Raw genomic sequence first — 55,975 nt, forward strand, 5'->3', positions numbered from 1 at the left:
TGGCCGAGTTTCTCGAAACGCGCGACATCGACGATGACCAACTGGCCCGCATCAAACGTCAAATCTACGCGTCGCAAATTTATGGCCAGGACAATGTGCAGCAAGTTGCCAATCGTTTTGGCCGCGCGCTTACGGCGGGTCTGACGGTCGAAGACATTCAGGCATGGCCAGACATTCTGCAATCCATCACGGAGGAGGAGATTTTTGCGGCCGCAGATGCGCTGTTTGATCTTGATCGCTCCGTGACCTCCTATCTCACCCGCCCTGCTGACGCGTCTGAGGAGATTACCCAATGAGAGTGTTTCTCGCAGCCTGCTTGTCGCTTGTCTGGCTCACCTCTGCCGCACGCGCCGAAATCGATATCAAGGAAGTCACATCTCCCGGCGGCCTGACGGCCTGGTTGGTGGAGGACCATTCCATCCCGTTCGTGGCGCTCGAAATACAATTCAAGGGCGGAGCCTCCCTCGATCCGGCGGACAAACGGGGCGTGACCTATCTCATGTCAGGCCTGTTGGAAGAAGGAACGGGCGATCTGGACGCGCGCGGCTTTGCCCGGAAAGTTGAAATGCTGGCGGCCAGTTTCGACTACGACACGTCCGACGACGGCATTTCGATTTCCGCGCGCTTCCTGACCGATACAACCGATGAGGCGATTGATCTTCTGCGCCGCTCGATTACTGAGCCCTCTTTCCCTCAGGATGCGATTGAGCGTGTGCGTGCTCAGGTGCTCTCCAGCATTGCCTCTGACCAGACAGACCCGTCGACCATAGCACGTCAATCCTTTGACGCTCTGGCCTTTGGGGACCATCCCTATGGTCAGCCGGTGTCCGGAACCGCAGAGGTCGTTGAGGCGCTGACGCGCGATGATCTGGTCGCGGCGCATCGCGCTGCGCTGGCGCGTGATCGCGTCTACATCTCTGCCGTGGGCGACATTACTGCGGAGCAATTGGGTGCGGTCATGGATACGCTTCTTGGCGCGCTTCCAGCCGAGGGCGGCGCGTTTCCGAACGAGGTCCCCTTCGGTCTGGAACCCGGCGTTACTGTTGTGGAGTATGACACACCGCAATCCGTAGCGCTTTTTGGCCATCCCGGTCTTGAGCGGGATCATCCCGATTTTATTGCAGCTTTCGTGATCAATACGATCTTCGGCGGCGGTGGGTTTGAGGCCCGTCTGATGCAAGAGGTGCGCGAGAAACGCGGGCTGACATATGGGATTTATTCCTATCTGATGCCCAAGGAATTCTCCCATGCCTTCGTGGGTCAATTCTCCTCGGCCAACGACCGGATCGCAGAGGCGATTGATGTTGTTCAGGCGGAATGGGCGCGCATTGCCTCTGAAGGCGTCAGCCAGACCGAATTGGAGGAGGCCAAGACATATCTGACCGGCGCCTATCCTCTGCGGTTTGACGGCAACCGACGCATCGCCAACATCCTTGTGGGCATGCAAGTGGATGATATCCCGATGAGCTATGTCCAAGAGCGCAATGATCTGGTCAATGCTCTGACGTTGGAAGAGATCAATCGGGTCGCATCAGAGCTGTTCAGACCTGATGAGCTTGGCTTTGTCGTCGTTGGCAAGCCCGAGGGATTGCCCACTGAGGCCACGCAGTAAAAACTGGCTTCGCTTCTCGAAAAAGAAAACGGCCGGAGGCGGGGACCTCCGGCCTGACCGGTTAAAGGGGGACAAAACCGGTTTGATAGGCAGGGTTGACAACGACACCCTGATCACCCGCCGACTATGCCCCCATCTTGGTTAAGAAGGCCTTAATTGGCGCCCTTCGCCAAAAACGAAACTACCCCAGAAGGCCCGCAGACGTCAGAGCCGCATCGATCTGGGCACGCGTCTGCTCGGAGACAGGCAACAAGGGCAGCCGCACCTCTTCTGAACACAGACCCAACCGCGACATGGCGTATTTCGCGCCGCACAGACCCGGCTCCGCGAAAATGGCCTGGTGCAGCGGCATCAACTTGTCCTGCAATTCGAGAGCACGCGCATAGTCTCCCGCGAGGCATGCGTCCTGCAATTTGCTGCACAAACCAGGCGCCACATTGGCCGTCACGGAGATACACCCCACACCGCCCTGCGCGTTGAAGCCATGGGCTGTCGCATCTTCGCCCGAGATCTGCAGAAAGTCCGCACCGCAGGTCATGCGCTGCTGGCACACCCGCGCAAGGTCTCCCGTCGCATCCTTGACCCCGACGATCCGCGGCAGCTTGGCAAGCTCGCCCATTGTCTCGGGCGTCATGTCGACAACGGACCGCCCGGGGATGTTGTAGATGACAATAGGAAGATCAACCGCGTCGTGCAGCGTTTTGAAATGCGCGATAAGCCCAGCTTGCGTGGGCTTGTTGTAATATGGCGTCACGACGAGCGCGCCTGCGGCGCCGACCGATTTCGCATGCTGCATGAAGCGCAGACTTTCGGACGTATTGTTGCTCCCCGCCCCCGCGATGACGGGCACACGGCCCGCAGCGGCCTTGACCACCTCTTCAACGACCAATTCATGCTCGTCATGGGTCAGCGTTGGGCTTTCGCCCGTCGTGCCGACAGGAACGAGACCGTGGCTGCCTTCAGAAATATGCCACGCCACAAGTTTTCGCAGCGTCTCCAGATCGACGGCGCCGTCTTTAAACGGCGTTACCAGGGCTGGCATGGACCCTTTGAACATGAGACGCTCCTTTGTTGTGTGCAGCAAACCTTTGCCGCGTGAGGCCTGATCGCGGGATCGTCGGTTGATGCTCCCGCGCGACAGGTTAATTTATCAGATGTCTATTCCCCGGCGATGGAGAAATTGCAAGCCATGACCCGCGCTATCCTTTGTGCTTTCGCGATTTGTTTGGCTGTCCCCGCCTTTGGGCAAACGGTGGTCGAGTCCAGTTTGCGCCCTGTCGCCCGTCCCGTCACAGATGTCGCCGAAGCGCCCCCGGTCGAGCCAAGCGCCGAGCCCAGCAAGGCAGAGGCAGAGGCCCTGGCCCAATTGCGGCCCAAAAAGCGCGATGCACAGGCCATTCGCCCTCTCGCGCGAGCCATGGATGCCGTGCGCGCGGAAGACTGGGCGCTTGCCTTACAACACGCCGCCGCAGACGGGCCTGTCGCGCAGGACATCGTGTTGTGGAACAAACTGCGGGCTGGCGAAGGCAGCGCTGCAGAGGTCACTGACTTCTTGTCCCGCAATAGCGACTGGCCGGGCCTGCCATTGCTCAAAGAGAAATCCGAGCCCGCGATGGTCGATGCGGGTCGTGCAGACGTCTTGCAGTTCTTTGCCGAACATACGCCGCGCACAGGCATTGGCGCCCTGACATATGCCCTGGCCCTCCGGTCGGCGGATCAGGACGCACAAGCGCGCGCGGTCATCGTTGAGGCCTGGAAAACGCTTGATCTGGAACCCTCCGAGAAGGCGGTCTTCCTCAATGACTTCTCAGCCCTCCTGCGCCCTCATCATTGGGATCGGCTGGATTTGATGCTCTGGAAAGGCTGGACGAACAATCCGCGCCGCATGGAGGGCCTCGTATCTGAGGCGCAATGGCAACTGGCGCAGGCCCGAATGGCGCTGCGCCGGGGCGGATCCGCGGGTGACATTCCCGCAGAGCTGCGAAACGACCCTGGGCTGGCCTTCGAGCGGTTTCGTATCGCGCGCGGCAAGGCCAAGCAAGACATCCTGATGGCGCGCTCGACATCGGCAGAGATGCTGGGCCGACCCGAATTCTGGGCCCCCGACCGACGCCCGATGGCCCGCGCCCTGATGCGCCGGGGTGAGCTGTCAGATGCCTACCGTGTGGCATCCAGCCATTTCCTGACATCGGGCCGCGATTTTGCGGATTTGGAATGGCTATCGGGCTATCTCTCGCTGCGCTTGGGGAACCCGAGCCGCGCCCTCGCACATTTCGAGCGGTTTCGCGACGACGTGTTCACGCCGATTTCTCTGGGTCGGGCGGGATACTGGGTCGGCCGCGCGCATGCGGCGCTGGGAAACCCCGAAGCCGCTGAAGCAGCTTACCGTCAGGCCGCGCGCTATCAGACGTCATTTTATGGGTTGCTCGCCGCCGAGCGTGTTGGCGTCCCGATCCCTGATGCGTTTCAAGGCCGCCAACCCGAGGGCGATTGGCGCACCGCGGCGTTCACCACGTCTCGCGTGCACAAAGCCGCAACGCTGCTGTTGGCCGCCGGCGAAGACTGGCCCGCCGAGCGCTTCTGGACGCATCTGTCCGAAACACTGCCCGAAGATCAGATCCGCCTGATGGGCAAGATGCTGGAAGAGCTGGGCCAGCCGCATATCGAGGTCATGCTTGGCAAACGCGCCGCACAGGCGGGCCTTGAGATCCACGCGCCTTATTACGCGCGACACCCCATCGCGGATTTGCGCTGGCCCGTTCCGGCCGAACTGGTTCTTGCGATTGCCCGGCGCGAGAGCGAGTTTGATCCCGGTGTGGTGTCTCACGCGGGTGCCCGTGGGCTCATGCAGTTGATGCCGGCCACTGCCCGCGACGTCTCTGCCGATCTGGGCCTCAGTTATTCCTTCGACGGTCTGCTGACGAACCCCGGCTACAACGCGCGGCTTGGCGCAGAGTATCTCCGCCAGATGGCCTTGCGATATGATGGCAATCCCGTGCTTATGGCCATCGCTTACAATGCCGGGCCGGGGCGCGCAGACCGGTGGCAGGAGCTTTATGGCAGCCCGCGCGGACGGGGCGTGGATATCGTTGACTGGATCGAAGGCATCCCGTTTCGGGAAACCCGCAACTACGTCATGCGGGTCACGGAGAGCCTGCCGATTTACCGGGCCCGCCTCGGGCTGGACCCCCTGCCCCAGCCCTTCTCGGACCTATTGGTCAGCTCTGCCCTGCGCCCGCGCGCGGTAGAGGGTGAATAGCCCGGCCCCGACAATCAGAAACGCCCCGACAAGGACCGGCCATTCGAGCACCTCACCGAAGAGCATAATTCCGATGCCCGCGGCAAAGAGGGATTGCAAAAAAGCCAGTGGCTGGATCGAAGACGCCTCCGCCGCCTCATAGGCCTTGATCATAAGCCAGTGCCCGAAGGCACCGGTCACGCAAAGCGCCGCCATCCACATCCAATCGGTCTTGCTCATGGGCTCCCAGAACCACATACCCAGACAGGTCATGAACACGGCGCCAACAGTACCGGTCCAGAAAAAAGACGTGGCGGCGCTGTCGCGTCGCGCGACGAAGCGCGTCAACAAGGCGTAGAGCGCGAACATGGTCGCCGAAGCCAGCGGAACCAGCGCATAAGGCGAGAAGACGCCCACCCCCGGGCGCAGGATGAACAAGACACCCATGAAACCGACGCCGATAGCAGCCCAGCGGCGCCAGCCCACATATTCGCCCAGCACAGGTCCGGACAAGGCGGCGACAAGCAGCGGATAGGCCACAAAAACTGCGTGGCTCTCCACCAGACCCAGTAGGGTAAAGGCCCCCACCATCACACATATCTCCAACGCGAGCAGGACACCGCGCAGCGCTTGCACCTTCGGAAAGGCCGATTGCGCGACACGAGCCAGCCCGCCACGCTCGCGCATCGAAATCCCTACGACAAAAGCCGCGAAAAACCAGTAGCGGATCATCACGATCATGATGACATTGTAGGTCGAGGCCAGATGCTGGGAGATCCCGTCCTGCGCCGCAAAGACCACTGCCGTTGCCGTCATATAAAGCTGGCCGCGCCGGTCGGGTGTCATCTTCGACGCCCAACACTCATATGCCGCTTGCGCCCGAACCCCGGCACACGCGAGATCTCGAAACCAGCAGCATCCAGCGCGCGCCGGACATGCCCGGCCGCAGTATACGTCGCGCAGGTGCCCCCCGGTGCCGTATGCTCGCCTACTGCGCGCAGCAGATCAGCGTCCCAGAGTTCCGGGTTCTTGGCGGGCGAGAACCCATCGAGAAACCAGGCATCTGCAACAAGGTCGGTGTTCGGCAGGCGGTCGCGCGCATCCCCAACGATCAGCCGAAACTCCAGATCCTGAAGCGTGATCTCGGACGCACCCCATTGGGGCGCCAGCTCTTGAGCAAGCGCTGCAAGTTCCTTGAACGGGCGCTGCGCCTGCTGCATGGCCTCGAGCGGCAGGGGAAACGCTTCAAAAGATGTATAGCGCAGCTTGCCGGGGATGCCTGCGGCGCGAAACGCCTGCAACGCAACCAACAGGTTGAGACCGGTGCCAAAGCCCAATTCGGCAATATGAAAACCGTCACAGAACCGGTCCGGCAAGTCATTCCCTGCGAGAAAAACATGCCACGTTTCCGCGACACCATCATCAAGCGAATAGTAAGGATCGTCGAACTGACGCGAGACGGGAACATCGCCCCGCCATTCCAGATCCTGATCGCGGGATCTCTTGCTCTGGTCTGTCATGTCTCCCTGCCGTATTTGAGGCAAACACGGCGACATAATCTGGGGAAGACGAGCTTGGCAATGGTGGATGTAACGGTGCGTGGGGCGGGTATCTTTGGCCTGAGCGTCGCCTGGGCCTGTGCCTTGCGCGGCGCGCGAGTGCGCGTTGTCGACCCCTTTGGCGTCGCGGCCGGTGCATCCGGTGGGCTGGTCGGGGCCTTGGCCCCCCATGTTCCAGAGAATTGGAACGACAAGAAAGATTTTCAGTTTCGCGCCTTGGTCCGTGCGGAAGCCTTCTGGGAGGAGGTCTCCGCGATTTCCAGCGTGGACCCGGGCTATGCCCGCACCGGGCGGTTGCAACCTTTGGCGGACGACCACGCGGTCGAGCTGGCGCAGCAACGCGCAAAGACAGCCCAAGAGCTTTGGGGCCCCCGGTTCTCGTGGTCGGTTACCTCGGATGTCGGGCGGTTCGCGCCGCATAGCCCAACTGGCCTTTGGATTCACGATAACCTGAGCGCGCGCCTGCATCCGCGCAAGGCCACCCAAGCATTGGCCATGGCCCTACAGGCCAAGGGGACCGAAATCGTGCAGGACGCCCCCACGCAGGGCGCAGAGGTCTGGGCCACCGGCGTGCATGACCTCGACGCCATGAGCGCCGCGGCGGGCCGGACCCTGGGCAACGGCGTCAAAGGGCAAGCTGCGCTTTTGAAATTCGACGCACCCCACGCCCCTCAACTCTTTGGCGATGCCCTGCATCTGGTCCCGCACGCCGACGGTACACTCGCCATAGGCTCGACATCAGAGCGGAGCTATGACAATCCGACGCAAACAGATGATCAATTGGATGACGTCCTGACCCGGGCCGTCGCCGTGTGCCCCGCGCTGGCAACTGCGCCCGTTCTGGCCCGGTGGGCCGGCGTGCGCCCGCGCGCACGATCCCGCGCACCGGTTTTAGGCCATCACCCGATGCGGGACGGCGCCTACATCGCCAATGGCGGCTTCAAAATAGGCTTTGGAATTGCGCCTGAGGTCGGCGAAGTCATGGCTGAGCTGATCCTGAACCAGTGCAACACAATTCCTCAGAGCTTCGCTCCCGAAGCGCTCTGATCGTTTCTTCTGGCAAAAAATACGCAATCCCGAAGCTTAGCCAAGTGCGCGCACGTCAGCCCTTGAAGGGCGCCATCCCGGCGCGCGCCAATTCATCGGCCCGTTCGTTTTCCGGGTGGCCCGCGTGGCCTTTGACCCATTCCCATGTCACATCATGGCGCGCTTGCGCATCATCCAGACGCTGCCACAACTCGACATTTTTGACGGGTTTCTTGTTGGAGGTTTTCCAGCCGTTGCGTTTCCAGCCGTGAATCCAACTCGTGACACCGTTTTTGACATAGGCGGAATCCGTCACAATCGTGATCCGTGACGCCCGCTCCAGAGCCTCCAGCGCCGAGATCGCTGCCATCAGCTCCATGCGGTTGTTGGTTGTCTCCGGCTCACCGCCCTGCAACGCACGCTCCTTGATGACTTCTCCCGCGCGCTTGGCTTGCATCAAAGCACCCCACCCGCCCGGGCCGGGATTTCCGGAACACGCGCCGTCGGTATAGGCAAATAACTCGGTCATGAACGCCCCTTACACCACACAGGTCAGACTGATCCAGTCCGCATCTTCGCCACTGAGGCCCGTGTCACGGCCCTGATCAAAACGCACGGGAGTGAACCCCGCCTCGTGCAGCCGGGCGCGCAGCTCCTCTTCGGTGAAATACGTGTAGTGCCGCCCGATTTTATCACGCTCTTCGCCCTCGCCGGATTTGACGGCCATAAGGAAGACACCGCCCGGCATGAGCGTATGGGCGATCTGGCGCAGATAACCCGGAAGCGCAGCGCGCGAGGCATGCAGCAACGAGAAATTGGCCCAAACGCCAGCAAGACTGTCGCCCTCCAACTCCGCCAGATCATCGAAAACGCGGTGCTGCGCGGTGACGCCTGCGCCGCGCGCCGCAAGTTCGACCATGCCTTGGGAGGCGTCCCAGGCGAGAACATCGCGGCCCGATTGTGCCATCACCGCCGCCGCCGCCCCAGGCCCGCAACCCAGATCCAGCACGCGCCCGCCGTCTGGCAGGCGTTCGATAAAGTCGATCAGACGCGGATCCTGCGCGATGCCTGATGTCAGATCGGCATATTCCTCAGCCCGAGCGTCATAGACGCCGATTGTCTGCGCATCACTCACCATAACGCTCCTACCGTTAAACAGATCACGACGAGGCCGGTCAGCAGAAGGCGCAACCCCATCCACCATGGCGGGGCGAGGCCCCATCTCCAGAAGGCAAAATCAAGCACCAGCAAACCCGCAAAGCCCGTGATCAGGTTGAGGCTCGCCGATGTTGGGCCGCCGCCTGTCATGAAGAAGGCCCAAAGGGCGGGAATGACTGAGAGCGCATAGCCCGTGGCCGCCTGTGCGCCATCGGCCTTTGTCGCAAACCCCCACAGGACGCCGGACATGAACGACAAAATCACCGTTCCATAAAAGAGCTGGACATAAGGACCGACAAATCGCGGGCCGATCATACTCAAGCCCCATTGACCCAGCGCGGGCGACAGCAAGGTCGCGGCCCCCCAGGCAAATGGCAGTACACCGGCGAGACCGAGGATAAGCGCGGAACGCGGGATTTGGTGAAACACGTCTGGCTCCTTGGATAACCTTGGCACCGGGGCGCTGCCCAGGCCCCCGGGACATTTTCGGCAAGAGGACGGCAGCGGCACCCCCCGGGCGCCCCAAATGCTCAGGCCGGTTGACGCAACACGCGCGGCACTTTGAACTCGACATTTTCCTGCGCGGTCTCAACCACTTCAACCTGCGCGTCAAACCGCGCGCGGAAGGCATCTATCACCTCCGTGATCAGAACATCCGGCGCAGAGGCGCCCGCTGTGATACCGACGGATCGAATACCTTCCAGAGCGCGCCAGTCGATGTCGGACGCACGCTGCACCAGTTGGGCATAGTTGCACCCGGCCCGTGAGGCGACCTCAACAAGACGCTTGGAATTCGATGAATTCGGTGCGCCAACAACCAGCATGGCATCAGATTTCGGGGCGACGGCCTTGACGGCCTCCTGCCGGTTCGTCGTGGCGTAGCAGATGTCTTCCTTATGGGGCCCAACGATGCCCGGGAAGCGCGCTTGCAGAGCCGCGACGATGTCCTTGGTATCGTCCACAGACAGCGTTGTTTGCGTAACAAACGCAAGCTTCGCCGGATCGCGCACATCGACATGCGCGACGTCTTCGACCGTTTCGACGAGCAGCACCTCGCCATCGGGCAATTGCCCCATCGTCCCGACTGTCTCGGGATGGCCTTCGTGGCCGATCATGATCATTTGCAGGCCATTGTCGGAGTGTCGCTGCGCCTCGATATGCACCTTGCTCACGAGCGGGCAGGTGGCATCGACATAGATCATCTCACGGGCTTGTGCGGCGGCGGGCACAGATTTGGGCACGCCATGGGCGGAAAAGATCACCGGGCGATCATCCGGACAATCCTCGAGTTCTTCGACAAAGACCGCTCCTTTCGCGCGCAGATCATCCACCACAAATTTGTTGTGCACGATTTCATGGCGCACGTAGACCGGCGCGCCCCATTTCTCGAGCGCCATCTCCACGATCTTGATCGCACGATCCACGCCTGCGCAGAATCCTCTGGGGGCTGCGAGGTACAGGGTCAGGGGCGGTTTGGTCATGTTCTCAAGTCCTGTCTATCTGCGTTTACAGCTAGCGCGTGCGCCGGGGTACGTAAAGCCTGAGATAGGCGGATCTTTCCTTGCTTGAAGAGGCTATTGCGTGCAAGGCGAGGCACATGCGCATGCTCCCCTTCCTTCGCGACAATATCCGGTTCCTGACCGCCGGTGCGCTCCTGACGTTGCTCTCCGGATTTGGTCAAACCTATTTCATCTCGCTCTTTGCAGGCGACATCCGCCGTGACTTCGGCTTGAGCCATGGCGAATGGGGCGCGCTTTACATGATGGGAACGATGGCCTCGGCCGTGGTCATGATCTGGGCTGGCGTGTTGACCGACATCTTTCGGGTGCGCGTTCTGGGTCCCGTCGTTCTTGTGGCGCTGGCGCTGGCAAGTCTGAGCATGGCCTGGAACCCCGCGGTCTGGGCCCTTCCGCTCATTGTGTTCGCCCTGCGATTTCTGGGGCAAGGCATGATGACCCATATCGCAGTTGTGGCCATGGCGCGCTGGTATGTGGCGACACGCGGGCGCGCACTTTTCGTGGCGTCTCTTGGGTTCTCTGCCGGTGAAGCCTTCGTGCCCCTGATCGTCGTATCGCTTCTGGGCCTTGTCGCATGGCAATCGATCTGGATGGCGGGCTCTGTGATCTGCCTCCTGGCCGTGCCTTTGATGTTGTTTCTGTTGCGCCAGGAGCGCCAGCCCCGTGATCTCGCAAAATCCAATGCATCTCTCGGCATGGGCGGGCGCCACTGGACCCGACGAGACAGCCTGCAACACCCGCTGTTTTGGGCGATGATACCGGCCATACTGGGGCCTGCGGCATTCAACACCGCCTTCGTGTTCCATCAGGTTCATATCGCCGACGTGAAAGGCATTTCGCATCTGGCTTTTGTCGCCTTTTTCCCGGTTTTCACGGTTGTGTCGGTCACGATGATGGGCGTCATGGGCTGGGCGATTGACCGCTTTGGCACGGCGCGCCTGATGCCCTTTTATCAATTGCCCATGGTCGCAGGCTTTGTCGCCTTTGGCTTCGCAGACACGCTTTGGATGCTGGGCGTGGGCTTTGCCTGTCTGGGCCTGACCTCCGGCGCCAATGCGACGCTGCCCAACGCTTTTTGGGCCGAGTTCTATGGCACGGCGCATATCGGGAGCATTAAGGCCTTGGCCGCTGCCGTCATGGTTTTGGGCTCTGCCCTCGGGCCCGGCCTCACAGGCGCCTTGATCGATCTGGACATAGGGATTGAGACGCAGTTCTTCTGGATCGCCGCTTATTTCGTTTTGGCCACTGGCACGATGGTTTGGGGCATTGGCCGCGCAGCGCATGACCTGCCAGGGTGCAGCTAATGAAAAAGCCCGCACGAGGCGGACTTGATCAGGTTTATTCTACGGCTTGCTCTTCGGGCTCGCGCGAGATCATGGGTTCGCGTGGCGGCCGTCCGATCACATCTCTCAGACCGTCCAGTTCGATGAAGTTGTCGGCCTGACGGCGCAGTTCATCGGCAATCATCGGTGGTTGTGAGCGGATCGTCGAGACAACCGACACACGGACGCCTTGACGCTGCAGACTTTCAACGAGCGGCCGGAAATCCCCATCTCCGGAAAACAGCACGATGTGGTCGACGCGAGGCGCGAGTTCCATGGCATCGACCGTGAGCTCGATATCCATGTTGCCTTTGACTTTTCTGCGGCCCTGGCTGTCCGTGTATTCCTTCGCAGGCTTCGTCACCATGGTGAAGCCGTTGTAGTGCAGCCAATCCACGAGAGGGCGGATTGGCGAATACTCTTCATTTTCCAGCAGCGCTGTGTAGTAGAACGCGCGAACAAGTTTGCCGCGTCTGACAAATTCCTGACGCAACAACTTATAGTCGATGTCAAACCCCAGCGCCTTTGCAGCCGCGTAGAGATTTGATCCATCGATGAACAGCGCGAGCCGTTCGTCCTTGTAAAACATTCAATGTCCTTCCAAATGGAATTAGCCCGCGCGGGTCTCCGTGAGTGAAATCGGATCGCGGACAGTTTAACTTTTAAGGTTTTGTGACAATGCCACAAGTCACGAATTTAACTCCCGGCCGGGTAATCCAGCGTCAATATGGGAAATTAGCCCTCATTGCCGTCGGGGCAAATATGGAATCTCCGGTAGGCGCTCCCGCAGTGACATTGCGTCAAGCCATTGCCATGCTTGCACAAAATGGCGCCTTGATTCGAAGCGTCAGCCGGTTTTTCCAGACGCCCTGCTTTCCAAGGGACGCAGGGCCCGATTACGTGAACGCCGCGCTGACTTTGCAGTGGAACGCATCCGCCGATGCGATTTTGGGCCTGTTGCACGACGTAGAGGCGTCATTTGCACGCCAACGCATCATGCGCTGGGGCCAGAGAACGCTGGATCTGGACCTGATTGCACTGGGAGATGAGATCCTGCCCTCCCGCGATATCCACGACCATTGGCGCAGCCTGAGCCCGGAATTGCAGGCGAAAGAAGCGCCCGACCGGCTCATTCTGCCCCATCCCCGCGTGCAAGACCGTGCGTTTGTCCTGGGCCCTCTGCGCGATATTGCGCCGGCTTGGCAGCACCCCATCTTTGGGTTGAGCATCGCCGAGATGTACGAAACGCTCTCTGAGCAAGACAAAAACAGTCTCACCCCCTTGTGAACCAGCGCCTTTTGACTTGTCATCGCGCGTGTCAAGCCTTAAGTGCAGGGTTCTATTTATCTACCCGACGGAGATTAAGATGGCCCGCGTGACGGTTGAAGATTGCGTTGACAAGGTTCCAAACCGGTTCGAGCTGGTGATGCTTGCTGCTCATCGCGCACGCGAAGTCTCTGCGGGCGCAGCGATTACGCTGGATCGTGATAATGACAAGAATCCTGTCGTTGCGCTCCGCGAGATCGCAGAAGAAACGCAAAGCGCCGATGAACTCCGCGAGCGTCTGATCGAATCGAACCAGACGCAGATTGAAGTGGATGAGCCTGTCGATGACAGCATGGCGCTTCTCATGGGTGCTGAGACAGCAGACAAGCCGCAAGAAGATGATCTCTCCGAGGAGAAGCTTTTGCGCGCATTGATGGAAGCACAAGGGCAAGGGTAAACCGCGCCCTGCGGATGAGCTGAGCGATGATTTCTGACGACGACCTCATCGCGCTTGTCCGCAACTACAACCCAAAAACCAATGAAGCGCTCATCCGTGAGGCCTATGCCTATGGGCGGGACATGCATGAAGGGCAACTCCGCCATTCCGGTGAGCCCTATTTCACGCATCCTGTTGCCGTTGCGGCGATCCTGACAGAGCAGCGGCTCGATGATGCAACGATCATCACCGCGCTGTTGCATGATACGATCGAAGACACGCGCGCAAGTTATGCCGATGTGACCGAGCGGTTCGGGGAGGAAGTGGCCAGCCTCGTGGATGGCGTCACCAAGCTGACCAACCTGCAGCTCTCCTCTACCGAGACCAAACAAGCCGAGAACTTCCGCAAGCTCTTCATGGCGATGTCCCGGGATTTGCGGGTCATCCTCGTCAAGCTCGCGGACCGTTTGCACAACATGCGCACGATCCGGGCCATGAAAACGGAAAAGCAGGCGCAAAAAGCGCGTGAGACCATGGACATCTACGCCCCCCTTGCAGGGCGCATGGGCATGCAGTGGATGAGAGAAGAGCTGGAGGACATGGCATTTCGCGTCCTCAACCCCGAAGGTCGTTCCTCGATCATCCGCCGCTTCATCACCCTGCAAAAAGAGACCGGCGACGTGATCCATCGCATCACCGGCGACATGCGCAAGGAGCTGGAAAAAGCAGGGATCGAGGCAGAAGTCTTTGGGCGCGCCAAGAAGCCCTATTCGATCTGGCGGAAGATGCAGGAAAAGGAGGTCGGCTTCTCGCGCCTCTCCGATATCTATGGTTTCCGCATCATTACGCAGAGCGACATGGATTGCTACCGCACGCTGGGCGCCATTCACCAGCGATGGAGCGCCGTGCCGGGCCGGTTCAAGGATTATGTGAGCCAACCCAAAACCAATGGCTATCGCTCCATTCACACAACCGTTTCGGGCCGTGACGGCAAGCGTGTCGAGGTGCAAATCCGGACACGGCAGATGCATGACGTGGCAGAAACCGGGGTCGCGGCGCATTGGTCTTATCGCGACGGGGTGCGCACGCAAAACCCCTTTGCCGTCGATCCTGCCAAGTGGATCGCCAGCCTCACCGAGCAATTTGAGACAGAAGAAGACCACGAGGATTTCCTCGAGACCGTCAAGCTCGAGATGTATTCCGACCAGGTCTTCTGTTTCACGCCCAAGGGCGAGGTGATCAAGCTGCCCAAAGGCGCCACACCTCTGGATTTTGCCTATGCCATCCACACGCGGATTGGGCATGCCTGCGTGGGGGCCAAGGTAGACGGGTTGCGTGTGCCGCTCTGGACACGCGTGAAAAACGGTCAATCCGTTGAGATCATCACGGCCGAGGGCCAGACGCCTCAGGCCACATGGCTCGATATTGCCACAACCGGGAAAGCCCGCTCTGCCATTCGCCGCGCGCTGCGCGAGCAGGACCGTGAGCGTTTTGTCCGGCTGGGCCATGAACTCGCGCGCGCCGCATTTGAACATGTGGGGCGCAAGGTCTCCGACAAGGTGATCGAGACGGCGGCCCGCAATCTTCGGATCCCCAATGCAAACGAGTTGTTGGCCCGGCTGGGGTCTGCGGAGATATCAACGCGCGCCGTAGTGCAGGCTGTCTATCCCGATCTCGTGCCCGAAGAAGGCGAAGAGATTGATCCCGCACGTGCAGTGATCGGCCTGCAACCCGGTCAGAGCTTCCGGCGCGGCACATGCTGCCAGGCCTTGCCCGGGGAGCGCATCGTCGGCATCACCTATCGCGGCGAAGGTGTTGTGGTACACAAGATAGACTGTGATCGGCTGGCCGATTTTGAGGATCAAACGGATCGCTGGCTGGATCTGCATTGGAGCGAGGGCAACCACGCGGCGGGCTATGTGGTGACGCTTGACCTGACGATTGGCAATGATGCGGGTGTCCTGGGTCGAATTTGCACATTGATCGGCCAGAACAAGGCCAATATCTCGGATCTGGAGTTTCTGGATCGGAAACCGGATTTTTACAGGCTTTATGCCAACGTCGAACTGAGGGACACAGAGCACGCCCACTCGCTTCTCACCGCATTGGAAGCGGAGAGCGACGTGGCGCAGGTGACCCGGGTTCAGGAAGAAACGAAGATCGGCGCACGCGCCGAGAACGGATAGAGGTGGAGCTTGGTGTTCAAGCGGCGCGATAGGAAGCCCCCCGGACGGGCCTTGCTTGAGCTGTTTTGGCCCAAAGGGGGCTGGGGCCGCGCTGCGCAATACGTCAAGCATCGCCTGCACCGTTTGCCCGACCCGCCCGAACGCATCGCACGCGGGATATGGGCGGGGGTTTTCACAACCTTTTCGCCCTTCTACGGCCTGCATTTCGTGGTGGCAGGGGTTCTCGCATTTGTCATGCGCGGGAACCTGCTTGCCGCGCTCTTATCGACCTTTTTTGGCAACCCGCTGACCTATGTGCCCATCGGGATCGTCTCGTTGACCACCGGGCATTGGCTGCTCGGATCCGAGATGCAGATGGATGTCGAAACATCGCTTGGGCAAAAGTTTGGCGATGCGGCCAATGATCTGTTTTACAATCTCTGGACCTACGTGGCTGGCGGCACACGCGATTGGCACGGGCTCACCGTCTTCTGGCATGACGTGTTCTACCCCTACATGATTGGCGGCATTCTTCCCGGAATTTTCGCCGCCACGGTTTGCTACTACGTGTCGCTGCCGCTGATCCGCGCCTACCAAGCGCGCCGAAAAGGCGCGATCAAGGCGCGCTTTGAAGCGTTGAAGTCGAAGGCCGCGCAAGCCAAGCCGGGCGGCAAGAAACCAGCCGACAGGTCGGGAACTGCTGACTGAGGCGGTCGGCCATTCTCATAACAACAAACGATTCACGTTTGACAGGAATCGCTCTAGGTTCGTGTTCAAATGAATGAGGACGCCATGACTTACCAACGCTTGGGTGTGAACATCGATCACGTCGCAACAGTACGCAATGCGCGCGGCGGCAATGTACCGGACCCGGTTCGGGCCGCAAAACTCGCAGAGAAGGCCGGGGCGGATGGGATCACCGCACATCTGCGAGAAGACCGCCGTCACATCGGCGACGCGGATATCGAGCGGTTGATGGACGCGCTTGCCGTCCCGCTCAATTTCGAGATGGCCGCAACCGAAGAGATGCAGGCGATCGCATTGCGCCACAAACCGCATGCCGTGTGCATCGTGCCTGAAAAGCGCGAAGAGCGCACAACGGAAGGCGGCCTTGAGGTCGCGCGCGAGGAGAACAGGCTGGCCCATTATATCGCGCCGCTCCGTGAGGCTGGCTGCCGCGTGTCCATCTTCATCGCCGCTGACAAACGCCAGATCGACGCTGCGCATCGCATCGGTGCGCAAGTGATCGAGTTGCATACCGGTGCGTATTGCGATGCCCATGTGGAGGGTGATGTCGAAACCCGCGACAAGGAGCTGGAAGCGATGCGTGAGATGGCCAGCTACGCCCACGGCCTCGGCCTTGAGGTCCACGCAGGTCATGGCCTGTCTTTCGACACCGTGAAACCCATCGCAGCCCTTCCGGAGATCAAAGAGCTCAACATCGGCCACTTTCTGATCGGAGAGGCCATCTTCTCCGGGCTGGAAGGCGCGATTGTCGAGATGCGTCGCTTGATGGACGAGGCGCGCGCATGATCCTTGGGATCGGCACAGATCTTGCAAATATAGAACGCATCGAGCGTACACTCGCCCGCTTTGGCGACAGGTTCCGCAACCGGGTTTTTACCGAGATTGAGCAACGCAAAGCGGAACGCCGGGCCGATACGCCGGGGACCTATGCCAAACGCTGGGCTGCAAAAGAGGCCTGCTCGAAAGCGCTGGGAACGGGCCTGCGCATGGGAATTGCATGGAAAGACATGTCCGTGCGCAATTTGCGAACCGGTCAGCCCGTGATGGATGTCACGGGATGGGCCCGCACGCGGCTCGATGAAATGACCCCTGCCGGGCATGAGGCCATCATCCACGTCACCCTGACCGACGATCACCCATGGGCGCAGGCGATGGTTGTCATCGAAGCGCGCCCCAAGACGTGAGCGCGCGGCGGTTGACACCCCGGCCACAGCGCCGCATGTAGCCTCAAACACGAGTGGAGCATCCATCATGGCCGAGGCCAAATCGAGCAACGGATTTGTCGAGACGATCAAGACGATTGTCTATGCGCTGCTGATCGCAGGCGTCTTCCGCACCCTGTTCTTCCAGCCGTTCTGGATCCCGTCGGGCTCCATGAAAGACACGTTGCTCATTGGCGATTTCCTGTTCGTGAACAAAATGGCCTACGGCTATTCCTATGCCTCCTGCCCGTCTGTGATCATTCCGTCCGTTGGCCTGAACATTGATGCCGAAAACATCTGTGGCTTCCTCAAACGCGATAATGGCGGACGGATCCTCGGCGGCACACCGGAGCGCGGCGATGTGGCTGTCTTCCGCCACCCTGTCACGGGGCGGGATTTCATCAAACGCATCGTCGGGATGCCGGGCGACCGGGTACAGATGCGCAGCGGTGTGCTGCATATCAATGATCAGCCTGTGCAGCTGCAACCTGCGCCTGCGTTTGAAGAGGTGGCAGAGCCGCAAGGGCCATTCGGTCACAGACCGCGCTGCGCCAATGGTCCCGTGGGTGATGGCGGGACGTGCATCAAGCAGAAGTTCATCGAAACGCTGCCCGGTGGCCATAGCCATGAGATCCTCAACATCGGCACCCAAGGCTCGGACAACACTCCTGTCTACACAGTGCCCCTCGGGCATTACTTCATGATGGGCGACAACCGCGATAATTCCTCGGACAGCCGTGTGCCCAGCATCGCGGGCGGCGTGGGTTTTGTGCCCTATGATCACCTCATAGGGCGCGCGGACCGCGTGATGCTGTCATCGGGGGGCAGCTCCATGCTCTTCTTCTGGACATGGCGCGGTGACCGTTTCTTCGAGAAGATCAACTGATCCAAGATGAAGCTCTCGGCGGCGCTCAAATCTCTGCAGGACAAGCTGGGCTATCGCTTTCGCGATCCCGCATTGCTGGTGCGCGCGGTCACGCATTCCTCGATGTCCTCCTCCACCCGCGATGACAATCAGCGGCTGGAATTTCTGGGGGACAGGGTTCTGGGTCTCGTCATGTCCGAGGCGCTTCTGGCCCAGGATGAAGACGCCCGAGAGGGCCAATTGGCCCCGCGCTACAATGCGCTGGTGCGCAAGGAAACCTGCGCGGATGTGGCCCGCCAGATTGATCTGGGCGACGCGCTGAAGCTGGGGCGCTCCGAGATGCTCTCGGGCGGGCGCCGCAAACAGGCCTTGCTTGGGGATGCGATGGAAGCCGTGATCGCTGCCGTGTATCTTGACAGTGGGTTCGACGCTGCACGCGACCTCATCCTGAGGCTCTGGGGCAAGCGCATATCCAGCGTGGAAGAAGACGCCCGCGATCCCAAGACAACCCTGCAGGAATGGGCGCAGGCGCGCGGCATGCCCCCGCCTCAATACATTCAGCTCAACCGCAGCGGCCCCGATCATGCACCCGAGTTTACAATCGAGGCCCGCTTGCAGGATGGCCAAAGTTGCACGGCTTCTGGCGGCTCCAAGCGCCTTGCCGAACATGCGGCCGCCAAGGCGTTGCTCAAACAGGTGCAGAGCAGTTAAGCAAACTCTGTTCTTTTGTGTCCCACCTTGAGCCAAAGTGAACTGGCGGTTCCACTTCGTCCCGACAGCGCCGCTTTGTCCTGCGAGACACACAGCCCCGCGTTGAAGGATCGACGCGACGCTTGTGCTGGGGATTTTCAGCAATTGTCCAGTGTGCGGGCGGAGCTCCAGTAAGCGAACAACTCGAAGGTCTGCTCTCTCAGAAAAGGCTGCGGGACTTACCCGTCAGGAAGAAGTCACTGCGTCAATCAACCAACCCCAATTGGCGGGCAATCGTTGCACTGTCATAGTAATCCCGGCCTTCGACAACCATCCCGTCTTTGACCCTCATCACAGAGCAATAGCGAACTTCGGCTTTCTTTCCCGTTGGTTGAAAATCCCCAAGGCTAGACCGCAGAACGCCGGCATGAATACCAGTATTGCGGAACTCAACGGTTGCCCATTCTCCACATTGGCTGACAATGACGTTCTCAACTTCGCAAAGACCGTCTGGAAAAGCTTCCCGCCAACGATGGTAGTCGTCTTTGTAAGCTTCCTTCCCGGTCAGTTTTTCTTGACGCGCGATGTCTTCGAAATCGCAATCATCCGAAATGACTTCTGCTCCGCGGTCAGGATCGCGCATGCCCCATGACTCGTGAAACTGGCGAACAATTCTTTCTGTAGGATGCATGAATGACGCCCTTCGAGATTGGGTAATGGTTGAGCTCTGCGTAAAGTCTAACTACGCGCATCACCGAGTGGTCAATAGCCGACATGCGTTCTGCGCTGCATGGGCAAGTGGGGGCTTGAAGCCACCAGTTTCCGCGCGGCAACCTGAATTGTGTAGCCCAAACAAGTTGTCCCCTTCTAGGCGCGACGTATGTCGCCGTCAGCGCTCGCTGATCGCTGGCGGGTTGCCGCGCGGACTAGACCTTTACCCGCTCGGATTTCGGATCATACATGGGTTTGAGAGACGCCTCCGCGCGTACCCGTGTACCCGCGACGTCGATCTCATAGCTGGACGCCAGAACCTGCTCCGCGCTCTCGCCTTTGCAGGGCACATAGCCCAGCCCCATCGCGGCGCCCAAATGATGGCCGTAGGCACCTGATGAGAGATAGCCTACGATCTCGCCATCCCGGATCACCGGTTCGTTGTGATAGAGCAAAGGCTCAGGATCCGTCAGTTTGAACTGCAACAGGCGCGCGGAGAGCCCCTCATCCCGTTTGCGCTGCACCGCGTCACAGCCAATGAAATCCTGTTTCTGCTTGCTCACGGCAAAGCCGAGGCCCGCCTCCAACACATGGTCTTCGCAGGTGATATCATGTCCGAAATGGCGGAAGCCCTTCTCGATGCGGGCGCTGTCCATCATGTGCATGCCGCAGAGCTTCAGGCCTACGTCTTGCCCAGCCGCATGTAGCGTCTCGAAGACATGGCCTGCCTGATCAGCGGAGACATAGACTTCCCAGCCCAGTTCCCCGACGTAGGTAACGCGGTGCACGCGCGCCATGCCCAAGCCGATCTCGATCTCCTGCGCAGTACCGAATGGGTTGGCCGCGTTGGAAAAGTCATTGGGCGAGACTTTTTGCAAGAGCGTCCGCGCTTGAGGTCCCATAACCGCCAGAACCGCTTCGCCCGCCGTCACATCGGTTAACACGACACGATACTCGCCGACATGGCGCATCAGCCACGTTTGATCCGCCAGACGCGTCGCGGCGGGCGTGACGACGAGGTAAGCCGTGTCCGACAGCCGCGTGACAGTCACATCCGCTTCGATCCCGCCACGCTGGTTCAGGAATTGAGTATAGACGATCTTGCCCGTTGGCACCGCCATCTGCGCGCCGCAAACGTGGTTGAGAAAATCCTCCGCGTCGGGCCCTTCCACACGGATTTTGCCGAAGGAGGACATGTCATACATTCCCACGTTTTCGCGAATGGCACGATGCTCTTCGGCGACGTTGTCAAAGAAGTTCTGACGGCTCCAGGAATATTCATATTCCGGCGTCTGGCCATCGCGCGCGAACCAGTTTGCCCGCTCCCAGCCTGCCAGTTCCCCCATGACGGCCCCTTGCTCCAACAGATGATGGTGGAACGGCGTGCGCCGCACGCCCCGGGCCGTGGCCTTTTGGCGGTAGGGGAAGTGATCCGCGTAGAGCAGGCCCAGCGTTTCGGAAGCCCGTTCTTTGACATAGCGATGGTTGGACTGGAACGGCGCGTTGCGCGCGATGTCCACATCCCCCAGATCAAAGGGCTTTTCGCCGTCCGCCATCCATTGCGCAAGCGCCATACCCGCGCCACCGGCGGACTGGATACCCACGGAGTTGAAGCCCGCCGCGACCCAGACATTGTCCATCTCCGGGCATAGGCCCATGTGATAGGCATCATCGGGTGTAAAGCTTTCGGGACCATTGAAGAACGTATGGATGCCCGCTTCCGCCAGCATCGGCAGACGATTGACCGCCGCCTCCAGGATCGGCTCGAAATGGTCGAAGTCTTCCGGCAGTTGATCGAATTCGAAATCCGCCGGGATCGGCCCCCAGGGCTTGGCCACAGGCTCAAACGCCCCCAAAAGGATCTTGCCTGCATCTTCCTTGTAGTAGGCGCATTCATCGGGAACGCGCAAAACGGGCAGTTGTGTCAGGCCGGCAATGGCTTCCGTGACGATGTAGAAATGCTCGCAGGCTTGCAATGGCACGGAGGTGCCCAGCATTTGCCCGACCTCCCGGCCCCACATGCCGCCACAATTGATCACCGTATCACAGGTTATCTCACCCGGGCCATCGGGGTCTTGATACTGAACCGCCGAGATCCGGCGCCCTTGGCGTGTGACACCCGTGACTGCGGTTCGCTCGATCACCTTGGCGCCGCGCTGACGTGCACCCTTGGCCAATGCGAGCGCGATGTTGGCCGGATCGCCCTGCCCGTCCAGCGGCAGGTAGACACCGCCTGTGACATCCTCGATGTTCAGATGTTCGTAGCGCTCCTTGATCTCATTGGGCGAAATCTCTTCGATCTCCACACCAAAGGCGCGCGCCATCGCCGCGGACCGGCGCAATTCTTCGAGACGTTCACTGGTCAGGGCGGCGGTGATGGAACCACATCTCTTGAAGCCCGTGGCGACACCTGTCTCCGCCTCGAGATCGCCGTAGAGCTCTTGGGAATAACGCGCCAGTTTGGTCATATTGGCCGTGGCGCGCAATTGGGCGATCAGGCCTGCGGCGTGCCAGGTCGTACCAGAGGTCAATTGTTTGCGCTCGAGCAGGACGACATCTGTCCATCCAAGTTTGGTCAGGTGGTAGGCCACAGAGCATCCGATAACACCGCCGCCAATGATGACGGCGCGGGCATGCGCGGGAACGTTCATGATTTGGCTCCTTTGGATTTCGAACGCTGACGCGCCCGACCGGCTGCGGGCTCTGCCCCCAGACCCCCGGGATACTTATGGCAAGAGGAAAGAAATGGATCAGACAATGTCATGCCCCTCCGCATGCAGGCGCCGCGCGATTTCTGCGATATGCGCGGGCCCGGTTTCACAGCATCCGCCCAGAATGGACGCGCCGTGATCCAGCCAGGACATTGCATGGTTGGCATAGATCTCGGGCACCATGTCCTCGCGCGACGAGAGATCAGACGCTGTTGTACCGCCTTCAAGGAAGGCCTTCGTGATCATCGTAAAGGCATTGGCATAAGCGCCGATAGGGCTGCCGCAACGTGCAAGCGCATCAAGAGCGGCGGGCATGACTTCGGGCGCCGAACAATTGGCCAGAGCCGCGTCAGCCTCCCGCGCAATCACAGCCGCTTCGGCCAGCGGTTCGCCCGAGCGCAAGAGGCTTCCGTCCTCATCATCCACGGTAAAGGCGAGCCAAACGGGTCGATCTGTGGTCCGGCCCGCCGCGAGGCAGGCTTTGGCGGCATCCAGTGAAGCGATCGTCTCAAAAATCAACAAATCGCAGCGCGGCGCCAAAATTCCGGCAATCTCTGTGTAGACAGGCAAAGCCGCTCCGAATTCGGGATGCAAATCAGCGCGGTAACTGGCCCCAAGGGGGCCTATGGAGCCCGCAATCCGTTGCGAGCCGCGGCCCGACGCCGCCTCGTTCAATGCAGCGTCAAGCAAGCTCTCGAATTCAGCTTCGCGGTTGGGCAGCTCGATCCCGTCGCTTGCATAGTGATTGGAGCTACCGCCGCGCAGCCTGTCACGGTGGATCGCATAGGTGTTTGTTGTGGCAATAGTCGCACCAGCCGCGCCATAGTCTTTATGCACCTGAGCCACGAGACCGGGATGATCGATCATCACCTGCGTCGACCAAAGGGGCGCTGCGGGTTGACCAGACCGGCGGATGAGCTCCTGGCCTATCCCCCCGTCGAGGAGAGTAATCTCAGACATTCAAGTCTCCTTCGGTTCTGCGTGGGTCATCAGGCACGCAAACGCTCGTTGTCCGGATCCCAGAGCGGCTGGTCTTCCTGCACGACGGCGCGGCAGCGCTCGCCGTAGATGTCGACCTCGAGCTCGGTGCCCGGCACGGCCAGATCGGCGCGCACCATGCCCAGCGCGATGGAGGCGCCGACGCGGTAGCCCCAATCGCCCGATGTCGTCTCGCCTACGACCTCGCCGTCATGGCTGAGCGTGGACATATAGGGCGCATCGCAGGGACCGGCGTCGATCTTGAGCGTGATGAAGCGCTTTTTGGAGCCTTGCTGCTGTTCGTTCATCAACGCGGCCTTGCCGGGGAAGTCCTGCGGCTTGTCGAGTTTGACGAAGCGGCCGAGACCGCCTTCGAAGAGCGAGTAATCCGTCGAGAGGTCGCCTTTCCATGCGCGGTAGCCTTTTTCGATTCGCATGGAATTGAGGGCGAACATGCCGAAGGGTTTGGCGCCCGCCGCGAGCACGGCTTTGTAGAGCGCGGGGATATCGGCCACAGGGGCGTGGATCTCCCAGCCGAGCTCGCCCGCGAAGGAGACGCGGACCAGACGGCAGGCGATGCCAGCGACGGTGGCGTCCTGATGGGTCAGCCAGCCGAGCGAGAGATCGGCCTGTGTGTCCATCGCCTCGAAGAGCGCGCGGGATTTCGGGCCGGTGACGATCAGCGTCGAGACCTCGCGGGTTTTGTCGGTCAGGGTCACGCCGTCGGGCAGGCCCGCGCGCCAGAGCACCTCGTAGTCGTGCCATTGGGCGGCGGCGGCTGTGATGAGGGTAAAGTCGTCCTCGGCGTGGCGGATGATCGACATCTCGGTGAGGATGCGGCCGCGGGCGTCGGGGAAGTAGCCCAGGTTCATCCGGCCCGCCTTGGGCAGCGCGCCAGCGATGCGGCCACGCAGCCATTCGGCCGCGCCCGCCCCGGAGAGCGCGAAGCGCGAGAAGCCGCACAGATCGAGCACGCCGACATTGTCGCGCACATTTTCGACCTCTTCCTTGACGCGGATCGTCCAGGGGCCTTCGCGGTCCCATGTCTCGGTGCTGGCCTCGGAGGTATCGTCGCCCTCCTTTGCGAACCAATTGGCGCGCTCCCAGCCGTTGTAGGCGCCCATCACCCCGCCTTGGGCGAGGATCTGATCATGGGCGGCGGAGTGCTTCTTGTCGCGGCCTGCGGGCCATTCGTGATGCGGGAAGTGCATCGCGTATTCGTGGCCATAGGTCTCCAGCGCCTTGGCGATGCAGTAGTCGTTGTCGGTGTAATCGGTGTAGCGGCGGGGATCGACCGCCCACATGTCCCATTCGGTCTGGCCTTCGACGATCCATTCCGCCAGCGTTTTGCCTGCGCCGCCGCCCTGGACGATGCCGAAGGTGAAGGAATGGGCCTCAAACGCGTTTTTGACGCCGGGCATCGGGCCGATCATCGGCAGGCCATCGGGCGCGTAAGGGATGGGGCCGTTGATATTGCGGCCCACGCCAGCGGTGCCCAGCACAGGCACGCGACCCATGGCATCTTCGATATACCATTCGAGGCGTTCGAGATCGTCGGGGTAGAGCTGGAAGGAGAAATCCTCGGGCATGGGATCATCCGGCGTGATCCAATGGGCTTTGCAATTGCGCTCGTAAGGCCCGAGGTTGAGACCGTTTTTGTCCTGACGCAGGTAGTACGAGCTGTCGACGTCGCGGATCATGGGCAGTTTGCGGCCATTCTCCTTGGTCCATTTGGCGATTTCGGGGATTTCCTCGGTCAGGAAATACTGATGGCTCATCACGGCGAGAGGCACGGTGCGCCCACCGAACGGCTTGAACCATTCGCCGACCCGCTGGGCGTAGTAGCCCGCAGCATTGACGACGTATTCGCAGGTGATGTCGCCTTTATCGGTATGCACGACCCATTCGCCCGCGTCGTTCTTGCTCACGCCGGTGGCGGGGCAGAAGCGCTGGATATTGGCGCCGAGATCGCGGGCGCCTTTGGCCATGGCCTGGGTCAGCTGTGCGGGATCGATATCGCCGTCCATCGGATCCCAGAGGATGCCTTGCAGGTCATGGGTCTCAAGAAAGGGGTACATTTTCTTGGCTTCATCGGGGGAGAGCATTTCCAGCTCAAGCCCCTGATAGCGGCCCATGGACATGACCCGCTCAAACTCCATGCGGCGCTCTTTGGTGTGGCCCAGCCGGAGCGCGCCGGTGACGTGGTAGTTCATCGGGTAGTCGACGTCCTGGGCGAGCGTGCGGTACATCTCGAGCGAGTAGCGCTGCATGTTGAGCACGGCCCAGGAGGTGGAGAAGTTGGGGCAATTGCCCGCTGCGTGCCATGTGGAGCCGGCGGTCAGCTCGTTTTTCTCCAGCAAGACGCAATCGGTCCAGCCCATTTTCGCAAGGTGATAGAGGCTCGAGACCCCTACAGCGCCGCCACCGATAATGACCACCCGGGCTGTTGTTGGAAAATCGCTCATTCTCAGTTCTCCCTTTGCGGCTCACTTGCCGCTATCTCGTAGTAATCGCCCTTGGTTGCCGTGTGGATGTGGCCACGCAACTGCAACCCTGTCGGGCCATCGATGGACCCTGTCGAAAAACAGGTGAAAGGATCGTCTTCGTGTTTCCAAAACAGCGCAGAGCCGCATTTGGGGCAAAACCCGCGCCGCGCTTCGTCAGACGAGGCAAACCAAGTGACGGTGCCATGGATCTCCAATGTGCCATCTTCCGAATAGGCAGAGGCCCAGGCATGCCCGGATTGTTTGCGACATTGCGTGCAGTGACACACAGCCGGCGCGCCAATTTTTCCCGTGGCGGTATACGTCACCGCGCCGCAGAGACAGGACCCTTTGATGCTCATCGAATTGCCTCCGGCGTATGTGAGGCGCCCAAGAGCGCGCCGTAGATGATGAAGCAAACCGCGAGCGCCCGGCGTAGCCAGACGTTCACAATGGCCTTCAGAGCGCTCCGCCCCAGCCCTGCGCCGAGCGCCGTGTATGTGATGTAGCTGGCTGCCGTAATCGTCAGCGCCGTCGGCAGGATCAGGAGCATCTGCGACCAGATGGGAACACCCGGCTCAACGAATTGCGAAAACGCCGCAAGATACCCAGCCACCGACTTGGGGTTGATCACGGCAACGGCGAGGGCGTGGCGGTAGATTGCAACAGGCGGTTGCGCTTGTGTCGCGATCGCTCGGGATGCCGTCAGCCAACCGCGGAGACCGAGCCATATGAGAAACCCCGCGCCCACCCATTTCGCGAGCAGGAAAGCCGTCGGGGAGGACACAAGCAATGCCGTGACCCCTGCGGCGGACAACAAAAGAAAGGCCGTGGCTTGCGTCAGGATCGCGGCAACGCCCCAGAGGCTCTTTCGAAAGCCAAAAGTCATGCCGTTTTGCACGCAGTTCACCGCGTTTGGCCCGGGTGTCGTCACGAAGACGATCCAGAACCCTGCAAAGATGATCCATCCCTCCCAGCTCATCTCACACCTTCAATAAACAGGCGGCGCAATGACCCACAGCGCAACGGCGGGGTCAGGGTATGGATTGGACCATCGAAACGGATGACCCTTGATGCGAAAACTATCTCCCGTCTCAATCTGATGCCAACGCCCATCGATCTCGATATCCAACCGTCCGGACAGGAGGTACCCCAGCTCCTGTGTCGGGCGAGACACAGGCTCCGCAAGCTCAGCGCCCGCTTCGAAGGTCGAGTGCACCACTTCGAAATCATCCGTGAAATCCGGCGACAGCAGTTCCTCAATCAGCCCCGCATCGCCGCTGCCCAAGGGGCGGCGCGCTGTCTTTCTGACAACGAACCCAACCTCATGCGCGGGCCCGGCCGGTTGACCAAACAGCATGGAGACCGGCACATCGAGACACTGCGCAATCGCGCGCAGATCATTGATCGAAGGCGCCGACATATCCCGTTCGACCTGGCTCATCCAACCGACGGACCGATCGAGTGCGGCTGCCAAGTCGGCAAGCGTCAGTCCGCGCGCCTTGCGCAACGCGCGCAAATCGGCTCCAAGGCTTCCTACAAAAGGATTTTGATCCATGTCGGTGGCAAAGCTCGTGAAAAAAATCTCCCAAATTTCATAATGACGGGAGTCGTGAAATCTGGCAAGATTTTTTCACATGGTTTTTCACATCACATGGTCAGTTCAATCGCAGCTCTCGGGCGCACCAAAGACTTGTGTGATCAGCATTGAAAGGCCGCGCGCGTCTTCGGTCTCAAACGCATCGGGCTGATCGCTGTCGATGTCCAAAACAGCGATGAGGGTTCCATCCGCGCGGCGCACAGGCAAGACAATCTCGGACCGGGTCGATGACGCGCAGGCAATATGGCCCGGAAAGGCGTCCACATCCGGCACAAGCTGAACCTCACCCGTCCGCGCACAAGCGCCGCAGACGCCTCGCGAAAAAGGGATCACAAGGCAGCCATGCCCGCCTTGATAGGGGCCAATCTTCAGAAGCTCCGGCGCCACAACACGGTAAAAACCCGTCCAGTCAAACCGATCATCCGCATGATGCAGCTCACAAGCCATGGTGGCCATTTTGGCAATCTCATCGGTCTCATCAGATGTCAGCGCATGCAGCGTTTGCGAGAGCGTTTTGTAGTCAATCCGCATGGTTGAAATGCCTCATTCAGAACCGTCCAGGCGTCAGACACGCTCAATCGCGATGGCCGTACCCTCGCCACCACCGATGCAAATCGCGGCAACTCCCCGCTTGAGCCCCCACGTCTCCAGCGCATTGAGCAAGGTCACGATAATGCGCGCACCGGACGCTCCGATCGGATGGCCCAAGGCACAAGCCCCTCCATTGACATTCACGATGTCGCGCGGAAGCCCCATCTCCTGCATGAACGCCATAGGCACAACGGCAAAAGCCTCATTGACCTCCCAAAGATCCACATCGCTGACGCTCCAGTTCAGCTGATTGAGCAACTTTTGCGCCGCGGGGATGGGAGCGGTCGAGAACCAGGCGGGCGCCTGAGCATGGCTGGCATGCCCGAGAACACGCGCCCTTGCGCGGTCTGGGTGCGCGCTGAACACAAGCGCGGCCGCACCGTCTGAAATCGAGGAGGCATTGGCCGCGGTGACTGTCCCGTCTGCGCGAAACGCAGGCTTGAGTTGCGGGATCTTGTCAGGGCGCGCCGACCTGGGCTGTTCGTCTTGCGAGATGCTCTGAGTGCCCGAGCGTGACACAACTTCGACAGGCGTGATCTCGCGACGAAACGCACCCTCTTTTTCCGCGCGCAAGGCGTTGTCGAGCGAGGCCAGCGCATATTCATCCTGCGCTTCTCGGGAAAACTGATAGCGATCCGCGCAATCCTCGGCGAAAGTGCCCATCAAACGCCCTTTGTCGTAGGCGTCCTCCAGCCCGTCGAGGAACATGTGATCGAGTGTTTTCGCGTGTCCGATCCGCGCTCCTGCGCGCATGGAGGGAAGGAGATAAGGAGCATTGCTCATGCTCTCCATCCCGCCCGCGATGACTTGACTGGCCTGCCCGAGAGCAATGCGATCCCACGCCATCATGGCGGCTTTCATGCCGGAGCCACACATCTTGTTGATGGTCGTGGCCGGAACCTCTTCGCCAAGCCCGCCGGCGAATCCCGCCTGTCTGGCAGGCGCCTGGCCTTGGCCAGCGGGCAGGACACAGCCCATGATCAACTCATCCGATACAGCATCACCAGCTTGTTCAACCGCTGCCGCAATCGCCGTACCGCCCAACGCCGACGCAGACAAGGCTTTGAAATCGCCCTGAAATCCGCCCATTGGCGTGCGACTCGCACCTGTGATGTATACGTCTGACATGATGAAATCCCTTCTCTCTCTGCCTTGCATACAAAAAAGTAAGGATTGGCGTCTAGCGTGTCGCAAAGTTCAGACTTGAAGGACAAAGCATGGACCTGAAAAGTACGCAGAGCGGCGATATCCAAGTCGTAAAAGTCAATGAAGCCCGGATTGATGCGGCCGTCGCAATTCAATTCAAGGACGCGATGCGCGCGGAGACCGAAGGTGGTGCAAAACGTGTCGTGCTGGATCTTGGCGAGGTTGCTTTTGTTGACTCAAGCGGTTTGGGCGCGATCGTTGCCGCCATGAAGCAACTTGGCGCTGACCAAAAACTCGATCTCGCGGGGCTCACCCCTTCCGTAGACAAAGTTTTTCGACTGACGCGCATGGATACTGTTTTTGCAATATATCCTTCACTAGACGCGGCAATGCTCACCGAAGCCAGCTAATCCAGCAAGGATGATAAATCTCATGCCGTCGCTCACCAAGAGCGCGGATCAACCGCGCCTCATTGTGAATTCTTCCAGTAGTCGGTTTGCCGTGCGGACCGCTTTGGAAACCCTCACGACCCAACTCAGCGAGTGGGGGATGGCGGACGAAAAGCTCTCGGAAGTCGAGCTGGTTGCCGCGGAAGCGCTCAATAATATTGTGGAACACGCATGCGAGGGAAAAGATGGCGTGCCCTTTTCCCTCACCGCGACACGCGACAGTGAATTGCTTCGGCTTGATATTCAGGACGAAGGACGCGCGATGCCCGGGTGGCAATTGCCCGCGACCGCGGAACCGGAAGCAGACTTGCCCAAACTTGATGTCATTGTTGCGGACTTGCCTGAAGGCGGATGGGGATGGTTGCTTATCCGCGATCTGACAGAAAGCCTGCACTACGTGCGCGTCGGTGCCGTCAACCACCTGACCATTACGCTTCCCTGGAATTGCTCTTAATCGATACCGTTAACTTCGATTAGGCAAATAGCCGCAAAATGGCCTCATTCCGCCCCGAGAAAAGCCCCGAAGCAGCGTCATACCGTTTCTTGTAGCTGCATATAGCTTCCCTCGGCGCCGTGCGTTAACAGCCCCCACCCAGTGTGCGGCGTCGAGGATCTTCCATTCCCTTTTTCAGCTCACGCACTAAGCTCCAGCCAGAACAAAACGGCGCGGAGACAGGATCAACATGCGTGACTTTCATTTCCCCGGACGCTCTCCGGTTTTTGCCACCAACGGTATGGTTGCAACGTCCCATCCCCTGGCCTCTCAAACTGGCGTCGACATCCTCAAGCGCGGTGGGTCCGCGATGGATGCTGCGCTCGGCGGCGCTGTTTTGCTCGGGCTTTGCGAACCGCAAATGACGGGGCTCTATGGCGACATGTTCGCCTTGGTGCAGCGCACTCCTGATGGTCCGGTCGAAGCCTACAATGGATCCGGGCGCGCGCCAGCCGGGGCGTCCGCGGCTCGTCTCAGAGACGCAGGCCATACGACCATCCCTCTGGATGGCCCCGATGCAATCACAATCCCCGGCGCGGTCGCAGCGATCTGCGATCTCTCGAATACTTATGGCACCCTCGGATTGGATGCGATTTTGGCACCTGCAATCGCCTATGCCGAAGCTGGCATACCTGTCGCGCCTCGCGTCGCACAGGATTGGGCCTCCAACGGCGTGCGATTGCAAGGCCACGCAAAGACATGGTTCCTGAACAGTGGCGCGCCTTTCGCGGCAGGTGAGGTTTTCAAGGCCCCCGGTCAGGCGAAAGTACTACGCAGAATTGCAGCGCATGGTGCTGATGGTTTTTACACAGGCGAGGTTGCGGACGACATACTCGCCACGCTGACATCCATCGGCGGATGCCACACCGCAGAGGACTTCGCGGCCGCCAAAGGCGAAGTCACCACACCTGTGAGTGCAGATGTGCTTGGCCACCGCCTCTTCGAACATCCGCCAAACAGCCAAGGTGCGGCGGCGATTTTGCTCCTCAACATCCTGTCGCATTTCGACCTCGCCTCTATGGATCCCTTCGGCGCTGCGCGCACGCACATCGAGGCCGAAGCGACAAAGCTGGCCTACGATTGCCGCAACAGGTTGCTGGCTGACCCGACCACCTTTGACGCAACAGAGCGCATGTGTGACCCTGCTTTCGCCGCTGCTCTGGCCGCCTTGATTGACCCCAAGCGCGCCATGCCCGACGTCGCAAAGTTGACGGAGGCAGTCCACAAAGACACGGTCTATATCACAGCGGTCGATAGAGATGGCATGACGGTTTCATTGATCTACTCCATCTTCCACGGCTTCGGCTCCGGCCATGCAACGGAGAAATTCGGTCTGATCCTGCATAATCGGGGCGCGGGATTTACCCTTGAAGCAGGCCATCCCAACGAATTGGCGCCCGGCAAACGCCCGATGCACACGATCATCCCGGGTATTCTGCATCAAGCCGATGGGGGCCGTATGCCGTTTGGCGTTATGGGTGGGCAATACCAATCCTGCGGACATGCGCGCGTTCTCACGAATATGCATGTCTATGGTATGGACCCGCAAACCGCGCTGGATGCGCCGAGATCCTTCGCGGAAGGCAACACGCTCTCGCTGGAGCGCGGCTACAGCAGCGATGTGTGTCAGGAGCTGGCCGATATGGGCCACACAGTTGAAATCCCTGAAGGCGCTATCGGTGGCGCGCAAGCCATTCGCGCCCACCCCAGCGGCGTGCTTGAAGGCGCGTCCGACCCGCGCAAGGACGGGTGCGCTTTGGGCTATTGAGGATCAGTTGAGCTGGAAGTGCAGCGGGTAACTGCCGTCTTCAAAAGGTCCGAACAGATCCGGAATATCGGGGTGGTCCACCGGCTGCCCCGAATAGTCCGCAATCAGGTTTTGTTCGGACACGTAAGCCACGTAGAAGCTCTGATCATTCTCGGCCAGCAGATGGTAGAAGGGCTGGTCTTTGACAGGACGCGCCTCTTCGGGAATGGCATCGTACCACTCCTCGGTGTTGTTGAATTCGGGATCCACATCAAACACAACACCACGAAACGGGTGCTTGCGATGGCGGACGACCTGTCCGAGGTGATATTTGGCGCGCTGTGCTAACATAACATTTCGACTCTTGTTGTCTGTAAATAAAGCGATCACACGGGTCTTGTCCAACTTTGAGCCGAATTTTTCAGGAAACAGTTTGTGAACCTTGCTCTGACAGTGCTGAATATCACGGCGCCCGTCTTTCTCTTGGGCGCCGTCGGGTACCTCTGGGTGCGCCTGGGCTTCGAGTATCGGCTTCAATTCGTCACCCGACTGGCCATGTCGCTGGCCGTGCCCTGTCTGATCTTCACAGCGCTCGTCGAAACCGAGATTGATCCTCAAGCCCTCACGACGCTGACCCTCGCCAGTATCGCGACATATGGCGCGATTACGATTGCAGCCTGGGTTTTGATCCGCTTGATGCGGTTGGACGTTCGGACGTTTCTGGCGCCGGTGACTTTTGGGAACACGGGCAATCTTGGCCTGCCCTTGGCGCTTTTTGCATTTGGGCAGGAGGGGCTCAGCCTCGCGGTCATCGTCTTTGCAATTATGGCGATTTGGTCGTTCACCTTTGGGATCTGGGTCGTTTCGGGCGGGGGCTCCCTTATCCGCGTCATTCAGGAGCCCCTCGTGGCGGCGACGTTGGCGGGCGCGCTCTTTTTGTGGCAAGGCTGGTCAGTTCCAATGCCGCTTTTCAACGCGATGGACCTCATCGGGCAAATGGCCATTCCATTGATGTTGATCACGCTGGGGGTCGCCGTTGCGCGGCTGAAGCCGCAAAAGTTCGTGCTGGGCGTCTTTCTATCCGTGGTCAAAGTCGCGCTATGCGCAGGCCTTTCATGGTGGATTGCCGATTATTTTGAGTTGTCGCCAATGGCTGCGGCAGTTCTGATTCTGCAAGCTGCGACGCCAGTAGCTGTGACGTCTTACATGCTGGCCGAGAAATACGGGGCCGATAGCGATGCCGTGGCGGGCCTTGTTGTGCTCTCAACTGTGCTTTCTGTGCTCTACTTGCCCCTGCTTTTGGCGGTTTTGCTCTGATCCCTGCCGATTGGCTGTTTCGTGATTTGCAGAGCGCGCCCAATGCGATAAAACTCGCACAAACAAAAAACATATAAGCGAGAGGCCCATGAGCAGAGTCATTCGCGCGTTGATCTTGATCCTTGTCGTAGCGTCCTGCGGCAGCTCAAACTCGACGGCGCCCCGCAACCTCGACAACGCGTGCTCGATCATCAAGCAGCGCCCCAGCTACATCAAAGCCTTCCGGGCAACCGAACGGCGTTGGAATGTGCCGGTGCATGTTCAGATGGCCACGATTTATCAGGAGAGCAAGTTTATCGGCACAGCCCGCACACCCCTGCGCTACACGCTGGGCGTGATCCCCATGGGTCGGCAAAGCTCGGCCTATGGATATGCGCAGGCGCTGGATGGGACATGGGATGAATATCGCCGCGAAACGCGCAGCTTCTCCGCCCGCCGCGACAGGATCCGCGACGCGACGGATTTCATGGGCTGGTACATGAACAAGACCCTGCGTCGCAACGGCATCCCGCTGACGGATGCGCGCAATCAGTATCTTGCCTATCACGAGGGCCATACGGGCTATGCGAGAGGGTCTTACAACAGCAAGGCCTGGCTCCTGCGCGTATCACGTGAAGTCGCGGATCGGTCGGTGATGTATCAAAATCAGCTGGCTCGGTGCCGCGCGGCGCGGCGCTGAGGTTGCACCTGCACCTTGCGCGCTCTACCTGTGAGCCCAAGGGAGGCGCGAAAGATGACGCAACAGCTTGAGAGACTGGCACAGGCCTTGTTGAGTGCCGCCAAAACCGCAGGTGCGGATGCAGCGGACGCCATGACCATTGGCGGGACATCGCTGTCTATCGATGTGCGCAATGGCGCTTTGGAGCAGGCCGAACGGTCTGAAGGCACCGATATCGGTTTGCGCGTTTTCGTGGGCCAAAGGCAGGCGTGTGTCTCAGCGTCCGACACGTCCGATGCAACGATCACAACGATGGCGGAGCGCGCTGTCGCCATGGCGCGCGAAGCGCCGGAAGATCCCTATGCGGGGTTGGCTGATCCAGGGCAATTGGTCACGGATTGGGATATGGCAGCGCTTGATCTCGCGGATGACAGCGCCGAGCCAGCGCCGAAGGCTCTGCAAGACGCAGCAGCGCAGGCAGAGGCCGCCGCGCAATCGGTCGCGGGCGTGTCTCAGGTTCAGTCTGCCAGCGCCGCCTATGGCGCGCGCGATATCTATCTGGCCGCAAGCAACGGTTTTGCTGGAGGCTACAGGCGCACCGATCATTCCATCTCCTGCGTTGCCATTGCGGGCGAAGGTCTCGGCATGGAGCGCGACTACGACGGTGATATGCGCATTCACGGTGCCGATTTGCGCAGCTCCGAGGAAATCGGCCGCATTGCGGGCGAACGTGCCATCGCGCGGCTCAATCCAACCAAACCCAAAACGGGGAGCTATCCCGTTCTGTTTGATGAGCGCATTTCCTCCAGTTTGATCGGGCATTTGCTCTCCGCAATCAATGGCGCGGCCATTGCGCGCGGGGCCTCCTTTCTGCGCGATGCCATGGGCGAGCAGGTTTTGCCCGAAGGTCTTGACCTGATAGAAGATCCCCATCGTCCCCGCGTGACTGGCTCGCGCCCATTCGATGCAGAAGGTTTGCCGACGCAGCGCCGGGCGCTTGTCGAGAACGGGGTTTTGCAAAGCTGGACACTGGATCTTGCCAATGCGCGCAAACTTGGGCTGCACAGCACCGCCAATGCCGCGCGCAGCCTGTCTGCCCCTCCCTCTCCAACCCCCTGGAACATCGCGCTGACGCAAGGCACCATGACCCGCGATGACCTTGTTGCCCAGATGGGAACGGGTCTGATCGTCACCTCGATGATTGGCTCGACCATCAATCCCAACACTGGAGATTATTCTCGTGGCGCGTCCGGGCTCTGGGTTGAAAACGGCGAGATTACCAACGCTGTCAGCGAAGTCACGATTGCGGGCAATTTGCGCGATATGCTGCGCCGCATTGTACCGGCCAATGATGCGCGCACTCATTTGAGCCGTGTTGTGCCATCGCTTCTCATCGACGGGATGACACTTGCCGGGAGCTGATCTCGCCCTTCTGCTGGATGCCGCCAGGGCCGCAGGCGACGTGGTTCTCAGCTTCGCTGGCCCAAACGCGCAACGCTGGGACAAACCGGGGGGTGCCGGGCCTGTCACAGAAGCGGATCTGGCCGCCAATGCCTGCCTGCGCGAGCACTTGCGCCCCGCCCGTCCGGATTATGGCTGGCTCAGCGAGGAAGATGCCGATGACAGTGATCGGCTGGAGCGCGACCGGGTTTTCGTCATTGATCCCATAGACGGCACGCGCAGCTTCATCGAAGGATCGCGCACCTGGGCTATCTCCATTGCCGTGGTTGAAGACGGACAGCCTGTTGCTGGCGTGGTTGCTCTGCCGGCGCGCGGCTTGGTGTTTGCCGCCGAACGCGACGGTGGTGCGTTTTTGAACGAGGCACCATTGACCCCGTCAGACCGCACCGCCCTGCACGGTGCTGACATGTTGATCCCCAAGCCTGCGCTCAAAGCGGATTATTGGCCCGGCGGCGTGCCGGACGTAACGCGCCACCACAGACCCTCGCTCGCCTACAGGCTTTGTCTGGCGGCCAGTGGTAGGTTTGACGCGATGCTCACGCTTCGGGATGCCTGGGAATGGGACATTGCGGCGGGCAGCTTGATTGCGCAGGAAGCGGGATGTGTTGTCACCGATCGCGATGGCGCACGGCTTGCCTTCAATGTCGCCCATGCCAAAACGCCCGGTGTATTGGTGGCCAATGCGGATCTGCACGGGCAACTCGCCGCGCGTCTGACCACGACACCTTGACGCCAGAGCGCGCCCCGGTAGGCTGCGCACAGCAATTCGGAGCAACTGTCATGGGCCAACAACGGCTGCATCTCGTCTTCGGCGGCGAGCTCGTCGACCCGACCAAATCTGCCTTCAAGGACGTCAACGACATCCACGTCGTGGGCATTTTCCCGGATTACCAATCGGCCTTTGATGCCTGGAAAGCGGAAGCGCAACGCACGGTCGACAATGCACATATGCGCTATTTCATCGCGCATCTGCACCGCTTGCGCGACGAAGGGGCCGAAACCTCCTCCACCGAAGAGTTGGGCAGCTGAGCCCGCGCAAGCGCCCTCTAGCGCTTGCGGGCTATCTTGCGCTGCATCGTGGAAGCACGCGCGCCTCGTCAGATTGGCCGGAGCGCGCGCCCGGCCCTTTGGTCTGGCTGCATGTTGCGCGCGCCGAACGTCTGCCTGCCGTGCTGCAACTGGCCACACGCCTGATCGCGCAACGCGAAAGACTGCATGTCCTCATCACCGCGCCGCGCCATATGGCCGGGCCACGCCGCCTCAAGGAGGGGATCACGTGGCACGCATTCGACAATCCCTCGCAACGCGATGCCACTCGGTTCATTCAGCATTTCGCACCAGATCTCTGCGTCTGGACCAGCGGAGACCTGATCCCAGTGCTCATCGATGCCGCGTCACAAGCGAATGTTCCGCTGGTGCTGATCGATGCTGTGGCGGATGGTTTCGGGCAGGGGCGCGGGCTTGATCTGCTACAACCTCGCGGCGCATTGCTGCGCATGTTCTCCGCAATCATGGCGTCTGATGTCAACACGGCGACACGATTGGAGCGTTTGGGCGCCTTGGCAGATTCCATTGCCGTAACAGGCCCTCTGCAAGAAGGCAGTGCCGCGTTGCCGCACGATACAGGCGATCTGGACGAGCTGCACCGGTCGATCGGCCCTCGGCCGGTTTGGCTTGCCGCCATGGCACAGCCCGAGGAAGCCCATACGATCCTTCAAGCCCATCGCAATGCCATGCGGTTTTCGCAGCGTTTGGTGCTGGTCCTCGTCCCTGACAAACCCGACATGGCGGATGACATGGAAGCGCTGGCCAAAGCCGAAGGCCTGCGCTTCGTGCGTTGGTCGGAGGGAGATTTGCCCGATGACATGACCGAGGTCATTCTCGCCGATACGGTGGGCGAAATGGGCCTCTGGTATCGGTTGGCGGCGGTGTCGTTCCTCGCATCCTCTTTGGTGCCCGGGCGCGGCGGCTGCGATCCGTTTGAGCCGGCGGCCCTGGGCTCTGCGGTTCTGTATGGGCCCAATTGTGGACGGCATTTGCATGCCTATTCCCGGCTTGTGGAGGTTGGCGCGGCCCGTATGGTGCGCGATGCTGAAAGCCTGACTGGCGCGTTGCGGCATTTGCTGGCGCCGGACAAAGCGGCCTCTATGTCTTTGGCGGCGTGGGAAGTTGTCAGCGAAGGGGCAGAGGTGGCGGACAAGGTCACGGATCTGATCCATGATATTCTCGATCATGCGGAGATCGCATGATGCGCGCGCCCCGCTTTTGGTTCACCGACCCTGATAAACCCACCCTGCGCGCCCGTGTTCTGGCGCCCTTGGGTTGGCTCACCGCAGCAGCGACCGCCCGACGCGTGGCAAAGCCGCCGCAATACCAAGCACCCATCCCTGTCATTTGTGTTGGCAATCTCAATGCAGGCGGGACCGGTAAGACACCGACGGTCATGGACATACTGATGCGTTTGTCGGCGCAGGGGCGCTCCCCGGCCGTTGTATCGCGGGGTCATGGGGGGTCATTGAGCGGTCCGATCCCGGTTGACCCGAAGACACATGATGCCAGCGATGTCGGCGACGAACCTTTGCTGCTGGCGGCTTTTGCCCCCGTCTTCATCGGGCGCGACCGCGCCGCTGTCGGGCGACTGGCCGCAGCCAGCGGTGCGGATGTGCTGGTGATGGACGACGGCTTTCAAAATCCGGGACTGGCCAAGGATCTCTCAATCATCGTCGTCGATGCGGCCAAGGGATTTGGCAATGGGCGCTGCATGCCCGCAGGTCCCCTGCGCGAACCAGTGGCGCAAGGCCTGGCCCGCGCGGATCTTCTGCTGAGCATCGGCCCGGACAGCACGCCGAGACGCTTCGGCGCGATGATCCCGAAGGGCCTTCCCCATCTGCAAGGCGCGCTGGACCCCTTGCAAATGGGCTTTGACTGGAGGGGGCAGAAGGTCCTGGCCTTTGCCGGCATCGGACATCCCGAGAAATTCTTCGACACACTGCGCCGCCTTGGCTCGGACGTCGTTCATGCCGAAGCGCTGGAGGATCACCAACCCCTGACAACCGGTCTTTTGACACGGCTGGAACGAGACGCCAAAGCCCTCGGCGCACAGCTTGTGTGCACCGAAAAAGACGCCGTGCGCGTGCCCCGTGCGTTTCGCCAAAAGATCCTGACCTTGCCGGTCCGCTTGCAGATTTCAGACGATACCGCGCTCAACGACGCGCTTCGCGCGCTCTTTCCCAAAAGCCGGGGTTGAAGCGCCGACGTGTCACGGCGATATAGAGGGCCTTATGGCCAAGCAAAAATCAGATCCGAATTACAAAGTCATCGCTGAAAATCGGCGTGCGCGCTTTGACTATGCCATCGAGGAAGATCTCGAGGTCGGCATCGTGCTGTCGGGATCCGAGGTCAAATCCTTGCGTGAAAACAGCGGCAATATTGCCGAGAGCTATGCCGCCGTTGAAGATGGCGAGCTTTGGTTGGTCAATTCCTACATCGCGCCTTACGACCGCGCGATGTTCAGCCATGAAGAACGGCGCAGGCGCAAGTTGCTTGTCTCGCGGCGCGAACTGGCGCGGCTCTGGTCGGATACGCAGCGCAAGGGCATGACGCTTGTCCCGCTCGTGATGTACTTCAATCACAAAGGCCTTGTGAAAATGAAGATCGGCATCGCCAAAGGCAAAAAGAACCATGACAAGCGCGAAAGCTCTGCCAAGCGCGATTGGAACCGCCAAAAGCAGCGTCTCCTCAAAGACAGCCGTTAACCCAGCCGAAAACTCTGGGCGATCCCGATCCATTGGGTCAAACCGTTGGAAGGAACGGACACATCGCCGCCAGTCCCCAGATCACAGGGCGTTGGCGTCATGTCCGTCTGGCATTCGGGCGGACACTCATTGCGCACGCGCGCAATCGCCTCTCCCTCAGCCGCATAGGTTCGCGCCAACAACTCGATGACCGCGCGCAGCACAGGCGCCCATGCCAGCAGGAAAATCAACAAGAAGATATAGATGCCAATGGCAATCGCCACACCGCCCAAGCCGCCCAGAAGGAACGCAATAATCAGGATGCCGATGTAGGCGGTGATGGGCAGCGTCACCAGATTTGCTGCGGTCAGCACCAGCCACAGGTGGAACCGCGCATGCAGGCAATTGACGTTAACGGCATTGCTCGCGCTATTGCGGACGGCTCGAGCGGCAGCGCACGTCCCGACGTTACACGGATCATCCGGGGCCTCATCATCCTGCGATCCTCCGGTAAAAAAGTCGACCACGCCGCCGACGATGTCTCCAATAACTCCAAACAATATAGGCTCCTTCGGGCATCAAATCGCCCTGTCAAAAAACTTGGTGTAATGGGAGCAGCATACAGCAAAGTCGCGATCCGGCCTATACGCCGAGCGATCTCGCGGTATTCTGTCAGGGTCTGCGGGCCAAGCGCCTGTTCAGAGAGCAATGTTTTGACAAGAATCGAGGCTGCATGGAATTTTTAATTGGTCTTCTCAGCGGGGCCGCCAGCGGCACGCTCGTGGGTAAGCTGGTCAGCAAGCTTGATCAGGGCACCCTGATCAATGCGGCAGCGGGCCTCATGGGTGGTGGCCTCGGGGGAAGCCTGTTGGCGGCCTACAACGTTGGTAGTGGCGGCACAGGAAGCTTGGATCTTGCGGGAATCATCAGCCAGATTGCGGGTGGTGGCGTAGGCGGCGCTCTCATTCTTGTCTTTGTTGGCATCATTCGGAACGTTGTTGCGAAGTAAAAGCCGCCCATTTCCCCTGTCCAGGAGCGGCAGAGCGCTTTGCGCGCCCTTGCCTCATATGGGCCTCAGGTTTATTGCAGGGGCGTTATTCGGCCATAGGGGGCGCACATGGCAGACGATCCCAAGACACTTGTTTCCACGGACTGGCTCGCATCTCATCTCAAGGATCCGGACCTGCGCATTCTCGATGCGTCCTGGTATCTTCCGGATGCCGAGCGTGATGCCCGCGCCGAATACGACGAGGCCCATATTCCCGGCGCGCGCTTTTTCGACCTGGAGGAGATCTCCGATGCGCGCTCCGCGCTCCCGCATATGGCGCCGCCGGTTGAGAAATTCATGTCGCGGATGCGGCGCATGGGCGTCGGTGATGGGCACCAGGTTGTGGTGTATGATGGCGCCGGTTTGTTTTCGGCGGCCCGCGTCTGGTGGCTCTTCCGTCTGATGGGGCAGGAAAACGTCGCAGTGCTCGACGGAGGGCTGCCCAAGTGGCTGGCCGAGGGCCGTGCGACAGAGGACATGCCACCGATTGTCAAAGACAGGCACATGACCGTGCGCTTTCAAAACCAGCTTGTCCGCGATGTGACCCAGGTCAGCGCCGCCTCCAAGCTGGGCGCGCCCCAGATCGTCGATGCACGCGCGCCGGCGCGCTTTCGCGGCGACGCGCCGGAGCCCCGCGAAGGCCTGCGCGCAGGACATATCCCCGGCTCACGGAACGTGCCCTTTTCTGCTTTGCTCAACGAAGACGGGACGATGAAATCTCCCGAGGAGACGCGCCGCATCTTCGAGAGCGCAGGTGTCGATCTGGCCAAACCGGTCATCACGTCCTGCGGCTCGGGCGTTACGGCCGCTGTCCTCTCGCTCGCCCTGGAACGCATGGGCAAGCACGATCATTCCCTTTACGACGGATCATGGGCGGAATGGGGAATGTTCCCCACCGTTCCCGTAGCCACTGGAGACGCCTGAATGTTTGAGACGCTGCAAGCGCAACCTTCCGACAAAATCCTCGCCCTCATGAAGGCTTTCCGCGAGGATCCCCGGCCCGAGAAAATCGATCTCGGCGTGGGTGTCTACAAGAATGCAAAAGGGCAGACGCCCATCATGCGCGCCGTCAAAACAGCCGAAAAGCAGCTCTGGGAAAGCCAGGACACGAAATCCTATGTGGGTCTTGTGGGTGATCCCGCCTTCGCGGATGCCATGATTTCGCTGATTTTGGGCGATGCCGTTGCGCGCGAGACTGTTGCAGCGGCAGCAACGCCGGGCGGGACCGGCGCGGTGCGGCAATGTCTCGAAATGGCCAAGATGGCCAATCCAAAGCTGCGCGTCTTCGTGTCCGACCCGACATGGCCAAACCACCTCTCGATCATGAAATTCATGGGGATTGAAGTCGTCCCCTATCGCTATTTCGACAACGAGACGCGCGGCGTCGATTTTGACGGCATGCTCGCGGACATCAAACAAGCGGGCAAGGGCGATATCGTGCTCCTGCACGGCTGCTGCCACAACCCGACCGGGGCAAACCTCAACCTGACCGAATGGCAGATCGTTGCGGATACCCTCAATGCAACAGGCGCAACGCCCATGATTGACATTGCCTATCAAGGCTTTGGAGACGGGCTTGAAGAAGATGCAGCTGGAACGCGTCTGATTGCCTCCTCGGTTCCCGAGACGCTTATTGCGGCCTCCTGTTCCAAGAATTTCGGCGTGTATCGCGAGCGCACGGGCCTCGCCATGGCCGTCTCTCAGGACAGCAGTGCAAAGGCGCTCAATCAGGATACGCTGGCGTTCCTGAACCGCCAGAATTACTCCTTCCCGCCAGATCACGGCGCCCGCGTCGTGACCATGGTCCTGACCGACCCCGCCTTGCGGGCGGATTGGGAAGCTGAACTCGAGGACGTGCGCCGCGGGATGCTCAAACTGCGCGAACAATTGGCCGGTGAACTGCAACGGGCATCCGGCTCGGATCGCTTCGGCTTTCTGGCGCAACACCGGGGCATGTTCTCCCGGCTGGGCGCGTCGGCTGACCTCGTGGAGAAATTGCGCGCCGAGCACGGTATCTACATGATCGGCGACAGCCGCATGAACATCGCCGGACTCAATGAAAAAACAGTGCCGATCCTGGCTGACGCCATCGTAAAATCCGGCATCTAAACCAACCTGACCGCGTGACCCGCACCGCGCGGTCAGGTGCGCACCTGCGTCATGACACAAACAAAAAGTCTAACGCACCCAATCTTCTTTTGTCTTCAAATACCTCGGGGGAGCGCCGAACGGCGCGGGGGCAGAGCCCCCAAAATCACCCCGGATGCAGCACATGAAGATCGCGCGCCCCGCGTATTGCGCTACTTACCGCCGAAAAACCGCCGGATACGCCCCGTGCTCTCGCTCACCGCGTCCGAGGCGTCGGCAAATCCGTCGCCCACATCTTCCAAAACCGGATCGATCCGCGCCATGCGGAACCTCCGCCACCGCACCCAGACAGCCCAGACAAACAGGGCGAGAAGCGTCAGGATGATGATATTGGTGTAGGGGATGATCCGGACATCCGGGCTCTCAACCGCACGCACTGAAATGGCGTTTGGGAAAATCGTGAAGAACTCATTGCGCCAACCGTAATGCTTTATGACAACCCATTGCGGGTCTGCCGCCGTCGAGCGCAAGTCCGCGGCCTCCGCCTGAAGATTGGACGTGTCGAATTTGAAATAAGGCGGCCAGCCCCAGCCTGTGTCTTCATTGCGATAGACCATAACCCCGCCCGAATCCCGCACCGCCGAGATAAAGAACACATCGCGATTGGCCAGGGTCCCGTCAGAGCCGACATCAGCCTGCGCCCAGAACAAGCGGTTCTCACCGGGATCAATCCGGCGCACCTCGGTATCGGTGATCCGTGCAATGTCATGCTGCGGCAATGTATAATGGAGCACCGATCCAACGAAGCCCCAGAACAGGATGATAAAAACCCACTTGATATAAGACATCTCGACCCGTCCTTCAGGCAAAATTCGTCAGATAGATGATCAGCGCGACCACCGAAATCGGCACGACATAAACGCCGAGGATCAGCTTGCGTCGGATGGAGCCATCATATTCCTCCAGCCCCGCCTTGACCCACATGTCCTTGTCGCCGCCAATGCCTTCTTCATGCCACCGCTCTTCAAGCTTTTCGCGCCGCGCCGCGCGGGAATAAAACGACAGACAAATGTAGATGATCGTCAGGACGACCATCGCCATGAGAAACAGGCGCAAAAAAGCAAACATCGTCAAATCCCCTGGCCAGAAACGGCCCTCGTTCTCATATATAGCTGCATTGCGCGCCGCACCACAGGGGGTCTTGGTGTATTTTTCCCCGTGTTTGCGCCCCTACCGCCTCCGCAACGCGCCCCAGGGGCCCACGCGTTCGATGATATCGGCGCGCGGCGACCATGGCCCTCGGACAGGTTCGGGTTCCTGCATTGGCGCGTCATGGCCGAAAAGCGCGGCGCGCGCGCCCGCCTTGTCGGCCTGATACTCGCGCACGAGAAAGTCGACGACGAACCCCCGCTTGCTCTCCGACCAGCTGCGATACAGCTCGTAAAACAGTGGCTTGTGGCAGATAAACAGCTGCCGCACGTCCATGGGTGAAAGCTCGGCCAGCAATTGATTGACGAGCGATGCATCGGGCGTATCAGCCGCGCGCAGCGAGTAGAAATACGCGGGATGCTCAGAGCTGATGCGCGGCCAACGGCCCTGTCCTTCGGCCCAATCCGCCAAAGCGCGCAGGCCATGCCACACCTCGGGTAGGTCTGACCCATGGGCGCGCGCCAGCTTGCGGATGTCTGACCGTGTGGCGCCTGTGAGGTCCACGCCCGCATCCTGCGCGACATCCACGACGATGAAATCCATCTTCTGGCGCAGGATCGCCGCCGCATCGATGCCGCGCGCCTTTACGATGGGCTCAACCAGATCGTTGTATTCAAAGAATTTCGCTATCCGGTTCCGCTCATGCAGTCCGAAGGTGTATTTGATCGGCACTTCGCCAATCGCGTCTTTCCGGGCGGCAATCATTGCGGGATGATCCATGCTTTGGAAGACATAGGCCCCCCCGAAATGGGACGTCCAGTAATTCTCCTGCTGCACGCTCATCGGCTTGAGGCGCACCGGATTGCGCAGGATATCGCCCGTTTGCTTGGCCGTCTCGATCATCCGGGCGATCAGAACGTCATCGTGCCACGCGCCTGCGCGGGTTTTGAATTCATCGACCAAGTCCGCAAGCTTGTCCGCCTGCTGCAGCGTCCCGCCGGTCGTGTCCGCCTCGACCGTGATCTTGCGAATGTCAAACAGGCGCGCGGGCGATGACACGTCGTAGACCGAGTTCACCAACTCGCCCGCCACCGCATCCTGTGCCGTCAGCGCAAAGAGCTGCGCCTCGTTGGTCTCGATGAAGGTCTTAAGAATGTCGCGCGAGGTGGAGAAGGTCGCGTCCAGTAGCGGCGCCGTCTTCTGTTCGGTGCTGAGCAAGATGAACTGCCGATTGACGCCTGCGTGGTTGAGGTAGAGCGGATCGCCAAGCTCCTCGCCAATCTCAGGAGAGTAGCCCGAGATGTCGATGTGGAAATCCGTGAGCGTGGTCTGCTGTCCGGTGAGTTGCTTCAGCGCCCGGTTATACCGCGCAACGAGCGACGCGGAGGCGACGTGGATCAGATTGCCAAACATGAGGCCGGAAGTGATGAGACGGTTCATCGACGCATGCCACTCACATGAACTGGCAAACAATTACCAGCACTTGTTTCAAATACAAAATGATCTGGGAAATCGACTTCCGTTTTGGCACATTGAATGTCTGGCATGCGGTCTGTAACAAGCCTTCGGTACAAACGGGAGTGGAAGACTGTTGCGATATCAGACATGTGTCTTGTCCATTCATACCAGCAATCGCGCAAATCGCTTTGAGTGTGTAACTCGTCTTCGAGGCTCCGCAAAACGCCAGTTATGAAAGCCTCATCGCCAAGGGTGTAAGTAGAGTTGTACCTATTTGCACTGTAAAGGCTAAAGACTGGAGTTTCGTCTTCTATTTCTCTGCAAAGTCGTTTGGCGTCTTTGATTGTATTATGTGCGGCGGCTTTGTCTCGAATGGAGATTGCTACTTCATGTCCTATGAGGCTTTCAACATGGTCAAACTCAGACACTATATTTGAAGCAATTTCTCCTACGTCGCCCTGCTGTTTTTCGCAGGACTTCAAGAACTTCCAAAACTCTAACAAACGGAGCGTCAGCGGTTTAATAATGCCAGCTTCTTGCCCGTACTTCAGCAGTCGGATCGCTAGAGGCAAATCAGGTCGGAAATTTGACATCCAGGCCAGTTTGCAAAGACTGTTAATGTCAGTTGCACAATACGAAGAGATTGTGACTGCCGCAACTTCGTTATCAGACAAATATTTGCGTAGATCGCCGACTGTAGTAGTGCAAGCAATATACTCTATTCCGGCGGGGCTCATCCTTTTCCCCCCAAATACCGCTTCTTCGCCTCAGCCTGCCGCCCAAAGTCGCGGACCATGGCCTCAATCGCTACCTCATCTGACTTATCCGCGTAGCGGAACTCTGAATCCGCGTAGCGGTTGATCTCCTGCACCACCATCTCCACTGTTATGGGTTTGCGCAGCTCGGAAATCATGCCTTTCTTCGTCTCGTAGTCGCGGAAGAGGAACAGCTCGGGCTCCTCCATCCATTCGTCCGGCAGCTCGAAGTCCATGGCGCGGACTTTCACCGCATCTGTGATGTTTTTGATCGCACGGCCCGTGAACCGCGGATCGGCCTGTTGGATCGCTTTGAGATACGTGCCCAGCTTCGTGATGTCGTCCAGCGCGCCGATCTCGCCAGACACCTTCTCGAAGACCTTCAACAGCCCCGCCTCCTTGGGCCGATTGTGGCTTTCAAAGCTCGCGGCCACGGCGCGTTTGATCTCCTGCGCGGAGAAGAGCTCGTGATCGCCCAGCGGGATATCGTGGTTCTTGCCCATCAAAAGTGCGAGGATGTCGATGTAATCCTCCCGCGTCTGCGGTCCGTCCACGAGGAAGCGCGCCCCCGCCCTCTGGCGTAAAGCATCGTCGACGTTCTCGGGATAGTTGGAAAACATGCCAAAGGTGCAATTGCCGCGCACGACCGTATTTGCTCCCGCAAAGGCCTCCATGAAAACCGCCGTCACCTCCTGTTGCCCCGCGCTGGATTGACGGTCGCCGCGCTTGCCGGCGATCTGATCGATATCGTCGATGGTGCCAAAACCGATGACGCCAGGATCGAGGATATTGGTCATGAAGGCTTTGGCGTTTTGCCCGGACTTGCCCTGGTAGCTGTCAATATTGTCGATCCCGAAATTCTGGTAGCGAAAAGCGTAGCCTGCGGTCTCGCAATAGCCATTCAGCAGCCCCGCCATCATCTGGATCAGCGTTGTCTTGCCAGTGCCCGGCGCACCATCACCCATGAACGTGAAAATGAAGCCGCCCAGCTCTGCGAATGGGTTCAGGCGACGCTCGAAATCATAGGCCATGAGCATCTTGGCCAGCCGCAGAGATTGGTACTTCGCGATATGGTTGCCCACGACCTCATGGGGCTTCTTGAAGGTCATGGCGAGCTTGGTGCCGCGCGCTTTGCTGGCGGGCGCAAAGCCATTGATCGTGAAATCATCCGCCGCCACATGCCACGAGTTGCTTCCGAAAACACCTGTGCCCGCAGCGGTGGACGCGCGCAGCGCAAGCTTATCCATCACCTGGCCCGCGAAGGCCAACACCGTGGCAATCAGCGCACCATCATCTGCGGCTGTGTCCAGTTTCTGATCAAGCTCCCAAAGCAAACCATGCAGCATCAGCTGCGCATTCTCGGGCAAAATCTCCTCCACATCACCGATCTGAACGGTAGTTTCCGGCGTGTGATCCCGCAAAAGATGCACCGTGGCATTGGCAAAGGTGAAGCCAACCGCAAGCGCCTCATCTGTGAGCAAAGATCCAAATTCGGCCTTGGACGTCGCGGGCAAACGGCCTTCAAGATTTTGCCGTTTGAGCTCCGCAAGCCCCGTTACCTCCGACAGAACCTCGCCCAGGGCCTCCGAGATCGCGAGGGCGCGGCGCAAGGCATGGAGCGCTGTTGCTTGCAACGGCGACGGCAAGGCGTCCTCTGCATCCGCCGCTTCAATGGTCTCCCGCAAAGACACGGTAGAACGCGTCGCACTGCGCCGGGTCGCCAGTCCCGGCGTTGTTGAACGAAAACGCCGCGAAGACCTGATGCCGGGGGAGCGCTCCGTTGTTTGAGGCGCCTCGGAGCCAATGCGCGGCGCATGGTCAAACCCGGTTACGAGTGCGGTCGCCGCAGCATAGTGCTTCCGAATGTCCTCTTCGCGCAGTTCCTGCTGATCGCTCGTCGCGCTCATATCGCATTCCTCTTCATCTTGCCCAATAAACTCCCCCCGGAGGGCCGGCACGCAACAGGGCCGCCCGCTTCAGTACCTCAGAACGCGTCCGCCCGGGCTCACCACAAACTTGCGTACGTCGCCGAACCCCGGAGGGTTGCGCTCCGCCAGAACCTGAAAAGGTCGCTGCGGCAGAATCAGCGCGCGCTGCATATCTGTTGCCCCCATCTCGGCGCCGCGCCCGGCCATCGGGTCGAGCGCAAAGACCTCCCGCTCCACGGTCCCGAACCATCCGCTGCGCTCTTCGCGCACGTAATCACTTTGCAAATCCTCGACGGTCCAGACCAGCGCCCAATCACTGCCCTCAGGTGCCTGTGCCTCGGAAAGAACGCTCCGAATTGGCCCGTTTTGCTGCGTGAAGGCGCTGGAATACATGGGGCCGAGGTGGAACCGCCGCAGGCGCTTGGGATGCAGGTCGTCGAAGCTCTCGTCAAAGCCCTTGGCAATCGTCAGAAGCTTGAGCCCGGCCAGCGCCTGTCCGATCAAATGCGCCTGTGCTTCCGGCCAACGGTACTGGTCTTTGGGCAGCGCCGTCTTGCCGCTGTCTTCGACCTCCATCAGGTAAACCGTGGGCAGGTTGATCTGGCTGTCATAGACCGCCCAATGGACGAGGTAACGTCTGCGATCCTCTGTGATATTGGACAGCCATTGCGCCTCGGGGTGGTTTTGCGCCCAAAAGAGCTGCCCACGCAGAATTTCTTCGTAATAGAGCCGCTGCGACAGGGCGAATTGCAGCTTTGTCGGATGCGCCTGATCGCGAATGATGCGACGGACCATATCGTCCTTGATCTCATCTTCCGACGGCAGCGTGCTGAGATGCTTTTCGGCGTTCTGGGCGTCATTGGCCATCGTGAGAAGCTCATTGAACACAGGGAAGCCGCTCTCGCGGGTGTCGATGGCGAGCGAGCCAAAGAACTGCCCCGTGTCGCGCCCCGTGAGCAGGTATTTCATGCCCAGCGCCCGAAAGGTAAAGCCAAGCCCCAGTACGTAGCGGGTCAGGACCTTTACATCCTGTTTGGACAAGCTGCCTTCCGTCTCCATCACCGCGGCAACCCGGCCCAGATGGGCGAAGATCGCATCGAACTTGGCGAAGTAGCGGCGGGAATGGTGCAGGTCGGTGAGGCCGCTCGCGTCGCGGGTGTCATTCGTCATGGCGCCTCCTGCTTAGAATGTGACGCAGCAGGGCCGATCCAAAGATGACGACGGCAGCCAAAATCAGCCAGTTACCATGGACACCCTTGAACCAATAGGCAAGTGCATTTGTCTCAACCCAAACAGTCTCATCGGGAGCCGCTCCGCGTGGGGTTAAGTTGATCATGTATTTGCCGTCCAAAACATCTCGGCCGATCACTCGACCAACCAACGCTTCATAGGCAAAGCCTGACACCACGATAAATGGTACCTGCAACCAAGCGATAATCTCGATTGTCCAAAGCCTGTCAGTGACCTGATCAACAATCATTTCTACCACTCGACGCATCTCAGCCACGCGAAACGCCGGGCAATGCCAGCCCCATGGATGGTGATTGGAACAGTCCCGCTGAGCACTTAATGTCTGCCAAGTCCGAGCGCAGTTCGAGCGACGTGCAAAGGCGACCCAAAAGCCATCCCCGGTGTGGGGCTGGCTTTGTCCGGCGGGGCTGACGCCCCTCGATTCCGGACGAGTGCCTCACTCAACCACCATAAGCATTGCTGTCGTGCTTCTCCACGATGCTGGCAAACCGCCGGGCGAAACGCTCGTCGGCCTTGGCCTTGGCCTCCAGAACATCGCGGGCAAAGACCATGTGATCCTCGTGCGCCTCCAGCATGTCGGCCATTTTCTGGTTGGTCGCGGTGCCGATGGCGGCCATGGCGGATTGCGCTTCCTGATCGGTTTTCACGCCGATCTCGTTGATCCGGTGGGCCACATCCTGCTGCTGCGCTGTTTTGAGCGATTTGGTCAGCGCGTCATAGAGAACGACCCGTTGCTTGGTATCCGTCTGCAGCTTGTTGATCAAAACCATCTGCGTCGCCGCCTGGTTTTGCAGCGAGTCGACCCAGGATTTTCCCTTTTCGATGTAGCGCTCAAGGGTCTGGCTCTTGGCCAGTTTGACCTGCTCGTCCTGCACCAGCGCGTTGTAGGCTTTGTTGAGATCGGCCAATTCCGTCTCCAGCTTGGTGCGCGCAGCGGCGTCCTGTTCGACGGAAATCCTGTTCTCCAGGTCAATGATTTTCGGGTCCATGCTGACAATTTCAGCGCGGACTGCCTCAAGCTCACCGACCGTAAACTCCCGATCATCCAAGGTCGCGGTCAGGTTGGTCTCGACCTTCTCTTTCTGCTCATTCAGAACTGCGAGCTGCCCTTGCAACAGCTGCGTGATGACATCGGATTTCGAAATCAGGTCTTGCAGCTTGTCATCGATGCTGGCCGTCTTGATCCGCTCTTGGCGCATGGCGTCGGCGCGATCCTTGGCGAAAAAGCCCACGAAGCTTTCCCAACCCGTCTTGGTCCGCATTTCGTCAAAATCTTTGGAGAACGCAGCGGTCACGTCATCGAGCCCCATAATGAGCTCCGCGATATTGGCGTTCATCACATCGGTATGCGCATGCACATCCTCAAGCGTGGCGTTTTCGATGTCGATGGCAATGTCTTCGCCGCTGTCCATCTTTTGCCGCGCAATCTCGATCCGGCTCGTGAGTTCGGAAATCTTGGATTGTGCCTCGGCCACCTGTGCCTGACTTTCGCGTACCTGCGTTTCAAAGTTTGACATGAAAACTCCCTCGTTATGAATGGCTTGGCCTCTATATAGGCAATGTAATGGCTATTTACATTACCGGGCCATCGTATTTGCGCTGAGTGTGGCAAATCTTGACGGGCTTGGGAAGCAATCAGACGTCAGCCAGCTGCAGCCCTGCGTTCACCGCCAGAAGCAGCGCGCGGCGGTAGCGGCCAAGCGGAAACTTTCGCGGCACGTCACGAAAGGCTGCCGGATAGGGTCCATCAGGCGCGCGGTCCCGGACGAGATCAGCCAGCAGTCTGCCCGCATAGCTGCCCATAGCGACGCCATTGCCATGATAGGCCAGCCCGGCAAAGGCGCCCGGCATCTCTGGAATTTCCCCAACGAAGGGCGTCCGGTTGCGGGCGAGACATACAAGGCCCGACCACATGTGCGGGATCTCGACCTCTGCCCAAGCGGGAAACATTGCGTGGAAATCAGCCCGCATCTTGCGCCGCAGACGGGCTGTGGCGCGCGGCGTGGCAAAGACGCCACCGCGCATTCCAAAGAGAAACCGTCCATCAGGCAGCAGGCGGAAATAATGCAACAGATGTCGCGTGTCATAGGCCATTTGAGCGCTGGTCCAACCCTGCGCCTCTTGCTCAGCCTGCGAGAGAGGACGCGTAGCAAGAATATTGGACTGCAAGGGCAGGACGCGCGCCCTGAGCCAGTCCGGCACGTCTTCCGAGGAGTAGCCATTGGTTGCGATGATGATCCGACGGGCCGTAATCCGCGCTTCCGGCGTTTGCAGCGTGAATCGTCTGCCATCATATGCAATCGCGGTGACGGGCGAGCTCTCTCTGATCTCCGCGCCTGCGGTTAGCGCGGCTTGAGCCAGCCCGTGGACATATTTGCGCGGGTTCAGCGCAAAACCGATGGGCAGGGTCATCGCGCCGCGAAAGGGGCCGTTCATCCCATGTTGGCGCAAAGCGTCTTGCGGGATCAGCTCAGGTGCCAAGCCATAATCCTCGCGCAGCGCCTCAACGTCTGAGAGCAGCGCCCGCCAGTGTCGTGGCGTGTGCGCGAGCAGGGTCTCGCCCTCGGAATGCCGGTCCACATCAATGCCTTCATCGTCGAGCATCGCCTCAACATGATCCACCGCCGCCCGTTCCGCATCCCGGTAAGCCCGGCGACCCTCGCCTCCATAGGCTCGCACTAAGGCCGCGTTGGATATCTTGCCCCCACCCAAGCAACAAAAGCCGCCGTTGCGCCCCGAGGCGCCCCAGCCGATGCGCTCGGCTTCCAGAAGCGTAACACCTTCGCCCGCCCGCGCGAGATGCAGCGCGGCGGTCAGTCCGGTGTACCCTCCGCCGATGATGGCAATATCCGTGTCCGCATCGCCCTGAGCAGATGGCAGGGTCAGATTGGGCGACTCGACGGCCCACAAGCATGTGTTCAGCGGCTCTTGTCCATAGGCCCAAGGCTCATAAACCCGCTGCATCACGTGCGGGCGGCGGCCTGTTCGTCACGGCTTTGGCGCAGGGCCGCATTCTTGGAAACAAGCGAGGCGGAGATAACCCCGACCGTTACAATTGCGATCATGATCGTCGAAAGCGCGTTGATTTCCGGGCTCACGCCAAGCCGCACAGCGGAGAAAATCTTGATCGGCAAGGTCGTCGCAGAGGGCCCGGCCGTAAAGGAGGCGATCACAAGATCATCAAGAGAAAGCGTGAAGGCCAGGAGCCAGCCCGAAATCACAGCAGGCGCGATGATGGGCAAGGTCACGAGGCGAAATGCGTCAAAGGGCGTCGCCCCAAGATCCAGCGCCGCTTCCTCCAACGACCGGTCGAAACTCACCAGCCTTGACGAGACGACAACCGAGACAAAGGCCATCGAAAAGGTGGTATGCGCGAGCACAATGGTCAGGACACCGCGATCCAACCCGATGCCGATGAAAAGCAGCAGGAGCGAGAGGCCCGTGATGACTTCCGGCATCACAAGGGGCGCATAGATCATGCCTGAGAAGAGCGTGCGCCCCGAAAAACGGCCCGCGCGCACCAGCACATAGGCCGCCATCGTGCCCAGAACTGTGGCCAGGGTTGAGCTGGCCACGGCCACCTTGATGGTGACCCAGGCGGCATCGAGAAAGGCCTCGTTTTGCAGCAATTCGCCGTACCATTTGGTCGAGAACCCAGCCCAGACCGTCACGAGTTTGGAGGCATTGAACGAATAGATCACGAGGATCAGCATCGGCAGATACAGGAAAGCGAAACCAAGTGTGAGCGAGACGGCATTGAATGTCGAAAAGCGCTTCATCCGTCTTCCTCCCGTGCCTTCTGTTCATTACGCTGAAACAGGATAATCGGGATGATCAGGATCAACAGCAAGATGATCGCCACGGCGGAGGCCACGGGCCAGTCCCGGTTGTTGAAGAACTCTTCCCAGAGGATTTTGCCAATCATCAAGGTCTCGGAACCGCCCAGCAACGAGGGGATCACAAATTCGCCCAGCGTCGGGATGAACACCAGAAAGCATCCCGCGATGACGCCCTGTTTGGACAGCGGAAAGGTCACGAGCCAGAACGCGGTGAACTTTGAACAGCCAAGGTCTTCTGCCGCCTCAATGAGGCTTTCATCCATCCGTTCCAGCGCGGAATAAATGGGCAGGATCATGAAGGGCAGATAGGTATAAACGATGCCGATATAGACCGCCGTGTTGGTGTTGAGGATCGTGAGCGGCTCGGAAATCAACCCGGTCCACAACAGGAACTGATTGAGCAGCCCCTCATTCGACAGGATCCCCATCCACGCGTAGACCCGAATGAGAAACGAGGTCCAAAACGGCAGGATCACGAGCATAAGCAGCGTCGGGCGCCATTCAGGCGCGCTGCGCGCCATGGCATAGGCAATCGGATAGGCCACAAGCAGAGTGATAAAAGTCGAGATCAGCGCAATCTGAACCGATGACAGATAGGCGCGCCAGTAGAGATCGTCTTCCGTCAGAAAAACGAAATTTTCAAAATCGAGCCCCGCAAAGAACGCCCGCAGCGCCGCCCAGCCGCCCGACAGGTCCAGCGTCGGCGTGTAGGGCGGGATCGCGATGGCCGGATCGCTCAAGGAAATCTTCAGAACAATCAGAAACGGGATGAGAAACAGCCCGAGAAGCCAAAGGTACGGTACGAGAATGAGAGCAGCGCGGCGCATGGCAATCCAGCTTTGTGACTGGGGCAATTGGGCCGCAAAGCCCGTAGCTCTGCAAGGGGATTCTGCATGTCTGGGGCGGATCATTGGCGCTGCGCCCCCAATCCGGGCACCCGGCGTTGTCTCATCGCCATGGCTGCTCTAGCCTGCCGCGCAAGGCAAAAGACAGGGCAAGCCATGGCGCAGCTGGTTGTACATGCAGGCTTTCACAAGACGGGCACAAAGAGCGTGCAGGCATGCCTTGCAGCCAATGCGCCCCTCTTGGCGCCGCAAGTCCGCATCTATCTCAAAGATGACATTCTGCCTCTGACCAAAGCCGCACGCGCCTATTCCGTTCAAAGAACCGCACCAGCGCTCGCGGCTGTCTCGCGCGCAGCGGAGAATTTTTGCAGCCACATCGCGGCGCAGGGCTCCCAAAACGTGGTTGTGTCCTGCGAGGATCTGGCCGGCGTCATGCCCGGGAGGCGCGGGGTGGAAAGCTACGCTGCGGTTCCCATGATCATGGACGTCATAGCCCAAGCGGTCCGCAAGCATCTGGGATCGACGCTGGATCTGACCTTGGTCTTTACTCTGCGCGACCCCGATAGCTGGCTTGCATCGCTCTGGTGGCAACATCTGCGCAGCACGCGCTACACATTGGATGCCCGCTCCCATGCCCGGCAGATGCAGGAAGCAGCCGATTTCGAGGCCATTATGGCCATGACGCGCAAAACCGTCCCAGAGGTGCAAGTCGTCGCAGCGCCGCTTGAGGAATACCGGGATTTGCCGCACGGGCCCGCGACTGTCCTGCTGGATATTCTGGAAATCCCGGCAGAGATACAGCGCGACATGGAGCGCGGCGCCATTGAAAACAGCAGGCCCGCTGGCAAGTTGGAGCCCGTCTTCCTCGCGCTCAACCAAAGCGACCTGCCCAACGCTGTTGTGACGGAGACCAAGAAACGTCTGATGCGCGCCGCGCGGCGTTTGCGCTAGGCGATTTCAGCTTTCCAGAACGACACCCGCAGTCGCGGTAAAACTGACCCAGACATCATCTTCCCAGGTGATATCGCGGCGCGCGATGCGACGTGTGTTGGCGATCTGGGCTTTCATCATTGTGCCATCCTTGAGCGACACGTGATACGTTGAGCTGTTGCCGAGATACCCGATATCGACCACCTTGCCTTGCAGCGCATTGACCGCATCCGGGCGCTCTTTCGAGATCCCCACCTTCTCGGGCCGCAGCGCGAGCGTGACAGGTTTGCCATCGAGCGCGGCATCCCCGTTGACGGCAACAACGGGCGCCGTGCTGTCGGCCCATTCGATCTCGATGCCACCCGCTGGTATATCGATAACCGCCACAGGGGTTTGGTCGCGCTCGGCAAGCGTCGGCGCGGGCAAAGCGCGGGGGTCTTCTTCGTAGTCCAGCTCGCCCAAAACCGGGCGCAACACACGGTTATAGAGCCGGACCCCAAGCGCATTTGGCCTGATCTTGCGGTCCGTTCCAACGGCGGCGGGGCGCGGTTTGGGCGCGGGCTCCGCAACAGGCTGGGGCGACGGCACATCGGGTTGATCGGCGCGGGCGCGCGCCGTGCCACGGATCAGGTTCACGTCGCCGATAAAATCAGCCACGTAAATCGAGTTGGGCGCCTCATAGATCTTCTCGGGCGTATCAACCTGTACGATCCGCCCCTCATCCATCACCGCCACGCGGGAGGCCACTGTCATTGCCTCTTCCTGATCATGGGTCACGATAACGAAGGTCGTGCCGGTCTTTTCCTGAATGTCCATGAGCTCGAATTGCGTCTCTTCACGCAATTTCTTGTCGAGCGCGCCGAGCGGCTCATCAAGCAGCAACAGCTTCGGCCCTTTGGCAAGTGAGCGTGCAAGCGCCACGCGCTGACGCTGGCCGCCCGAGATCTGATGCGGCTTGCGGCGTGCGAATTTCTCCAACCGGGTGAGGCGCAGCATCTCTGTGACACGCGCCTCAACCTCGTTTTTGCTCTTGCCGTCACGCTTCAGCCCAAAGGCAATATTTTCCCAAACGCTGAGATGCGGGAACAGCGCATAGCTTTGAAACATCATGTTCACGGCGCGCTTGTTGGGTGGGACATCCGCCATATCCTGCCCGTCGATCAGGATCTGACCCGAGGTGGGCGTCTCGAACCCCGCAAGCATCCGCATCATCGTCGTCTTGCCACAGCCCGAGGGGCCAAGCAGGGCAAAGAATTCGCGCGGGTAAATGTCCTGCGTCAGATCATCAATGGCCGTAAAGTCGCCGAAGCGCTTGGTCACGTTCCTGAACTGGATGAGCGGCTTGGCCTCGGGATCATTCCACGGCGCAAAGGTGGCATCATTGACCATCGGCAGACCTCCGAGTTGGGGCGGGCCGCCAGATCCAGAGGATCCGCCGGCCCGAAACAGGCATCAAGTGCCCGATTTGATCTTTGTCCACAGGCGCGTGAGGCTGCGCTGTTCGCGCGCGCCCCAGGGCGTGACCGTGTAGAGATTGTTCAGCGCGGCTTCATCGGGATAGATCGCCGTATCGCCGATCACGTCTTCCAGAAGAAACTCTTTGGAGGCTTCATTGCCATTGGCGTAATAGACGTAGTTCGACGCCGCCGCCATGTTCTGCGCATCCATGATGAAGTTCAGGAAGGTATGCGCGGCATCCGGGTTCGGCGCGTCCACGGGGATGGTCATCTGGTCAAACCACATCAGCGCGCCTTCGGCGGGCGCGTTGTACGCGATCTCGACCCCATTGTCGGCCTCCGCTG

At 60.0% G+C, this 55,975-nt stretch carries 60 protein-coding genes (2 of these 60 only partly in view); 28 read left to right on the top strand and 32 right to left on the bottom strand.

Features of this window, described 5'->3' with window-relative positions:
- Together ACP15S_RS11810 and ACP15S_RS11815 are read left to right on the top strand one after the other, a co-directional pair.
- On the top strand, positions 1-296 hold the 3' portion of the coding sequence (locus ACP15S_RS11810) for a M16 family metallopeptidase (protein ID WP_425039840.1). It extends 1,057 nt beyond the left edge of the window; only the last 296 of its 1,353 coding nucleotides appear in the window; the start codon falls outside the window, past its left edge; it ends in the stop codon at positions 294-296.
- Positions 293-1,612 carry a M16 family metallopeptidase gene (locus ACP15S_RS11815; RefSeq protein WP_425039841.1) on the top strand — a complete coding sequence of 440 codons (1,320 nt, stop codon included), beginning with the start codon at positions 293-295 and terminating at the stop codon, positions 1,610-1,612. Before ACP15S_RS11810 ends, ACP15S_RS11815 begins: the two co-directional genes overlap by 4 nt.
- Before the next feature lie 181 nt (positions 1,613-1,793).
- Here the strand turns inward: ACP15S_RS11815 and dapA are convergent, their stop codons facing one another.
- Positions 1,794-2,669 (bottom strand): 4-hydroxy-tetrahydrodipicolinate synthase, encoded by an 876-nt coding sequence (gene dapA / locus ACP15S_RS11820; protein ID WP_425039842.1) that lies wholly within the window; start codon positions 2,667-2,669, stop codon positions 1,794-1,796.
- A gap of 132 nt (positions 2,670-2,801) precedes the next feature.
- On the opposite strand from dapA, the gene ACP15S_RS11825 reads away from it, so the two are divergent.
- Positions 2,802-4,871: a lytic transglycosylase domain-containing protein gene (locus ACP15S_RS11825; protein ID WP_425039843.1), complete on the top strand. Its 2,070-nt coding sequence runs from the start codon at positions 2,802-2,804 to the stop codon at positions 4,869-4,871.
- Here the strand turns inward: ACP15S_RS11825 and ACP15S_RS11830 are convergent.
- Both ACP15S_RS11830 and mnmD read right to left on the bottom strand, forming a co-directional pair.
- Positions 4,824-5,696 carry a DMT family transporter gene (locus ACP15S_RS11830; protein ID WP_425039844.1) on the bottom strand — a complete coding sequence of 291 codons (873 nt, stop codon included), beginning with the start codon at positions 5,694-5,696 and terminating at the stop codon, positions 4,824-4,826. The genes ACP15S_RS11825 and ACP15S_RS11830 overlap by 48 nt on opposite strands.
- Positions 5,693-6,370, bottom strand: a complete 678-nt coding sequence (gene mnmD, locus ACP15S_RS11835; protein ID WP_425039845.1) for a tRNA (5-methylaminomethyl-2-thiouridine)(34)-methyltransferase MnmD — start codon at positions 6,368-6,370, stop codon at positions 5,693-5,695. Before mnmD ends, ACP15S_RS11830 begins: the two co-directional genes overlap by 4 nt.
- Before the next feature lie 60 nt (positions 6,371-6,430).
- Between mnmD and ACP15S_RS11840 the strand changes: the two genes are divergently transcribed.
- The gene (locus ACP15S_RS11840) at positions 6,431-7,456 is read left to right on the top strand and encodes an NAD(P)/FAD-dependent oxidoreductase (RefSeq protein WP_425039846.1); all 1,026 of its coding nucleotides are present in this window, start codon (positions 6,431-6,433) and stop codon (positions 7,454-7,456) included.
- Between the two features lie 55 nt (positions 7,457-7,511).
- Here ACP15S_RS11840 and rnhA read toward each other — a convergent pair whose 3' ends face one another.
- From rnhA to ispH, 4 genes are all read right to left on the bottom strand, one after another.
- Positions 7,512-7,964 carry a ribonuclease HI gene (gene rnhA / locus ACP15S_RS11845; RefSeq protein ID WP_425039847.1) on the bottom strand — a complete coding sequence of 151 codons (453 nt, stop codon included), beginning with the start codon at positions 7,962-7,964 and terminating at the stop codon, positions 7,512-7,514.
- Between the two features lie 9 nt (positions 7,965-7,973).
- The gene (locus tag ACP15S_RS11850; protein ID WP_425039848.1) at positions 7,974-8,573 is read right to left on the bottom strand and encodes a class I SAM-dependent DNA methyltransferase; all 600 of its coding nucleotides are present in this window, start codon (positions 8,571-8,573) and stop codon (positions 7,974-7,976) included.
- A complete protein-coding gene (locus tag ACP15S_RS11855) occupies positions 8,567-9,022 on the bottom strand; it encodes a DUF3429 domain-containing protein (RefSeq protein ID WP_425039849.1) in 456 nt (151 codons plus the stop codon). Before ACP15S_RS11855 ends, ACP15S_RS11850 begins: the two co-directional genes overlap by 7 nt.
- A 101-nt stretch (positions 9,023-9,123) precedes the next feature.
- Positions 9,124-10,074 (bottom strand): 4-hydroxy-3-methylbut-2-enyl diphosphate reductase, encoded by a 951-nt coding sequence (ispH, locus tag ACP15S_RS11860; protein WP_425039850.1) that lies wholly within the window; start codon positions 10,072-10,074, stop codon positions 9,124-9,126.
- Between the two features lie 116 nt (positions 10,075-10,190).
- Here ispH and ACP15S_RS11865 point away from each other — a divergent pair, with 116 nt between their 5' ends.
- Positions 10,191-11,414: an MFS transporter gene (locus ACP15S_RS11865; protein ID WP_425039851.1), complete on the top strand. Its 1,224-nt coding sequence runs from the start codon at positions 10,191-10,193 to the stop codon at positions 11,412-11,414.
- Positions 11,415-11,448: 34 nt separating this feature from the next.
- On the opposite strand, the gene ACP15S_RS11870 is transcribed toward ACP15S_RS11865, so the two are convergent.
- Complete coding sequence (locus tag ACP15S_RS11870) at positions 11,449-12,021, bottom strand: NYN domain-containing protein (RefSeq protein WP_425039852.1); 573 nt, start codon at positions 12,019-12,021, stop codon at positions 11,449-11,451.
- Positions 12,022-12,110: 89 nt separating this feature from the next.
- On the opposite strand from ACP15S_RS11870, the gene folK reads away from it, so the two are divergent.
- The 8 genes from folK (at position 12,111) to rnc (ending at position 18,824) form a co-directional block, all read left to right on the top strand.
- Positions 12,111-12,719: a 2-amino-4-hydroxy-6-hydroxymethyldihydropteridine diphosphokinase gene (folK, locus tag ACP15S_RS11875; protein WP_425039853.1), complete on the top strand. Its 609-nt coding sequence runs from the start codon at positions 12,111-12,113 to the stop codon at positions 12,717-12,719.
- Positions 12,720-12,798: 79 nt separating this feature from the next.
- Positions 12,799-13,155: a DNA-directed RNA polymerase subunit omega gene (gene rpoZ / locus ACP15S_RS11880; RefSeq protein ID WP_425039854.1), complete on the top strand. Its 357-nt coding sequence runs from the start codon at positions 12,799-12,801 to the stop codon at positions 13,153-13,155.
- Between the two features lie 26 nt (positions 13,156-13,181).
- The gene (locus ACP15S_RS11885; protein ID WP_425039855.1) at positions 13,182-15,320 is read left to right on the top strand and encodes a RelA/SpoT family protein; all 2,139 of its coding nucleotides are present in this window, start codon (positions 13,182-13,184) and stop codon (positions 15,318-15,320) included.
- 9 nt (positions 15,321-15,329) lie between these two features.
- Positions 15,330-16,007: a DUF2062 domain-containing protein gene (locus ACP15S_RS11890; protein WP_425039856.1), complete on the top strand. Its 678-nt coding sequence runs from the start codon at positions 15,330-15,332 to the stop codon at positions 16,005-16,007.
- A gap of 84 nt (positions 16,008-16,091) precedes the next feature.
- Positions 16,092-16,832, top strand: a complete 741-nt coding sequence (locus tag ACP15S_RS11895; protein ID WP_425039857.1) for a pyridoxine 5'-phosphate synthase — start codon at positions 16,092-16,094, stop codon at positions 16,830-16,832.
- The gene (gene acpS, locus ACP15S_RS11900) at positions 16,829-17,230 is read left to right on the top strand and encodes a holo-ACP synthase (RefSeq protein ID WP_425039858.1); all 402 of its coding nucleotides are present in this window, start codon (positions 16,829-16,831) and stop codon (positions 17,228-17,230) included. The genes ACP15S_RS11895 and acpS overlap by 4 nt, the downstream gene beginning before the upstream one ends.
- Positions 17,231-17,297: 67 nt before the next feature.
- Positions 17,298-18,134 (top strand): signal peptidase I, encoded by an 837-nt coding sequence (lepB, locus tag ACP15S_RS11905; protein ID WP_425039859.1) that lies wholly within the window; start codon positions 17,298-17,300, stop codon positions 18,132-18,134.
- Between the two features lie 6 nt (positions 18,135-18,140).
- On the top strand, positions 18,141-18,824 hold the full coding sequence (gene rnc / locus ACP15S_RS11910) for a ribonuclease III (RefSeq protein WP_425039860.1): 684 nt from the start codon (positions 18,141-18,143) through the stop codon (positions 18,822-18,824).
- Positions 18,825-19,068: 244 nt separating this feature from the next.
- On the opposite strand, the gene ACP15S_RS11915 is transcribed toward rnc, so the two are convergent.
- From ACP15S_RS11915 to ACP15S_RS11955, 9 genes are all read right to left on the bottom strand, one after another.
- A complete protein-coding gene (locus ACP15S_RS11915) occupies positions 19,069-19,494 on the bottom strand; it encodes an ester cyclase (protein ID WP_425039861.1) in 426 nt (141 codons plus the stop codon).
- A 235-nt stretch (positions 19,495-19,729) separates the two neighbouring features.
- Positions 19,730-22,165 (bottom strand): GcvT family protein, encoded by a 2,436-nt coding sequence (locus ACP15S_RS11920; protein WP_425039862.1) that lies wholly within the window; start codon positions 22,163-22,165, stop codon positions 19,730-19,732.
- Between the two features lie 99 nt (positions 22,166-22,264).
- Entirely contained in the window at positions 22,265-23,185 is a 921-nt protein-coding gene (locus ACP15S_RS11925; protein ID WP_425039863.1) for a homocysteine S-methyltransferase family protein, read from the bottom strand.
- Positions 23,186-23,214: 29 nt separating this feature from the next.
- Positions 23,215-25,668, bottom strand: coding sequence for a GcvT family protein (locus ACP15S_RS11930; RefSeq protein ID WP_425039864.1), 2,454 nt, complete (start codon positions 25,666-25,668; stop codon positions 23,215-23,217).
- Positions 25,669-25,670: 2 nt separating this feature from the next.
- Complete coding sequence (locus ACP15S_RS11935; RefSeq protein ID WP_425039865.1) at positions 25,671-26,048, bottom strand: GFA family protein; 378 nt, start codon at positions 26,046-26,048, stop codon at positions 25,671-25,673.
- The gene (locus ACP15S_RS11940) at positions 26,045-26,668 is read right to left on the bottom strand and encodes a LysE family translocator (RefSeq protein ID WP_425039866.1); all 624 of its coding nucleotides are present in this window, start codon (positions 26,666-26,668) and stop codon (positions 26,045-26,047) included. Before ACP15S_RS11940 ends, ACP15S_RS11935 begins: the two co-directional genes overlap by 4 nt.
- A 9-nt stretch (positions 26,669-26,677) precedes the next feature.
- Positions 26,678-27,244 carry a helix-turn-helix domain-containing protein gene (locus tag ACP15S_RS11945; RefSeq protein ID WP_425039867.1) on the bottom strand — a complete coding sequence of 189 codons (567 nt, stop codon included), beginning with the start codon at positions 27,242-27,244 and terminating at the stop codon, positions 26,678-26,680.
- 105 nt (positions 27,245-27,349) lie between these two features.
- On the bottom strand, positions 27,350-27,817 hold the full coding sequence (locus ACP15S_RS11950; protein WP_425039868.1) for a GAF domain-containing protein: 468 nt from the start codon (positions 27,815-27,817) through the stop codon (positions 27,350-27,352).
- Positions 27,818-27,850: 33 nt separating this feature from the next.
- Positions 27,851-29,005, bottom strand: a complete 1,155-nt coding sequence (locus ACP15S_RS11955) for a thiolase family protein (protein WP_425039869.1) — start codon at positions 29,003-29,005, stop codon at positions 27,851-27,853.
- 89 nt (positions 29,006-29,094) lie between these two features.
- Here ACP15S_RS11955 and ACP15S_RS11960 point away from each other — a divergent pair, with 89 nt between their 5' ends.
- From ACP15S_RS11960 to ACP15S_RS11970, 3 genes are all read left to right on the top strand, one after another.
- Positions 29,095-29,433: an STAS domain-containing protein gene (locus tag ACP15S_RS11960; protein ID WP_425039870.1), complete on the top strand. Its 339-nt coding sequence runs from the start codon at positions 29,095-29,097 to the stop codon at positions 29,431-29,433.
- 22 nt (positions 29,434-29,455) lie between these two features.
- Positions 29,456-29,926 (top strand): ATP-binding protein, encoded by a 471-nt coding sequence (locus tag ACP15S_RS11965; RefSeq protein ID WP_425039871.1) that lies wholly within the window; start codon positions 29,456-29,458, stop codon positions 29,924-29,926.
- 229 nt (positions 29,927-30,155) lie between these two features.
- Positions 30,156-31,733 (top strand): gamma-glutamyltransferase family protein, encoded by a 1,578-nt coding sequence (locus ACP15S_RS11970; RefSeq protein WP_425039872.1) that lies wholly within the window; start codon positions 30,156-30,158, stop codon positions 31,731-31,733.
- A 3-nt stretch (positions 31,734-31,736) separates the two neighbouring features.
- Here ACP15S_RS11970 and hspQ read toward each other — a convergent pair whose 3' ends face one another.
- Positions 31,737-32,063 carry a heat shock protein HspQ gene (hspQ, locus tag ACP15S_RS11975; protein ID WP_425039873.1) on the bottom strand — a complete coding sequence of 109 codons (327 nt, stop codon included), beginning with the start codon at positions 32,061-32,063 and terminating at the stop codon, positions 31,737-31,739.
- 84 nt (positions 32,064-32,147) lie between these two features.
- Here hspQ and ACP15S_RS11980 point away from each other — a divergent pair, with 84 nt between their 5' ends.
- From ACP15S_RS11980 to smpB, 8 genes are all read left to right on the top strand, one after another.
- Entirely contained in the window at positions 32,148-33,029 is an 882-nt protein-coding gene (locus tag ACP15S_RS11980) for an AEC family transporter (protein WP_425039874.1), read from the top strand.
- A gap of 88 nt (positions 33,030-33,117) precedes the next feature.
- Complete coding sequence (locus tag ACP15S_RS11985) at positions 33,118-33,708, top strand: lytic transglycosylase (protein ID WP_425039875.1); 591 nt, start codon at positions 33,118-33,120, stop codon at positions 33,706-33,708.
- A gap of 54 nt (positions 33,709-33,762) precedes the next feature.
- Positions 33,763-35,109 (top strand): TldD/PmbA family protein, encoded by a 1,347-nt coding sequence (locus tag ACP15S_RS11990; RefSeq protein ID WP_425039876.1) that lies wholly within the window; start codon positions 33,763-33,765, stop codon positions 35,107-35,109.
- On the top strand, positions 35,096-35,878 hold the full coding sequence (locus tag ACP15S_RS11995) for an inositol monophosphatase family protein (RefSeq protein ID WP_425039877.1): 783 nt from the start codon (positions 35,096-35,098) through the stop codon (positions 35,876-35,878). Before ACP15S_RS11990 ends, ACP15S_RS11995 begins: the two co-directional genes overlap by 14 nt.
- A 50-nt stretch (positions 35,879-35,928) precedes the next feature.
- Positions 35,929-36,177, top strand: coding sequence for a DUF4170 domain-containing protein (locus ACP15S_RS12000; protein WP_425039878.1), 249 nt, complete (start codon positions 35,929-35,931; stop codon positions 36,175-36,177).
- 41 nt (positions 36,178-36,218) lie between these two features.
- Positions 36,219-37,397, top strand: a complete 1,179-nt coding sequence (locus tag ACP15S_RS12005; protein ID WP_425040889.1) for a 3-deoxy-D-manno-octulosonic acid transferase — start codon at positions 36,219-36,221, stop codon at positions 37,395-37,397.
- Positions 37,397-38,395 carry a tetraacyldisaccharide 4'-kinase gene (gene lpxK, locus ACP15S_RS12010; RefSeq protein ID WP_425040890.1) on the top strand — a complete coding sequence of 333 codons (999 nt, stop codon included), beginning with the start codon at positions 37,397-37,399 and terminating at the stop codon, positions 38,393-38,395. The genes ACP15S_RS12005 and lpxK overlap by 1 nt, the downstream gene beginning before the upstream one ends.
- A gap of 34 nt (positions 38,396-38,429) precedes the next feature.
- Positions 38,430-38,903 carry an SsrA-binding protein SmpB gene (gene smpB / locus ACP15S_RS12015; protein WP_425039879.1) on the top strand — a complete coding sequence of 158 codons (474 nt, stop codon included), beginning with the start codon at positions 38,430-38,432 and terminating at the stop codon, positions 38,901-38,903.
- Here smpB and ACP15S_RS12020 read toward each other — a convergent pair.
- Entirely contained in the window at positions 38,900-39,442 is a 543-nt protein-coding gene (locus ACP15S_RS12020; RefSeq protein ID WP_425039880.1) for a hypothetical protein, read from the bottom strand. The genes smpB and ACP15S_RS12020 overlap by 4 nt on opposite strands.
- 173 nt (positions 39,443-39,615) lie before the next feature.
- Between ACP15S_RS12020 and ACP15S_RS12025 the strand changes: the two genes are divergently transcribed.
- The 3 genes from ACP15S_RS12025 (at position 39,616) to ACP15S_RS12035 (ending at position 42,039) form a co-directional block, all read left to right on the top strand.
- Positions 39,616-39,891: a hypothetical protein gene (locus ACP15S_RS12025; RefSeq protein ID WP_425039881.1), complete on the top strand. Its 276-nt coding sequence runs from the start codon at positions 39,616-39,618 to the stop codon at positions 39,889-39,891.
- 108 nt (positions 39,892-39,999) lie between these two features.
- The gene (sseA, locus tag ACP15S_RS12030) at positions 40,000-40,854 is read left to right on the top strand and encodes a 3-mercaptopyruvate sulfurtransferase (RefSeq protein WP_425039882.1); all 855 of its coding nucleotides are present in this window, start codon (positions 40,000-40,002) and stop codon (positions 40,852-40,854) included.
- The gene (locus tag ACP15S_RS12035) at positions 40,855-42,039 is read left to right on the top strand and encodes an aromatic amino acid transaminase (protein WP_425039883.1); all 1,185 of its coding nucleotides are present in this window, start codon (positions 40,855-40,857) and stop codon (positions 42,037-42,039) included.
- Between the two features lie 191 nt (positions 42,040-42,230).
- On the opposite strand, the gene ACP15S_RS12040 is transcribed toward ACP15S_RS12035, so the two are convergent.
- From ACP15S_RS12040 to ACP15S_RS12090, 11 genes are all read right to left on the bottom strand, one after another.
- Entirely contained in the window at positions 42,231-42,866 is a 636-nt protein-coding gene (locus ACP15S_RS12040; protein ID WP_425039884.1) for a DUF1523 family protein, read from the bottom strand.
- 13 nt (positions 42,867-42,879) lie between these two features.
- A complete protein-coding gene (locus tag ACP15S_RS12045; protein ID WP_425039885.1) occupies positions 42,880-43,146 on the bottom strand; it encodes a hypothetical protein in 267 nt (88 codons plus the stop codon).
- 102 nt (positions 43,147-43,248) lie between these two features.
- Entirely contained in the window at positions 43,249-44,607 is a 1,359-nt protein-coding gene (locus ACP15S_RS12050; protein WP_425039886.1) for a DUF6638 family protein, read from the bottom strand.
- Positions 44,604-45,362 (bottom strand): hypothetical protein, encoded by a 759-nt coding sequence (locus ACP15S_RS12055; protein ID WP_425039887.1) that lies wholly within the window; start codon positions 45,360-45,362, stop codon positions 44,604-44,606. Before ACP15S_RS12055 ends, ACP15S_RS12050 begins: the two co-directional genes overlap by 4 nt.
- Positions 45,359-47,287: an ATP-binding protein gene (locus tag ACP15S_RS12060; RefSeq protein ID WP_425039888.1), complete on the bottom strand. Its 1,929-nt coding sequence runs from the start codon at positions 47,285-47,287 to the stop codon at positions 45,359-45,361. The genes ACP15S_RS12055 and ACP15S_RS12060 overlap by 4 nt, the downstream gene beginning before the upstream one ends.
- A gap of 69 nt (positions 47,288-47,356) precedes the next feature.
- Positions 47,357-48,478 (bottom strand): hypothetical protein, encoded by a 1,122-nt coding sequence (locus ACP15S_RS12065; RefSeq protein ID WP_425039889.1) that lies wholly within the window; start codon positions 48,476-48,478, stop codon positions 47,357-47,359.
- The gene (locus tag ACP15S_RS12070) at positions 48,468-48,815 is read right to left on the bottom strand and encodes a hypothetical protein (protein WP_425039890.1); all 348 of its coding nucleotides are present in this window, start codon (positions 48,813-48,815) and stop codon (positions 48,468-48,470) included. The genes ACP15S_RS12065 and ACP15S_RS12070 overlap by 11 nt, the downstream gene beginning before the upstream one ends.
- A 184-nt stretch (positions 48,816-48,999) precedes the next feature.
- Complete coding sequence (locus tag ACP15S_RS12075; RefSeq protein WP_425039891.1) at positions 49,000-50,076, bottom strand: hypothetical protein; 1,077 nt, start codon at positions 50,074-50,076, stop codon at positions 49,000-49,002.
- A 118-nt stretch (positions 50,077-50,194) separates the two neighbouring features.
- Positions 50,195-51,523: an NAD(P)/FAD-dependent oxidoreductase gene (locus ACP15S_RS12080; RefSeq protein WP_425040891.1), complete on the bottom strand. Its 1,329-nt coding sequence runs from the start codon at positions 51,521-51,523 to the stop codon at positions 50,195-50,197.
- Entirely contained in the window at positions 51,523-52,338 is an 816-nt protein-coding gene (locus ACP15S_RS12085; protein ID WP_425039892.1) for an ABC transporter permease subunit, read from the bottom strand. Before ACP15S_RS12085 ends, ACP15S_RS12080 begins: the two co-directional genes overlap by 1 nt.
- A complete protein-coding gene (locus tag ACP15S_RS12090; RefSeq protein ID WP_425039893.1) occupies positions 52,335-53,225 on the bottom strand; it encodes an ABC transporter permease subunit in 891 nt (296 codons plus the stop codon). Before ACP15S_RS12090 ends, ACP15S_RS12085 begins: the two co-directional genes overlap by 4 nt.
- A gap of 174 nt (positions 53,226-53,399) precedes the next feature.
- On the opposite strand from ACP15S_RS12090, the gene ACP15S_RS12095 reads away from it, so the two are divergent.
- On the top strand, positions 53,400-54,194 hold the full coding sequence (locus ACP15S_RS12095) for a hypothetical protein (RefSeq protein ID WP_425039894.1): 795 nt from the start codon (positions 53,400-53,402) through the stop codon (positions 54,192-54,194).
- A gap of 6 nt (positions 54,195-54,200) precedes the next feature.
- On the opposite strand, the gene ACP15S_RS12100 is transcribed toward ACP15S_RS12095, so the two are convergent.
- Positions 54,201-55,562, bottom strand: a complete 1,362-nt coding sequence (locus tag ACP15S_RS12100; RefSeq protein ID WP_425039895.1) for an ABC transporter ATP-binding protein — start codon at positions 55,560-55,562, stop codon at positions 54,201-54,203.
- 63 nt (positions 55,563-55,625) lie between these two features.
- Positions 55,626-55,975, bottom strand: partial view of a polyamine ABC transporter substrate-binding protein gene (locus tag ACP15S_RS12105; protein WP_425039896.1) — the 3' portion only. Its footprint extends 736 nt past the window's final position; 350 of the gene's 1,086 nt are visible here — the last part of the coding sequence; its start codon lies beyond the right edge, outside the window; it ends in the stop codon at positions 55,626-55,628.

The organism is Primorskyibacter sp. S187A (assembly GCF_049800955.1).
Taxonomy (GTDB): Bacteria; Pseudomonadota; Alphaproteobacteria; order Rhodobacterales; family Rhodobacteraceae; genus JAKVBH01.

Coding starts and splice junctions, on each gene's coding strand:
- ACP15S_RS11935 (WP_425039865.1), bottom strand. CDS start 26,048: ATGAGCATCAAAGGGTCCTGTCTCTGCGGCGCGGTGACGTATACCGCC.
- mnmD (WP_425039845.1), bottom strand. CDS start 6,370: ATGACAGACCAGAGCAAGAGATCCCGCGATCAGGATCTGGAATGGCGG.
- ACP15S_RS11950 (WP_425039868.1), bottom strand. CDS start 27,817: ATGCGGATTGACTACAAAACGCTCTCGCAAACGCTGCATGCGCTGACA.
- ispH (WP_425039850.1), bottom strand. CDS start 10,074: ATGACCAAACCGCCCCTGACCCTGTACCTCGCAGCCCCCAGAGGATTC.
- sseA (WP_425039882.1), top strand. CDS start 40,000: ATGGCAGACGATCCCAAGACACTTGTTTCCACGGACTGGCTCGCATCT.
- rpoZ (WP_425039854.1), top strand. CDS start 12,799: ATGGCCCGCGTGACGGTTGAAGATTGCGTTGACAAGGTTCCAAACCGG.
- ACP15S_RS12050 (WP_425039886.1), bottom strand. CDS start 44,607: ATGAACCGTCTCATCACTTCCGGCCTCATGTTTGGCAATCTGATCCAC.
- ACP15S_RS12055 (WP_425039887.1), bottom strand. CDS start 45,362: ATGAGCCCCGCCGGAATAGAGTATATTGCTTGCACTACTACAGTCGGC.
- ACP15S_RS11920 (WP_425039862.1), bottom strand. CDS start 22,165: ATGAACGTTCCCGCGCATGCCCGCGCCGTCATCATTGGCGGCGGTGTT.
- ACP15S_RS11825 (WP_425039843.1), top strand. CDS start 2,802: ATGACCCGCGCTATCCTTTGTGCTTTCGCGATTTGTTTGGCTGTCCCC.
- ACP15S_RS12025 (WP_425039881.1), top strand. CDS start 39,616: ATGGAATTTTTAATTGGTCTTCTCAGCGGGGCCGCCAGCGGCACGCTC.
- ACP15S_RS12080 (WP_425040891.1), bottom strand. CDS start 51,523: ATGCAGCGGGTTTATGAGCCTTGGGCCTATGGACAAGAGCCGCTGAAC.
- ACP15S_RS12090 (WP_425039893.1), bottom strand. CDS start 53,225: ATGCGCCGCGCTGCTCTCATTCTCGTACCGTACCTTTGGCTTCTCGGG.
- ACP15S_RS12035 (WP_425039883.1), top strand. CDS start 40,855: ATGTTTGAGACGCTGCAAGCGCAACCTTCCGACAAAATCCTCGCCCTC.
- lepB (WP_425039859.1), top strand. CDS start 17,298: ATGGCCGAGGCCAAATCGAGCAACGGATTTGTCGAGACGATCAAGACG.
- ACP15S_RS11965 (WP_425039871.1), top strand. CDS start 29,456: ATGCCGTCGCTCACCAAGAGCGCGGATCAACCGCGCCTCATTGTGAAT.
- ACP15S_RS11955 (WP_425039869.1), bottom strand. CDS start 29,005: ATGTCAGACGTATACATCACAGGTGCGAGTCGCACGCCAATGGGCGGA.
- dapA (WP_425039842.1), bottom strand. CDS start 2,669: ATGTTCAAAGGGTCCATGCCAGCCCTGGTAACGCCGTTTAAAGACGGC.
- ACP15S_RS11850 (WP_425039848.1), bottom strand. CDS start 8,573: ATGGTGAGTGATGCGCAGACAATCGGCGTCTATGACGCTCGGGCTGAG.
- rnhA (WP_425039847.1), bottom strand. CDS start 7,964: ATGACCGAGTTATTTGCCTATACCGACGGCGCGTGTTCCGGAAATCCC.
- folK (WP_425039853.1), top strand. CDS start 12,111: ATGCCACAAGTCACGAATTTAACTCCCGGCCGGGTAATCCAGCGTCAA.
- ACP15S_RS11830 (WP_425039844.1), bottom strand. CDS start 5,696: ATGACACCCGACCGGCGCGGCCAGCTTTATATGACGGCAACGGCAGTG.
- ACP15S_RS12060 (WP_425039888.1), bottom strand. CDS start 47,287: ATGAGCGCGACGAGCGATCAGCAGGAACTGCGCGAAGAGGACATTCGG.
- ACP15S_RS11930 (WP_425039864.1), bottom strand. CDS start 25,668: ATGAGCGATTTTCCAACAACAGCCCGGGTGGTCATTATCGGTGGCGGC.
- ACP15S_RS12075 (WP_425039891.1), bottom strand. CDS start 50,076: ATGTCAAACTTTGAAACGCAGGTACGCGAAAGTCAGGCACAGGTGGCC.
- ACP15S_RS11990 (WP_425039876.1), top strand. CDS start 33,763: ATGACGCAACAGCTTGAGAGACTGGCACAGGCCTTGTTGAGTGCCGCC.
- ACP15S_RS12085 (WP_425039892.1), bottom strand. CDS start 52,338: ATGAAGCGCTTTTCGACATTCAATGCCGTCTCGCTCACACTTGGTTTC.
- ACP15S_RS11815 (WP_425039841.1), top strand. CDS start 293: ATGAGAGTGTTTCTCGCAGCCTGCTTGTCGCTTGTCTGGCTCACCTCT.
- ACP15S_RS11945 (WP_425039867.1), bottom strand. CDS start 27,244: ATGGATCAAAATCCTTTTGTAGGAAGCCTTGGAGCCGATTTGCGCGCG.
- ACP15S_RS12000 (WP_425039878.1), top strand. CDS start 35,929: ATGGGCCAACAACGGCTGCATCTCGTCTTCGGCGGCGAGCTCGTCGAC.
- lpxK (WP_425040890.1), top strand. CDS start 37,397: ATGCGCGCGCCCCGCTTTTGGTTCACCGACCCTGATAAACCCACCCTG.
- smpB (WP_425039879.1), top strand. CDS start 38,430: ATGGCCAAGCAAAAATCAGATCCGAATTACAAAGTCATCGCTGAAAAT.
- ACP15S_RS11865 (WP_425039851.1), top strand. CDS start 10,191: ATGCGCATGCTCCCCTTCCTTCGCGACAATATCCGGTTCCTGACCGCC.
- ACP15S_RS11925 (WP_425039863.1), bottom strand. CDS start 23,185: ATGTCTGAGATTACTCTCCTCGACGGGGGGATAGGCCAGGAGCTCATC.
- ACP15S_RS11970 (WP_425039872.1), top strand. CDS start 30,156: ATGCGTGACTTTCATTTCCCCGGACGCTCTCCGGTTTTTGCCACCAAC.
- ACP15S_RS11840 (WP_425039846.1), top strand. CDS start 6,431: ATGGTGGATGTAACGGTGCGTGGGGCGGGTATCTTTGGCCTGAGCGTC.
- ACP15S_RS12095 (WP_425039894.1), top strand. CDS start 53,400: ATGGCGCAGCTGGTTGTACATGCAGGCTTTCACAAGACGGGCACAAAG.
- ACP15S_RS11940 (WP_425039866.1), bottom strand. CDS start 26,668: ATGAGCTGGGAGGGATGGATCATCTTTGCAGGGTTCTGGATCGTCTTC.
- ACP15S_RS11885 (WP_425039855.1), top strand. CDS start 13,182: ATGATTTCTGACGACGACCTCATCGCGCTTGTCCGCAACTACAACCCA.
- hspQ (WP_425039873.1), bottom strand. CDS start 32,063: ATGTTAGCACAGCGCGCCAAATATCACCTCGGACAGGTCGTCCGCCAT.
- rnc (WP_425039860.1), top strand. CDS start 18,141: ATGAAGCTCTCGGCGGCGCTCAAATCTCTGCAGGACAAGCTGGGCTAT.
- acpS (WP_425039858.1), top strand. CDS start 16,829: ATGATCCTTGGGATCGGCACAGATCTTGCAAATATAGAACGCATCGAG.
- ACP15S_RS12100 (WP_425039895.1), bottom strand. CDS start 55,562: ATGGTCAATGATGCCACCTTTGCGCCGTGGAATGATCCCGAGGCCAAG.
- ACP15S_RS11915 (WP_425039861.1), bottom strand. CDS start 19,494: ATGCATCCTACAGAAAGAATTGTTCGCCAGTTTCACGAGTCATGGGGC.
- ACP15S_RS11985 (WP_425039875.1), top strand. CDS start 33,118: ATGAGCAGAGTCATTCGCGCGTTGATCTTGATCCTTGTCGTAGCGTCC.
- ACP15S_RS11960 (WP_425039870.1), top strand. CDS start 29,095: ATGGACCTGAAAAGTACGCAGAGCGGCGATATCCAAGTCGTAAAAGTC.
- ACP15S_RS12045 (WP_425039885.1), bottom strand. CDS start 43,146: ATGTTTGCTTTTTTGCGCCTGTTTCTCATGGCGATGGTCGTCCTGACG.
- ACP15S_RS12065 (WP_425039889.1), bottom strand. CDS start 48,478: ATGACGAATGACACCCGCGACGCGAGCGGCCTCACCGACCTGCACCAT.
- ACP15S_RS12040 (WP_425039884.1), bottom strand. CDS start 42,866: ATGTCTTATATCAAGTGGGTTTTTATCATCCTGTTCTGGGGCTTCGTT.
- ACP15S_RS11895 (WP_425039857.1), top strand. CDS start 16,092: ATGACTTACCAACGCTTGGGTGTGAACATCGATCACGTCGCAACAGTA.
- ACP15S_RS11870 (WP_425039852.1), bottom strand. CDS start 12,021: ATGTTTTACAAGGACGAACGGCTCGCGCTGTTCATCGATGGATCAAAT.